Here is a 57,296-nt window from a genome sequence, read left to right on the forward strand (position 1 = left end):
TATGTCTCCGACCTGGCCCCGGCGGCATTTGGCGCACGCCCGTCGTCAATTCCTGTTCACCAGTTGAATAATAAAGGGGCGTCGGAAAAATCGGTACGTAACACCACATATCGCGTCGCTATCGACGATCTGACTGATAGCGACCTCGACCCTGCTGATATCGTTGCAGCTGATTACGCAGATAACGTCTCCCGCTTTAGCTAACAACAACTTGCGCCTGTAATAAAAATTGATAGGCGCAACCGCTATTGATCTGCCTCCTCGATAAAACTACTGTATATGCAAACAGTAATTATCAGGAGGCTACAATGCTCCGTCAGTCCGACATCCGAGAGGCTTTTGCCGCCTCAATCGCTATCAATCCCAAAGGGTATCGTTATTTACGCACCAGGGACTTTGTCTGTGAGCTGCAAAGCCGAGGGATACATTTCTCCGGCAATGAAGCGAACAGGTGGATAGAGCGCAACCAGACGTATTTTGTCGACAAAACCACGGACGGTAGCGAGAACCGTTTGTGGATGCTGATGAATATGGGGAGGGTTTTATAGTGGGATTTCCGTCGCCAGCAGATTAAGCGTAAAAAAAAATCCCCTCGCAAATGCTGGAGGGGCTATCTAATCAGGTAATGAGCTATGGGCTAATACACATCAAAGTATAGTAAGAGATTATTAAATATGCAACCCTACCAGATAGCCAAAGATACAGCTAATAGGAGAAAGGGTAATAGTATTTCATTAGCAAAGTTTAGTGTAGGTAAATACATTCCCGTTTAATTATATATGGCTCGTAAGATCACTTACGTCCGATAAGCAAACCTATCAGTAGACCAAATCCTGCTGCAACGGCTACTGCCTTAACGGGATTATCGGTGACTTGCTCACGTACGACTTCTGCGGCATCCTGAACCGCTTGTCCGCCTTGTGCAGAAAGCTTACGTGCTGCACCTTTTGCCTGATGACCATAATCGTCAGTAAGCTCACCATATTTTTGTTGAGCGGCACCAGCAACTTCATCAATTTTGTCTTCAAATTTGTCTGTCATAATCAATACTCCTTATATGATTTACATGTTAGACCTTGTTAACATTATTTTCCGAGAGTGATATATTTGCGGAATAGCCGCATTGTACCCCAAAGCCCGGCCACTCGCCTTACGGTGAGAAGTAATTGCTTTAGCGATTTTCTTTTGCTCTTCAACACTATAATCCCGCCGATTAGGATGAGTGGGCCCCTGAGTCTATAAACAGTACTCCATACTGTATCAACGGGTTGCAATTTGACCATTAAACTTTCGCAAAGCCCATGGATTTCATTTCGTTGAGATGAGATTTCCTTCAGGACTTTAATCTTTTTCATTTGTAATTTATTCATTCCTTTCACCCGTGATGCTGGTTAAATCATTTTTGATCTGCTCACGCGTCTCTGACAACAAGGTGGCGCGACTGGCGCTTATGCGAATGATTATACAAAAGACAATAGAGAGAGAAAATAGCACACCGGTAAAGTACAAAAGAACAGTCTGTTGGTGTAATGGTTCTATGAATAATAAAGTGTAGAGCAGAAGGCTCATTATACCAAATGTCGTAAAAATGAGTGCCAGGCCAATCATTAAAACTAGGCTAAGGATTCTGTTTTTTTCCTGATTAATCTCAATAGTAATTAAGTCCAGCCGCGTAGACGCTGCCTCATAAATCCTGGACAGAAGTCTAGTCGTTATATCAGATAATTTTGCTGAAGGAAGTGTATATGATGTATGTTTCTTTTCCATAAGTAATCTTTCCTTATCACAGAGATAACAGAATGAATTACGCTACCTTAAAATGAATAGTTACAGAAAAAGTAAAGTATATTATCTAAAATATGTCAAAAAAAAGTTGCTTTCTTAACTGTAAACATGAAGGACAGAGTCCTTGATTGAGACTCCGCCGCTCTCGTATGCACCCAAATCCCATTTGATACGAGGCCCCACCCGGTAACCGTATGCAAGAGCTACAGGGTGGGGAGTAACCGCGGGTGTTCATGCCTGCAGTCGGCGCGAACTATACCCGCAACTCAACGTACAAACCAGTCGTCAGCTGTCTCCCAGGCATCTTTCAGAGTATCTTCAATAACTCCTTCGCAATCTCTTTGTCAGTCGCCCACATCACGCTCAGGCCGTCATTGCTGGCCGTCTTCACGATCACCTCAACGGCGTCATACTGTTTGCTGATCCGTCGGGTCATTTCTTCCCGAAGGGCATCCATCGAACCCTTCGGCATTTTTCCGGCTTTCTCTTTGGCTATGCTGATTTCTACACGCATGATAATCACCTCTTTATGCTGGTTGAATATACAGTATTCGGCAGGAGGTGATTACTAGTCAAGCGGGTTATTAAGGCCGGTGAGTACATAATTGAGTACACAAGGTGTCTTTGTTGAATATTAATCACATTAATATCAATTAATTAAATCAACTTGTTCGTAGTCGTGGAAAAGAAAGGAATATTGCCGCTCACTATCTGCCATCATTTTAGTCCAATTATGTTAATTAACTAACTGTTTTGTAAATATAAATGATATTATTAACGTCTAATATTATGTATGATATGAAAACATAGTTGTTTACTGTTCGCTATTATCTATGTGATATTGTAATCTGAAGAGATACTAAATCTATCATGGCTGTCGTGAAATTAAATTGCTTATCATCCATGGTAAACTATATTCAGCCCCATAAGAAGTGGTTGATGCTGGTGAGTTGAGGGGGAGAAGGCACCGCGTCTGGAAATTAGAGTTGGTTCATCAGCCTCTCTCAAAGATACCAGTTGAACAACTGTAACGCTTCTTGAACTTTACTGCTGTTACGTCAGGGAAGCATATTAATGACCCATAGTAGAATATGGACATGCAAGCACGCTGACGGATGATTATCTTCAGGAAAATTATTCATCGACAACAGAGAATAATTAGGGGGGCGTTTATGTAAAAGTGATGCGTTTGCCAACTCTACTTGAGAAGTGGCGAGCTAAGCATTAATCTGTGCGATACTGAAGTCAAGTGGATATCTGAAGAAACTGGAAAAGACGCATTGCTAATGTGGTAATATCTGGTTAACTCAGCAGTGGTAAATACTGATGTCGGGCTGGGACTTGACTTTTCCGCAGCAGCAACTACTACATTAACGATTCAAATTAAAAACTGTTATCGGCTCTGGTGCACGGTGGTGGGCCCCAAACTATCTCAAATACTACATGTAACAGTGAGATACAAGGAAACAATGTTAAATGTAGGAAATGGTCAACAAGTGGCCTCGTTTGCCTCGTTTCTCGTTTATTGTGCTGATGGAGAGATCGTTATTCAGTATGCAGCAAGTTGCCGTATGCCTCGTTAACTCTGGTTAACGAGGCATACGGCAAGCAGTAAACATACCCCAGCCTTGGTGATGGTCAAGCAAGTGTTATCAGTGCCATAATGGGGATCCGGATGTTAACGGTATATGAGAAAGTGAGAGCAAAACACTACCAAAGACGAGATGGATTTGTTACTGTTTATAGCAGCATTCATTTTTATAAAGATCCTAAATGGTAGGGATATAATGAACAATAGAATTGTTGGTTTAGATTTGCTCCGATCAATTATTATGATATTTGGTCCGACTTTTCATGCATCTATGCTTATGGATGGGGCGTTTGGTTTTGATGGGTATTTTTCACAAACAAAAGTAACATATTCTATTTTGCATTATACAAATCCCTTCAGAATGGAGTTGTTTTTTATAATATCAGGTTTTTTTGCCTCCTTGGTTTTAGAAAAAAAAGGTATTGCTCATTACTCCGAAAGTCGAAAGCAAAGAATACTTAAACCAACAATTGTTGCCTTGGTAGTTATACTACCGCTTACATGTATACTAATGTATGGGATGCAGGGGTACACAGACTTAAATGGATATTTTTCTTATAGGCATCTGTGGTTTTTAGTGACTTTGTCATTTATTAGTCTCTTAACACTTATTAGCCCCTTGTTTATCTTAAATGCTGCAAGGCAACTGGGTGAATATCTTAATAAGAAATCATTTTTCTCTATAACAGTTTATTTTTGTAGTGCATTGATATTTTTTCAATTGATCTCAAGAGTAGCAACAAGAGTGTTACCAGAGTCGATAGAAATATTGTTTCAAGTTGGTAATGTTCTTTTTTATATAATGCCATTTTTCATTGGTATGGTTATTTTCTATATTGTAAAAAAACCCACAATAAAAACAATTGTTTTTTACGCAATTGTATTTACCGTGTGGTATTCTTTTTCTGTATCATCTATGTCTTACATGAGTCTGCCTGGTCTGTCCAAGACTTTGATGAAAGATATATTTTCTACGATTATGTGTCTGTCCGTTTTTTATTTCTTTTTCTCTCTTAAGATTCAATCAAATAAATTAATCTCTGAGCTTTCAAGGGTGGCTTTGCCGTTTTATCTTTTACATTTGCCTGTGTTGATACTATTATCTGGAGTTTATTCAAGAGTTGTGAATGATAATTCTGATACACTGTACTCGTTGACCGTTATACCGCTTACAATGTTTTTAAGTTATTGTGCGTCATGGTTCCTTACTAAAAATAACTTGGTGAGAAGAAGTCTGGGGTTAATTTAAAAAATTGATGACTTATTGTAGGCTATTATTCAAATAATGGCCTGCAATAAATAGTGTTTTCAGAATTACAATTGCATTTATTGTGGATTAGTCATTTTTATCATGGGGTTAAGTTTCCGCTATACTGCTTCTTTATTTATGCTCTCCGAAAATAGTTCAGGAATTGATAGTGGAACGTATATATGTTGGATTAACTGTATGTAGTAAGAGGATAGAGCCAACCAGAAGGCACCGATGGATCATGTTAGTACAAAAGTCCCCTCTCCCCTAACTAACGGTGGAATGAATTTGTTGATAAAACACTTCAAATGCTGGAGTACGGTTCTGCCCCACTGCATACTGTGAATTATGGCTATTTAGAGGTAATGACAATTTACAGGCATTCCCTGTATATAGAGCTTTATAGCCTCATCAATATGAAATTGGATACAGCTTGTAAGACTGTGGTTATTATATCATGCTAGCGTTTTAAATATAATAAGAATTGTAGTTTTTGAAGAGTTACATAATGTTAATTTGAATCACTTATTTAACATGATAATCACTAGGTTGAAAACTATGTAACGGCTTTTTTATATCCAAAAGAAGATGGGAACTCTATTCCCTAGGACAATGTCTTAATCGTGTCATATTTTCTTGCAATTAAACCCTGATTCGAAAGGAGAATTTCCGTAAAAAGGACGGCGGATCTGTAAATCTAGAGGATATGCCGTTGAAAGGCCGTTTTTTTATTGCTGTTACTTTGCTCGCTTCGAGCGTTTCTTGCGCATTCGCTGGCAATGATTTTCCCGTCACCGTGACGCCACCTGCCATCCAGGCAGGCTCCTGGGTACTGATGGATTACACCACCGGGCAGATATTGACTGCGGGGAATGAACACCAGCAGCGCAACCCTGCCAGCCTGACGAAATTAATGACCGGTTATGTCGTCGATCGCGCCATCGACAGCCACCGTATCACCTTTGACGATATTGTCACCGTCGGCCGCGACGCCTGGGCGAAAGGCAATCCCGTTTTTAATGGCTCATCGCTTATGTTCCTTAAACCCGGCGACCGGGTCAGCGTGCGTGATTTAAGCCGCGGCTTAATCGTCGATTCCGGTAACGACGCCTGTGTGGCGCTGGCGGATTACGTGGCCGGCGGGGAAGCGCAGTTTGTGGCGATGATGAACGAGTACGTCGAGAAACTGCATCTGCAGGACAGCCATTTTGAGACCGTGCATGGTCTGGATGCGCCAGGCCAGCACAGCTCCGCCTACGACCTGGCGGTGCTCTCCAGAGCCATCATTCACGGCGAGCCGGAGGTGTACCATATGTACAGCGAAAAAAGCCTGACGTGGAACGGCATCACCCAGCAGAACCGCAACGGACTGCTGTGGGATAAAACCATGAACGTCGACGGCCTGAAGACCGGGCACACCTCCGGCGCCGGCTTTAACCTGATAGCGTCCGCGGTGGACGGTCAGCGGCGGTTGATTGCCGTGGTGATGGGGGCCGAGAGCCCGAAAGGTCGCGAACAGCAGGCGGCGAAGCTGCTGCACTGGGGGCAGCAAAACTTCGATACCGTCCAGGTGCTGCAAAAAGGTAAAATGGTCGGGAGCGAACACATCTGGTACGGCGATAAACAACAAATCCAGCTGGGTACCGACCAGGATTTCTGGTTAGCGTTGCCGAAGTCGGAAGTGTCGCGTATCAAGGCCAAATACGTGCTGGATAAAAAAGAGCTCGAAGCGCCGATTGCCGCCAATCAGCGGGTCGGAGAAATCTCGCTCTATGATGGCGACAAAGTGGTTGCCCACTGGCCGCTGGTGACGCTGGAAAGCGTCGGCAAGGGCGGACTATTCTCGCGAATGCGCGATTATTTCCAGCAAAAGCTGTAACCCTCCTGCCGCTCTTTGATCGGGCGGCATCTTTTCTGGCGCGACATTGTTATGGCGCTGGTTGGCGCTTCGTTTAGTTTCAGTCCATTACCTTACCTGCTCACCCTTCAGGAAATACGCCGGCGCCCGCGCGCCGAAAATGGAGCTGGGAAGATGAAATATTTTGCGCGTCGCGCGCTTTCTCTGGGATTTTTTGCTGTATTGAGTACCCCAGGTTTTGCCTCTGGTCTGGTTCCGGGCGATAACGAATTGCGCAATGATTTAGCATGGTTATCCGATCGTGGAACCCTCGCCTTGAGTTTATCGACCTGGCCCCTGAGCGAAGAGGAGATTACCCGCGCGCTGGCGAATGCGCATCCGACCACTTCAGCCGAGCGGGGAGTGTTAATCCGGGTCGAGCGGCGACTCAGGTCACTAAAAACCGCTGTCCGTATCAGCGGCTACAGCTCGACGGACAGGCCGGGGACGCCGCAGGGTTTTGCCCAATCTCAGCCCGCGGATCGCGCGCTCTCCCTCGCGCTGAATACCAGCGGCGAAGGGTGGGATCTGCATCTGCAGGGCAATGTCGAAGGGGACAAACGCATCGACAATGGGTCCGCGGTGAATGCCAACGGCGCTTACGGGGCGGTGAAGCTGTGGAACCAGTGGCTGGCGTTTGGGCAAATTCCGCAGTGGTGGGGGCCCGGCTATGAGGGGAGCCTGATCCGCTCCGACGCCGCGCGGCCGCTGACCGGTTTTCTGCTGCAACGCGCCGAACAGCAGGCGCCGGAGAGCGCCTGGCTAAGCTGGATCGGCCCCTGGCAGTACCAGATTTCCGCCAGCCAGATGAGTCAGTACGCCGCGGTACCGCACACCAAAATCTTCGGCGGCCGCCTGACGCTCTCGCCGTTTTCCTCCCTGGAACTGGGGGCTTCGCGCATTATGCAGTGGGGGGGCGAGGGACGGCCCTCCTCGTTTGGTAGCTTCTGGGAGGGGCTCTCCGGGCGCGATAACACCGGCGATTCGGCGGACGATCCCGGCAATCAGCTGGCGGGCTTTGATTTTAAACTGAAGCTGGCGCCGACCACGGGCTGGCCGGTGAGCGTCTACGGGCAGATGATCGGCGAGGATGAAGCCGGGTATCTGCCGTCCGCCCATCTCTATCTCGGCGGCGTGGAAGGGCACCACCAGTGGAATAGCAACGCCATTAACTGGTACCTCAGGCTCACGATACCCGTTCGAATATGGGGCGCACCAACTACGTCTACAACCACTTTATCTATAAAGACGGCTATTACCAACAGGGCTACCCGCTAGGCGATGCGCTGGGCGGCGACGGAAGGCTGTATGCCGGCAAGGTTGAGCTGGTGACCGAGGAGAACCAGCGCTGGAGCGCGCGTCTGGTCTACGCCGAGGTGAACCCGGAAAATCAGCGGATTAATAAAGCGTTCCCGCACGCCGATACGCTGAAGGGCGTGCAGCTGGGCTGGAGCGGCGACGTGACGCCAAAGGTGCGCCTCAGCACCTCGGTGTGGTATACCGACGCCGGCCACAGCGACAGCGACGACCTGGGCGCCAGTATGGGGATTGAACTACCGTTTAGTTTGTAGCCGGCGGCGGCGTTTTTCGCCGCCACGTCGCGCCTCTTCCCAACGCAAAGCAGGCCAGCGGCAGAGGCAGGGTGACGATCAGCAGCATCCACAGCAGGGTATAGACCGCGTCAACGCCGTCGTTTTGCAGATTGGTATAGAGTTTGACCGGGATCCCCTGGGGGAAGTAGGCAAAGATCATCACAATGCCGAACTCGCCGACGGCGCGTACCCAGGCCAGAGCCACCGCGGAGGCCAGCCCCGGCAGCGCCAGCGGCAGGGCGAGAAAACGAAAACGGTTCCAGCCCGAGGCGCCCAGCGTTTGCCCGGCTTCAAGGATCGCTTTCGGCACCGTGGCGAACGCCGAGCGGGCGACCACGATAAAGTAGGGTAGCGCGCCGTAGACCTGAGCGAGGACAAAGGCGGCGGGATTGTTGACCAGCGTGACGCCCATCCGCGTCAGCCACTGGCCGGCCAGTCCGTAGGGGCCATAGGCGCTGACCAGTAAAATACCCATCGCCAGCGGCGGGGTCAGCAGCGGGATCATCAACAGCAATTCCGCCAGCAGACGCGGACGACCGCGGGCCTGCGACAGCCACCAGGCGGTCGGCAGGCCTATCGCCACGATCGTCGCCAGCGCCAGGCACCCCAGCCCCATCGACACGAGGATCGCATCGTCGTCGCGCCAGGCAAGGCGCAGATGATGCCACGGCGTAACGCTGATTAAGGTGAGAAAGGGGACGCTGAGCAGCAGCAATGCCGGCAGCGAGAGCCAGCCGGCAATGCGCCCGGCGCGTTTTACCTGGCGTATAAATTATCTCCTTTCGCCGCGGCATAGCCGTATTGTTTAAACAGCTGCTGCCCCTGGGCGCTTTGCATGAACTGGACAAATTTTTGCCCTTGTTCCACGCCGTTCGGGGCGTTTTTCAGCACCGCGGCGTAGAAAACCAGCGGCTGAGTATGCAGCGTCTGGTCTTTACCGGCGCTGTCCTTAATGGTGAAACTGACGGTGTCGTACCACTGTTTCGCCATTGCCGGGTTGCTGAGGTTAATTTCATCGGGCAGCGCGACGTACGGCAGGTGCGCGGAGATCACTTCACTTTCATAGCCCGCCGCGGCATCGACCTGGCCGCTTTCCAGGCGGCTCAGCAGGCCGCCTTCCTGGTGGGTCTGCGCCGGGTTTTGCAGTTCGCCGAGGATTTTTTCACTGATGCCCGGCTGGCGGTAATACTTCTCGGCCAGCAGCAGGGTAAAGACGATATTCTGGCCTTTCGGATCGACGTACGGGTCGGTGCGGCCAAAGCGGACGTCTTTCTGCGACAGTAGATTCAGCCACGAGGCATCCTGATTTTTATTCGCCGCGGCAAATTGCGCGGCGTATTTTCCTTTCGGGCTGTACGCGACCACCATGCTGGTGCTGGCGACCGGTATCGCGTCGTCAATCAAACCGGCGTCTTTCAGAATCTGCATCGGACCCGGGGTTATTGAGACAAAAACGTCGGCGGTCAGCTTATGGCTGGCCAGCAGGCGCGCCATGCCGTAGGCGCCCTGGCCTTGTCCCTGATAATCGCCGTTTTGCGCTTTGGCAAACGCCGGGCCTAGCCCCTGATCCATGACCTTCCCCATCGAACCGGCATAGGTGACGCGAATATCCTGCGCCATGGCCGCCGGGGTCAGCTGCCACACCAGCAGCGCCATGAGCGTGTACTTGATTTTTCCTTGCATAGGTCCTCTTTATCGTTATGTCGTTATTTATATAGCGAGTATCGATAAACGGCCGGGCGAAGACAATGAAAGCGAAGGGCGCGTTGAGGTGCGGTTGAAGTAAACGCCGCGTGGAAAGCGGGCGACGTCATTTTTCAGCCTCCGGCGATGGCGACTCTGTGAATCAGCGCACATACTGTTTTCTGGCTGCCTGCTACATTGCATGTATATATATACAGTATTCAATCAATCGCGGAGGCAACATGAACTACAGCGTGAAGTCCGTCGGCAACAAGAAAATTGCCGGTTTTCATCTGGTAGGGCCCTGGGAGCAGACCGTTAAACAGGGCTTTGAACAGCTGATGGCCTGGGTCAGCAACAGTCAGGTGCCGGCGCAGGAATGGGTTGCCGTCTATTACGATAATCCCGATCAGGTTCCGCCTGAGAAACTGCGCTGCGATACGGCGGTGACGGTCGCCGATGATTATGTGATCCCGCCGAATAGCGAAGGGGTGATTCTGACCGAGATTGCCGGCGGTGAGTATGCTTTCGCCCGCGCGCGGGTGGTGGATCATGATTTCTCCACGCCGTGGCTGCAGTTCTTCAACAGCCTGATGCAAAGCAAGGAGTATCAGATTGCGGCACAACCCTGCTTTGAAGTCTATCTGAACGATGGCAATCAGGACGGCTACTGGGACATTGAGATGTATGTCGCGGTCGAACGTGGCGGGAAATAAACGGGCGTCCCTGCTACAGGCAAGGTTTTTTAGATTAGCGTGCTGCTTGTGCTGAAAAAGCAGTTACAATTGGCCTTTGCTTCTTGCTGGAGAGGGCCGTGCGCGCTGATAAATCACTAAAGCCTTTTGAAATTCGCCTGTATCGCCACTATCGGGTGGTACACGGTATTCGGATCGCTTTGGCTTTTGTCCTCACATTTTTGTTGGTACATCTGCTGAATGTCCCGGAAGGGACCTGGCCCCTGATTACCCTGGTGGTGGTGATGGGGCCGATTTCGTTCTGGGGCAACGTGGTGCCGCGCGCCTTTGAGCGTATCGGCGGGACCATTCTTGGCTCGGCGCTCGGGCTGGTGGCGCTAAAACTTGAGCTTATCTCCTTACCCATCATGGTGCTGTGGTGCGCGGTGGCCATGTTCCTCTGCGGCTGGCTGGCGTTGGGCAAAAAACCGTATCAGGCGCTGCTTATCGGCATTACCCTGGCGGTGGTGGTCGGAGCGCCGCCGGGCGATATGCACACCGCGCTCTGGCGAAGCGGAGACGTTATCTTCGGCTCGCTGCTGGCCATGCTGTTCACCGGTATCTGGCCGCAGCGGGCGTTCCTGCACTGGCGGATCCAGATGGCCAGTTACGTTACCGCCTTCAATCGCCTCTACCAGGCCGGGTTTTCCCCGAACCTGGTGGAAAGGCCGCGGCTGGAAAAACATCTGCAACAGGTGCTCAACGACGTGGTGAAGATGCGCGGGTTGATTACGCCGGCCAGCAAAGAAACCCACATCCAGAAGGCCATCTTCGAAGCGATTCAGACCGTCAGCCGCAACCTGGTCTGCATGCTGGAGCTGCAGATCAACGCTTACTGGATTTCGCGTTCTGGCCATTTCGTGATGCTGAACGCCCATACGCTGCGTGAAACCCAGCAGATGACCCAGCAAACATTATTGACCATCGCGCATGCGCTGTATGAAGGTAATCCGCAGCCGATTCGCGCCAACAGCGAAAAACTCAATGAGATCGTTGCCGAGCTGCGCGAGCTAATGAAAGCGCATCAGGGGGATAACCTGGCGGAAACGCCGATCCACGGCTACGTCTGGTTGACGATTGAACTGGCGCGCCAGCTTGAGCTGCTGTCGAATTTGATCTGCCGCGCTTTGCGTAAATAACAGCCAGATGCGTGCAATTTACCCACCGGTTGCTTCGATTCAGCAGCATTTAGGGGTATGATAAACATAAAGGAAAAAACATTGTCATCCGCGGCTGCTAACAGTTATGTTAGCCCTATATAGCAGTCGCTTTAGCGAATCCGAATCTCAAATATTAGGGGTGTAAAAATGGAAACAACTAAGCCTTCTTTCCAGGACGTACTGGAGTTTGTTCGCCTGTACCGTCGTAAGAACAAGCTGCAGCGTGAAATTCAGGACGTTGAGAAAAAGATCCGTGATAACCAGAAGCGCGTACTGCTGCTGGACAACCTCAGTGACTACATCAAACCGGGCATGAGCGTTGAAGCTATTCAGGGCATCATCGCCAGCATGAAAAGCGATTACGAAGATCGTGTTGATGATTACATCATCAAAAACGCCGAACTGTCGAAAGAACGTCGCGACATTTCCAAAAAGCTGAAAGTGATTGGCGAAGCGAAGGTCGAAGAGAAGATCGCTGAGTAATCACGCTGTACCCTGCCCGGCGGCGACTCGCGCCGCCGGGGATGCCCCCTCCCTCTGATTGATATCCTTCCCCCTGAGCGGCGAACCGCCGTGTAACGCTGCCTGCGGAGTGCGACGCTGTTTGCGACGGGCGACGGTAAATCACCTGAAAAATGCTACGAGGAACATGATGGACACTCTTTCTGCTTTCATCGCCGCCATTCCGCTGCCGGATCGAACCGCGATGGCCCAGGCACAAGTGCATCTGGATGGTTTATTAAAGCCACCGGGCAGTTTAGGGCGTCTGGAAGCACTGGCCGTACAGCTGGCCGGCATGCCGGGGTTGCAGGGGCAGCTGCGTCTGACGGAGAAAGCCATCGTGGTGATGTGCGCCGACCATGGCGTCTGGCATGAAGGGGTCGCCATCTCACCTCAGGTCATCACCGCGATTCAGGCGGCCAACATGACCCGGAAAAATACCGGCGTTTGCGTACTGGCGGCACTGGCGGGGGCGCAGGTACATGTGGTGGACGCCGGTATCGATGCGGATCCGCTCCCCGGACTGGTGAATATGAAAATGGCGCGCGGCAGCGCCAATATTGCCCGCACCGCGGCCATGAGCCGGGAGCAGGCGACGACGTTGCTGCTGGCGAGTATACGTTTTACCCGGGAGCTGGCGGCTGAGGGCGTCAGATTGTTTGGCGTCGGCGAGCTCGGTATGGCTAATACGACGCCGGCGGCGGCGGTAGTCAGCGTGCTGACCGGGCATGATGCGCGTGACGTGGTGGGGATCGGCGCTAATCTACCGGTATCGCAGCTGGCGCACAAAGCGGATGTCGTACGCCAGGCGATCGCCGTCAACCAGCCGCAGCCTGAAGATGGCCTCGACGTGCTGGCAAAAGTGGGGGGCTTCGATCTGGTCGGCATGACCGGCGTTATGCTGGGGGCCGCCTCCTGCGGGCTGCCGGTGGTGCTGGACGGTTTCCTCTCCTATGCCTCGGCGCTGGCCGCCTGTCGGCTGGCTCCGGCGGTTCATCCTTACCTGATCCCTTCGCATCTGTCGGCAGAAAAAGGGGCGTGTATTGCCCTCGAGCACCTGCGGCTGGAGCCCTATTTAGATATGGGGATGCGTCTCGGCGAGGGAAGCGGCGCAGCGCTGGCGATGCAGCTGGTGGAGGCGGCCTGTACGGTATTTAATGAGATGGGCACGCTGGCTGAGAGCAATATTGTATTGCCGGAAAGCCGCTAAACCTGAATCAGGGCGCCGATGGCGCCCTGAACTCGTTGCGGGCGGCTATAGCGCTTTTTGCCAAACGTTCTGCGGCAGCAAATAGACCTCTGCCGCGGCTTTCATGCCGTCAGTCACGATGTGATGGATCCCGCTTGCCATCACCGCCAGGGTCACGTCAAAGGCGTTGAGGCTATCACCAAACCCTGCGGTTAAATTCAGCATCGAGCCGTTAGCCATCAGATAGACGGTTTTATTCTCCATCCGCCAGGCGTTAATGTACGGCATCACCTCTTCATGGCTGAACTGCCGCAGGTACTCACAATCGATCTCCTCCGCGACGTGGCCCACGTTGAGGATAAATACGCCATCTTTGGCCTTATCCAGCGCCTGGCGGTTGACCACTTTTTTGCCGCCGGTTGCCGTTGCCACCACATCGGCTGCGGCGATGGCCTCCTGCAGGTCGACGACGTGCCAGCCATCATAGGCGGCCTGCAGGCGACGGGCGGGGTCGATTTCCGCCACCATCACCTGTCCGCCAAAGGCTTTGGCCGCCGCTGCGACGCCCTGGCCCACCAGACCGTAGCCAATGACCAGTACCTTTTTCTCATGCAGGGTCAGATGCGTGGTCTGGAAGAAGGTATGCCAGGCGGTGAGGCCCACCATATGGCGATTATGCAGACCCTCTTTAACCGGCAGGTCATCCCAGTTAAAAATAGGGTAGCCCGGGCGGATATCGCCAAGACGACTGACGCCGGAGCCGGTGGCCTCAAGGCCCGCCACGATGTTGCCAAACTCGCCGCGCTGGTGGAGCAGGGTAGTAATATCGGCCCCCATTTCGCACAGATGGGTGGGGCCCCAGGCGATGGCTTGTTCCCAGGAGCGCCGCCAGTCGGACTCGCTCATATCGCGCCAGGCGCAGGCTTCCGCGCCGCGCTCTACCAGCCAGGCAACCACCTCATCCTGGACGGTGGTGGGGTTACAGGTGGTTAAAAACACTTTCGCCCCTTTTTCCAGAATCCCCTGTACCAGCGGGATCATTTTCATATCCAGATGCATACAGCAGGCCAGGCGAACGTGGCTCAGGTCGGGAAGGGCGGCGACCTGACGCAGGGTACGCGGCATATTCTGGCTGGCCCATGCCACTTCTTTTACTAAATTTGTCTTATTATTCACTATATTATGACCTTCAATCCGTAGAGTGGGTGAAACCCTGGTTAGGGAAAAAGATTCTAACGTAGTGTGCGGGAATCACATAACTGCGGCGTATCGCTAAATTCCGGGGGGCGGTAGCCATGATAAAGATAAGGTTGTTAAAATATGGTTAAAAAAAGACAATGAAGCATAAGTTATGATTATGACGTGGTGAGTTGTCAGATGTTAAGCGTGTTACCCTCCGCTCTGTTTTCGCGGTTGCGCATTTTTTTAGGACGCCTCAAGCCGCATGCGCTGCCGGTTGCCAGAAAACATATTCTCCTCGGATCGATTGGCGCGGGCACCGGACTGGCTGTCACCAGTATGTTCAGCCACTGGCTGCTGGGCGAGGTCAACTTGTGGTTTATCGCCCCGATGGGGGCTTCCGCGGTGTTGTTGTTTGGGGTCCCCAGCAGTCCGTTAGCCCAGCCGTGGTCAATTGTCGGTGGCAATGTGCTTTCGGCACTGATCGGCGTCACCGTCGGGCTGCTGGTTCCCAACCTGGCACTGGCCTGCGGTCTGGCTGCCGGGCTGGCCATCGCGGCGATGTATTTTCTTCGCTGCCTGCACCCGCCCGGCGGCGCCGTGGCGCTGACGGCAATCCTCGGCGGAGCGGGCATCCACAGCGCGGGATACCACTTTGTGCTGACTCCGGTGCTGCTGAATTCAGCCATGCTGGCGCTGCTGGCCATCATCTTCAATAATCTGGTCGGGCGCCGCTATCCGCATCCTCTAGCGGCGGAAGAGGTTAAACCTCAGGTCGTCCCGCTGGGCATCCCGGTAACCCGGGAAGATATTCACGCCGCGCTGCTTGACGGGCAGTTCCTCGATATTGATGAGGATGATGTGCAGGAGCTGCTGGAGAATATCGAGCAAAAGGCCCGCCTGCGCATGGCCGCCGCGCCGCGTTCGTAGCGGCTGCTGGCTCCGCGGCTCACAGCTCCCCGGTCATATACTGGGCGACGCCGCGGCCAAAACTCCAGTCGCCTTGCTGATTGCCGATCACGGAAATCATTAAATCATCCGCGCTCAGCCCGCAGTGCTCCTGCAGCTCAGCGAGCAGCGTGGCGTAGAACAGCTGCTTCTGCTCTTCGCTACGGGGACTGGTGAATACCCGTACCACCACCAGACTTTTGCTCCGCGTCAGGCCCAGCCCGGTATCCTCAATCACCATATGGTGTGCTTTATTTTCGTGAACAATCTGGTAACGGTCGCGCTCCGGCACTTTAAAGGCCCGGATAACGGCACGATGAGCCGCATCCAGCAGGGTTTTGATTTCGCGTGCAGTTCGACCTTCAATCACATCAAATGTCAATAATGGCATGGCGGGCGCTCCTTGAGTCTGTTGATGAAAAAGCTGACACCCATAAAGCTACCCCATGCCCTGATGAGCAAAAACCGCTATATTTGAATTCATTGTTTTTACTGGTGAACAATCACTATGAGCGAAATCCGCCCCGAGAGTTACTGGACCCATCTGTACTGGCTGACGGTGCTGGAGGAGCAAAAGAGCTATACCCGCGCGGCGGAAAAGCTGGCGGTCAGCAAATCGGCCATCAGCCAGAAAATTAGCGAACTGGAGCGTATTACCGGCAAGACGCTGGTACATCGCACTACCCGCAACGTGACGCTGAGCGAAGACGGGCTGCGGCTGGTGGCCGAGCTGAATGAACCTTTCGGCCAGCTGCGGGACATCTTTAGCGCAACCTGCGATGAAGGCAGGCCGCTGCGGGGGACGTTGCGGGTCACGGCGCCGGTGGCGTTTTCCCGTCAGCAGCTGGTGCCGGCGATTACCCCGTTTCTGCATCAGCACCCGCAGCTTCAGCTACAGCTTGAGGTTACCGATCGGCTGGTATCGTTGGCCAGCGAGGGATTTGACCTGGCGATTCGCCACTGCCGCCGGGAGGCGCTGCCGGATACCCACGTCGCGTGGCCTCTGTGTCAGACCGCGACGCTGATTGTCGCGTCGGCGGAGTATATCCGTCGTTTTGGTCGCCCGGAGGGGCCCGAGGCGCTGCGTCACCATCAGTGTCTGACCTATCCGCGCGGGCCGCAAAGCCCGGAGTGGACATTTGCCTCCTGTAATGGGCGCTCCGAACGTGTGAGCGTGAAGGTTCATGGGCCTTTCGCCACCAATAACAGCGAATCGCTGCGCGATGCGGTGCTGGCGGGGCTGGGGATTGCCCTGCTGCCGGATTTTAGCGCCCGGGAGGCGATTGGCCGCGGCCTCGTTCAGGAGCTGCTGCCAGGCTGGCGGCCGGTGGACGTCTTTGCGCCGCAGCTGTATGTCATTCGGCCATTTGCGCCGCGCGTGTCGCGGGCGGTGGAAACCTTCAGCCGTTATCTGAAGAGCACTTTCAGCTGAGATCCGCCAGCTGCGCCATCAGCGCCTGGCGGAAGCGGGGAAGTAACCGGGTTTCGCCGGGCAGGAGCTGCGCCAGCGTGACGGTCTTATCCGCGCGATAGACGCGGCCGCTGTTGAGCCGGGTTTCAAATTCGTTGGCCGCCTGATGGGCGGCGAGCAGGTCCGCTTCGAGTAATATCACCGCGTGGGCGAGCACCACATGGCCCTTGCCTTCGGGCAGCGGCCACCAGTACTGCGCGGTACCGGCAATTTTACGCACATTGTCGCCTTCGCCGCAGGCCAGATTGTAGCGCCCGTCGCAGAAAGAGCCGCTGACCGCCTGAAAATGACTGCTGACGCCGAATGTCGCCAGCGTACGTTGCAGTAGCCCGCAGAGCAGGAGATAGATCGGCTCTGCCGCTTCGCCCAGCGGCTGAGACACCGGCCAGGCAAGGCTAAGGTTGATAATCCCCGGCCCCTGCGGCACCAGCCCACCACCAGAGCGGCGTAACCATACCGGCCAGCCGCGTTGAGCAAAGCGCGTGCTGACCGCGCTGAGCTCGCTAAATTTGCGGTAGCTGCCCGGCACGACAAATCCCTGCGGCGCCTGCCACAGCTGGGCAACCGCTTCACCGCTGCGGGCCTGCTCAAACAGCGGCTGTTCGGCAAGCGTCGGATCCGGGCAGTGCTGCAGAGGAAGCTGTTGGTGATGAAACCCGCTGGGCCAGCAGGCCATTCGGCTGTCCTGAATCATGATATCTCCTTTTCTGGACGGCGCTTTTCCGCCGTCCGCAATGCGCTCAGGCGTGAGGACTTTTTTTCATCAGCATCGCCGTGACGGCAGAGAGCAGGCAGCCGACGGTCAGGTAAATCGCCACGCTATGCCATGAGCCGCCGGAGAAGGTGACGAGTGCGGCGGCGATAAAAGGCGTAAAGCCGCCCCCGACGACGCTGGCGACCTGATAGCCGACTCCGGCGCCGCTGTAGCGATAGCGGGCGCCAAACATCTCGGTGAACATCGGCTGCTGTACGCAAACCACCATATCATGGGCGATATTGGCCAGCATCAAGGCGAAGAACAGGATCCAGAAATACGACTGGCTTTCCAGCGCCATAAAGAACGGAAAAGCGCTGAGGGTACCGATCAGCGCGCCGGTGATGTAGATCCGCCGACGGCCAAAGCGGTCAGCCAGCCAGGCGAAGCAGGGGATCGTCAGACAGCTAATCCCGCCGACCAGCAGGCCGATGTTGAGGAACAGTTCACGCGGCAGGCCGAGGTTCTGCGTCGAGTAGTTCAGGGCGAAGGCGGTGACGATATACATGGTCAGCAGTTCGCACAGGCGCAGGGCGATTATTAGCAAAAAAGCGCCGGGATGGCGGAATAGCGCTTCGACGACCGGCAGACGCGGCTTCTTTGGTTGGCCAGGGGCTGCACGCTGCTGATCTTCGAACTCGGCCGATTCGGCCATGCCGTGGCGGATCCACAGCGCGGCCAGCACCAGCACGACGCTGAACAAGAAGGGCAGACGCCAGCCCCAGCTGAGGAACTGTTCATTGCTGGTGTTGGCGCTGATCAGCGAGACCAGACCGGTGGAGAGCAGCAGGCCGACGCCGTAGCCGACCTGGACGCCGCTGCTGTAGAAGGCTTTTTTCTTTTCAGGCGCGCTTTCCACCGCCAGCAGCGCCGCGCCGCCCCACTCGCCGCCAACGGCGAAGCCCTGAATCGCGCGCAGGGTCACCAGTAACACGGGGGCCCACCAGCCAATCTGGTTAAAGGAGGGCAGCAGGCTGATACAGGCGGTGGCAATTCCCATCATCCAGACGGTCATCATCAACATCCGTTTCCGCCCGAGGCGATCGCCAAAATGACCGAAGATAATGCCGCCTAAGGGACGAAACAGAAAGCCAACGCCGAAGGTGGCGAATGCGGCAAGCGTGCCCATCGCCGGGCTAATCTGCGGGAAAAATTCGCGGTTAAATACCAGGGCGGCGGTAATACCGTAAAGCAAAAAGTCGTACCAGTCGACGACGGCGCCGGCGAAACTGCCCCATGCGGCTCTTCTGGCGCGGCTGAGCGAACAAGGTTCTTTACCGTGGCGGGGGGAAATCAGCGTTGAGTCCATACCTGTTCTGTCCTGTCTGTTACAAAGTTTGTAATTATTGGAATGAGACGCAGTCATAGCCGCATCTCCACAAAGACTACCGCGCGCCAGGACGAGAGCAAAGATTTTTAGCGAACGCTCTGCGTTAATGGCAAAAAATGTGCTTTTTATCACCAGGTGTAAACATGGGATCGGAGGGTTCTGAAAGCAAAAAATATTTTTAATTAAGAACCTCACAACCCGTAGCCTGACCGCTTTTAAGAATTGACATGAATGGTTTACAATTAACCTATCTCCAATTCCGGAATGGTGAGTTAAATGCGTCTACTTTTCGCAGTTTTATTTTGTGTTATGGTTTTACCGAATGCTTTTGCAGAAAAACTGCCTGCGCCAACGGGAAAGCCCGTTTTAACCATTTCCGGCCTGATTGGAAATACAAATGAAGGTGATACTGCGGTGTTTGACCTCGCCGCGTTAGAAAAGCTGGGGATGGAGACAATCGTCACCACCACGCCGTGGTACTCCGGTAAGGTCCGTTTTGACGGCGTTTCCCTTAGCAAACTCATGGATTTAGTTGGCGCAAAAGGCAAATCCGCGCGGGTCATCGCCCTCAATGACTATACGACCATTGTTCCCATCAATGACTTTCAGCAGTTCCCGGTTATTCTGGCTTTAAAAATGAATGGCGAATATATGCGCATTCGCGACAAGGGGCCTTTATTTATTGTCTATCCGTACGATAGCAGCCCCGATTTACAGAATCAGATCTATTATTCCCGTTCGGCATGGCAAGTTTCAAAAATTATCATTGAGTAAGGGTTTGATCTTGAATCGAATACTTACTGCCATTATTTTGTCGCTTTTCATCATCACCGGATACATTACCTATCTGGTGCATGAGCGTCAGAGTGAGTTGCAAAAATTAACCCGCTATACCGACTCCTGGTCAGTCGCGCAGATGGTTTCCGAATATATGCGGCTGGAGTCGAGTTTAAGCGGCTTTGCGCTCGGTGTTGATAGCATCGATCGCGATGAGGTTCGCCTGCGTCTGGAGATCATGTTGAGCCAGATTGAGCTGCTGGAGCAGGGCGATCTGGGCAATTTTATTCGCAAAGATACCCGGCGCCAGGCCACCGTCGATAGTTTGATTCATATCTTGCATCAGCTCGACGAGCAGCTGGATACCATGACGCCTGCGCAGATCAAGCCGGTGTTGCGGGCGATGAACGCGCTTGATGGGCCGATGACCTCAATCGCCTCAACGTCGCTGGCGCAGGATATCGACATTGTTAATCTGACTCACGATAAAATACAAAATCTGTATTATATCTATTCAATCATCTCGATCCTGCTGATTATTATGTGTATTTCGTTGGGATTGCTGATGCTTCGCCAGAATAACAACCTGCGTCGCGCCCACGTGCGTATGAAGCTGCTGGCCAACGATCTGCAGGCCTCAAAAGAGAAGCTGCAGGTGCAAAACCGTCGCCTGCAATATGATGCGTACCATGATTCATTGACCGGCATGCCTAATCGGCTCTCTTTCTGGCAAAAGCTGCAGGAGATCGTTAATCAGGTCAGGCCTTATCACGGTTCCGCGGTGGTGATGCTGTTTGACCTCGATAATTTTAAAGACGTGAATGATTCGCTGGGCCACGATGCCGGGGATAAACTGCTGCAGGAGCTGGCCAGCCGTCTCTCTTTCTTCCGTAAAACGTCTGAAACGCTCTACCGCCTGGGGGGCGATGAGTTTGCGCTTGTCTCCTGTGATTTGAGTGAAGAGATGGCGCTGGAACGGGCGCATATCATTCGGGAAAAGATCAGTCAGCCGTATCAAATTTATGACTCGCTGATCAATATCGGCGCCTGTATCGGCATCGTGATATCCGATCGGGAGAGCCGTAGCGATTATTTATACAAATGTGCCGATCTTGCGCTGTACGAGGCGAAAAAAGAGGAATCCGGGACGGTAAAAATCTTCCGCCCGGGCATGCTGCAGCGTCTGCAGGAGAATAAATCCTTTGAGGACGATCTGCTGCAGGCTCTGGATAATGGCGAGTTCCAGGTCTATTACCAGCCGATAGCCGATACGGTCAGCGGTGAAATCTATGGTTATGAAGCGCTGGTGCGCTGGTTCCATCCGCTGCGCGGCGTGGTGCCGCCAACCACCTTCATCCCGGTTGCTGAAAAGACGGGGATGATCAACCCCCTCGGCGAGTGGGTGCTCAGGACCGCTTGTGAGGAAGCGGCCAGCTGGTCTTCACCGCTTAAGGTTTCGGTTAACGTATCGCCTGTTCAGTTGATTAACAGTTCGCTGACCGAGATGATCGTCTCAGTCCTGAAAAAAACCGGCCTCGATCCGCATCGCCTGGAACTGGAAATTACCGAGTCGGATATGTTTAACGAAAACACCCGTTCCTTAGAAATTCTCAGCCAGCTCCGGGAACTGGGCATACAAATTTCCATCGATGATTTCGGTACCGGCTACTCGTCACTGTCGCGCCTCAGCTATTTCCCCTTTGATAAGATAAAAATCGACCGCTCATTTGTGATTAATATCCCGATGCAGAAAGACGATCTCGATATTGTCCGCCTGATTATCAGCATGGGGAAAAGTTTACATATGCGCATTGTCGCCGAAGGGGTCGAGACGGAAGAGCAGTTAGCTTCTTTACGGCAATTAGGCTGCGATTTGGTCCAGGGTTATCTGATTGGTAAACCTGGCCCGCTGAATAGATCGACACCGCGATAATTCTCTTCTCTTAATTATGGTGGTTCTGAATTTTAGAACCGCCATTTTTATATTTAAACCAAATTAACCCTTATTGAGTATAAATAGGGGTAGGCAGCGAGAAAACAAAAAAATAATACCCTTAGCGATTAAAAGGGGTATATCATATGCAACATATTTTCCCGTTCCAGACCGCGTTCATTCTTGCGGAAAGAGAGGCAGAATCATGCAGCGAATCATTATTCCCACCCATTACGTGCATACCCGTACGACGCCGCTGTGGACGAAAGAGACGGCGCCAGCATCAATCTGGCGGCGGCATCTCGATGCCGGTACCCGGCAGGGCGTGTATCCCCGTCTGGCGGTGATGCAGGGAGCGATACGTTATTATGGTTATGCCGATGAGACCAGCCCGAACCCGGTTGAAACGATGACCATTGCCGCCGGCCAGTTTGCCGTTTTCCCGGCGGAGAAGTGGCACCGGATCGAAGCCTTAACCGACGATACGGTATTTAATGTTGATTTCTATGTTGATCCTACGATTCTGCTAGAGGGATGAAACTGAACTTATGCACAGTGAAAATAAAGGTTATTCATTAGCCCTGGTTAATGGCAACAATAATGAGAAACAAGAGAAAGTCTATCTGAAACCGATGGCGCTTTATATTCCCGATATTGCCGTGCAGGCAGTGGCCGAACTTATTGCCGGGCTGTCAGCGGATCGCGCGTCGGGCGACGGTTTACTGCTGTCGGTCACCAATAATAATAATGGCGTCTCGGTGGATAAAGCGTTTGCCGCCCTGAGCGAACTCCAGGATCCGCTTATCGCCGCCGACGCGGTCAAAGATCTGGTGAATATTGTTCGCGGTTATGAATCAGATGAAGAGACCAACGTCTGCGGCTGGTAGCCACGGCATCGACAAATCAGGCAGGCATCACCCGGTGTCTGTCTTATCTCTCCCGTTCTCATCTTTCATCCCTCCATACATCCGTACATTCCGGATCGGCCAATGCGGCTTCATGCGCCGTATGAGCTAATCCATTCCCCAGTTCCCCAGTCACTGAACATCCCGCGTTTGCTCTCTGCGACATACCCGATTAGACCGCAACAAGCTCGGTTGGGCCCGGATACGGCGGATCCATTGGCATCCTGACCCGCGGCGTAGCAAAGATCGACATCTCTCTTCGTTCCATGTTTTGAGATCATAATCACAGACAGCCCTGTATTGCGCGGTATATTTAGGTAATCGATTACCTAAAATTTAAAAATCATGAAGAATAAGTTATTAATTAAAGATGTGGCTAAGATGGCGGGGGTGTCGACGGCGACGATTTCCCGTTTTCTTAATGGGAAATACCATTCTATGAGCGAAGCGACTCGCCATCATATCGCCAGCACGATCGAGAAAATCGGATATCAACCAAACAATATCGCCCGCTCACTCAGAAGCCAGCAAAGTAAAACTATTGCGGTGATTATGGCTGATATTTTTAATCCATACTCGATGGATGTTCTGCGGGGAATCGAAGAGTTCTGCTCTCTTGAAGGTTATAAGATTTTCATCTGCGATGCGAAAAATTCAGGAAGCAGGGAACGTAATTATATTGAAGAGATGATTAGTCGTGGCGTTGATGGCATTATTATCAATACTACGGGTGAAAACGATCTGTTTATCAAGGGTGTTTCGTTAGAGCATCCTGTTGTTTTAATTGGTCGAAAGATTAAAGGCAGCAATATCAGCAGCGTAGTCGCAGATAACGCTCAGGGTATTCAGCTGGCGCTTGAGCATCTTTTAAATACAGGTTGTCGGCGAGTCAGTTACCTGACACCAGCGCCAGGGAATGTTTCTCCACGAATAGAACGAATCGAAAATTTCGCGACTTTTTCCGCCCTGCGTGCCTTTTCTCATATTACATTTGAATGTATCAGGTTCGAGAGGGTCGATCGTGAACATGTGCTGAACGTAATGCAAAAGCTGGTGGTTAACTCAACAAAAGATCACGCCATCATTACCGGTAACGGGCAGCTGTCGCTGTTCGTTGTACAAGCCGCCAGAGCCTTAGGTAAGTCTATTCCTGAGGACTTTTCCTTAATTGGTTTTGACGAAACTGAGTGGTCAGAAATACTGAAGAATCCACTTACGGTTGTTGCCCAGCCGACCTATGAAATTGGCTGTACTGCCGCTAAAAATATAATAAAAACCTTGCGCAATGAACATGGCAACGATGATCCGACAACCACTCTCCTGCCATTTTCACTGATTGTCAGGGATACCGCCTGACGGAAGAGAGGATATTATGAAAATTAGCGCTATCAAAACTCGTGTCATCACCGATGCGCTGTCAGAGCAATTTGGCATGTCGCAATGGTTCTGGAATAAAAGAGCGATATGCGTGGTTGAAGTTGAAACCGATGCCGGCATCAGCGGTTGGGGCGAGTGTTTTGGTCCGGCCCAGGCAAATGCCGCCTTGATCAATGAGCTATTTATTCCGTTGCTGACCGGGCGCAACCCGCTACAGCGCCGTGTTTTATGGGAAGAGATGTATAACCGTACCCGCGAATTTGGTCGCAAAGGTATCGCCATTACCGCTTTGTCGGGGATTGACATCGCGCTATGGGATATTTTTGGCAAAGTTACCGGAAAACCGATTGCCGAACTATTGGGCGGTGATATTGATACGCAGATTATTGCATATGCTTCCAGTTTTTATTATTCCCCGAATGATAACCTGCGGCAAATTGCAATTGATGCTAACCGCGGACTGTCGGAAGGATATCAGCATTTTAAAATGAAAGTGGGGGCGCTGTCTCTCGCGGAAGATATTCAGCGCGTTGCCAGAGTTCGCGAATTAATTGGCCCTGAGGCCACGTTGGCCGTTGATGCTAACCGTGCCTATACCACGCATGAAGCGCTGAAATTCGCGCATGCTATCGAGAAATACGACATCAGCTGGTTTGAAGAACCAATACTCCCTGATGATACGACGGCATATCACCAGCTCAAGTTACAATTTCCGATGAAGCTTGCCGCCGGGGAGTCTGAATTCACCCGCTTTGGCTTCCGTCGTTTCCTCGAAGCGGACTGCGTGGATATTTCCCAGCCTGATGTTGCCGCCTGCGGCGGTATCAGCGAAATCCTCAATATTGCTGCACTTTCAACCACCTATGGCGTGGAGTGTTATCCGCACCAGTGGGGATCGGGGATCTCTCTTGCGGCCACGTTGCACGTTATGGCGTCGCTACCGATCGCAGTACCGCGTATGGCGAAAGAACCCGCCAGACTGGAACTCGACCGGGCGCCTAATATTTTCCGCGACCAGTTAACCAATCTCAATATTGGGCCGGTAATGACGGTGCCTGATAAACCAGGGCTGGGCATCGAGGTCGACCTTGAAATGCTTGACCATTTTTCTATCCACTAAAAGGTAGAGAACAATGTTTAAATCGAAATGGTTCAGAATTGGCTTTACGCTAATGGTTGGTCTGTTCGTCGCCTACCTTGATCGTTCAAATCTCTCTATCGCATTGCCAGGCATGGAGGAAACGCTGGGTATTGATGGCGCTGCAACAAAAAGTCTGGCGCTTACCGGGTTTCTGATTGGCTACGCGCTGGCGAATTTCTTCGGTGGTTTTTTGACAAATCGCCTGAATCCTAAAATCACCATCGTGACCATGGTGTTATTGTGGTCTATCGTGCAAATCATGACGGCGTGGATTTCCTCGGCGGCGTTGCTGATAGCGTTTCGCATTATTCTGGGTATTGCCGAGGGGATTTACTGGCCACAGCAGTTCCGCTTCGCCAGAGCCTGGTTTAATAAAGACGAAATAACGCGCGGCACTAACCTGATTCAATTCTACGGGCAGTTCCTGGCGCTCACTCTGGGTTTCATCATCCTGACTCCGATCTTCGATCATCTGGGCTGGCAATGGGTGTTCTACATTACCGGCGGGATGGGCGTCTTTATTGTGGTTCCGATGTTCCTCGCGTTCCTGAAAAACAGCCCGGATAAAACAAGTTCAGCGGATGAACCTGAGGTGGCAGCGGAAGTCGCGGGGGGAAAAATTAGCTTCCGCGATCTCGGCGGCGCGCCATTCCTGCTGCTGGTATTCAGCTATTTTGCTAACGGGATGCTGTTCTGGGGGATCACGCTGTTTATGCCGATGGTCATGCTTTCACTGGGGTTCAGCGGTTTTTCGCAGGGGGCGGCGAGCGCGCTACCTTATTTCTTCGCCATTCTGCTGGCAATCCCCGTCTCGTGGTACAGCGATAAAACACAAAAACGGGGATTAATTGCCGCCTGCGGGCTTGGCTCCGGGGGGCTGTTTTTAATCGCGCTGCCATTTATCGACAGTCCGGCAGGTAAGCTGGCGCTGATTACCTTGTCCATTGCCTGGTTTACCAGCTGCTATACCACGAATATCTGGTCGATCATTACCTCCAGCGTGAAAAAATCGGCGGTGGGGCCCGCTGCCGGAGTCATCAACGGTATTGGCGCGGGTCTGGGCGGGACTACCGCGGGGTTTATCGTTCAGTATCTACAATCCTGGAGTGGATCTTATGTCCCCGGTTTTACCGTGTTGGGGGGCGTCGCGATTGTGGGGGGCTTCTGCGTATACGCCTACAGCCGAATTATCGCCGCGCGGCCGATGACTTTGTAATTGCGTAAAAGGTCAACGGCCGCCGCGGCCGCCGTTGACCTACGTTCAGGAAACGCCTGGCTAGTCGACAGGTGAATAATGACGTCTTACTCTCTGCCAGCAGGCGCAAATACCGACTCTGCAGGAGCCGCGTAACCTGCCACGATTCCCCGCCGCGCACTCAGACGATAATAAATGGCAAACGATCTTATTTAGCGGCGGAGATCCTTCACTATCCCGTCACTGGTTGTAAATTACAATTATTGTAACTAACTGGTTGGTTATGTGATGGCGATCGTATTTACCCAACATATTCATTTCTATAATGCTTTGTTGAGCATATTGCTGCTTAAATTATTTGGGTTTAACGTTTTTCCGGCAAAACTACTGAGGTCACCGAGATGAATCAACCCGACAGCCGTAAACTGTCCCTCAATACCGCCACGGTGCGGCAGAAATGGAAACTCGATCAGATCATTGAAGGGTGCGCCCGGCATGAGATCCGCGGTATTGCGCCATGGCGGGATCAGGTGCAGGCGCTGGGGTTAAAAGAGTCTGCGCGTCTTATTCGCCATCATGACCTGACGCTGAGCGGCTATTGCCGCGGCGGGATGTTTCCCGCTAGCACCCCGGAGGAACGCCGGGAGAAAGCGCTGGATAACCGACGGGCGGTGGACGAAGCGCTGGAGCTTGGCGCTCCCTGTCTGGTGCTGGTGGTCGGGGGGTTGCCTGCGGGGTCGAAAGATTTACCCGCCGCCAGGCGGCAGGTGCGCGATGGCCTGAGCGAGCTGCTGGACTATGCGCGCCCGCTCGGCATGCCGCTGGCGATCGAGCCCCTGCATCCGATGTACGCCGCCGAACGCGCCTGCGTGAATACTCTGGCGCAGGCCAACGATCTGTGCGACGAATTAGGTGACGAGGGGCTGGGGATTGCAGTGGATCTCTATCATACCTGGTGGGATCCGCAGTTTCAGCAGCAGATCGAACGGGCAGGCGTGGCGCGGCTGCTGGCTTTTCATATTTGCGACTGGCTGGTGCCGACGGCGGATATGTTGCTGGATCGCGGCATGATGGGGGACGGAGTCATCGATATCCGCAGCCATCGCCAGGCGATCGAGGCTCTGGGCTATACGGGTCTTCATGAAGTCGAGATTTTTTCCCGGAATAACTGGTGGCAGCGGGATCCGGATGAGGTACTTACCATCTGTAAACAACGCCACCGCGAATTCGGCTAGAAAGTGATTTTCCCAGAGACGGTCGCTCTGGGAAATGGCTGTCGCCCCGCAATGCTCAGAGGCCGTAAACCTTCAGTAGACTTTGCATCCGCAGGGTGGCCAGCTGCGGGTCTTGCAGCAGACCGGCCCGATCGGCCAGGCGGAAAATCTCGGCATAGTGGCTAATCTCACGCGCGGCCTGCATCCCGCCGGCCATTGCGAAATGATTCTGGTGGCCGTTAAGCCAGGCCAGAAACACAATTCCCGCTTTGTAATATTGCGTCGGCGCCTTAAAGATTTCCCGCGACAGGGCAACGGTGGGGTTCATCAGGCGGTAGTATTCCCCGCGATTGCCCTGCGCCAGTTCATTGAGCGCCGTCGCGGCTACCGGGGCGATAGCGTCAAAAATACCTAACAGCGCATGTGAGTAATAGCCATCCTCTCCCTCAATCAGCTCGGGATAGTTGAAATCGTCGCCGGTGTACATTTTCACCTGCGACGGCAGGCGCTTGCGGAAGGCGACCTCTTTCTCTTTACTTAGCAGCGAAATCTTAATGCCTTCCACTTTATCGACGTTGCTGGCGATGATCTCGAGCACGGTATCGGCAGCGGCGGCAAAATCCGTCGTTCCCCAGTAGCCGCTCAGCGCCGGATCAAACATCTCTCCCAGCCAGTGGAGAATAATTTTACCCTGGCTCTGTTCAAGCAGGCGGTTATAGACGGCAAGATAATCCTGCGGCGTTTTTGCCACTTTGGCTAAAGCCCGGCTGGCCATCAGGATGATTTTCCCGTCATGCTGTTCAACCAGTTCCATCTGCTCTTCATAGGCCGCGATAACCTGTGCCAGCGTGGTGGCGTGAGCCGCCTCCAGCTGATCGGTACCCACGCCGGCGGCAAGGTCGGCGCCCGGTACGCTTCGCGCCTCTTGCAGCGAACGAACGATCAGCTCTTTGGCAATCTCCCAGCTTACCCCCATCCCGCGCTGCGCGGTGTCCATCGCTTCCGCAATATTGAACCCCAGACGCCAGAGATGATGGCGATAGGCCAGCGTCGCGTCCCAGTCAATGCGCGGGTTGTTCAGCCAGTCCGCCCCCTGATGCTGCGGGTCGATCACCACGTGCGCGGCGGCATAGGCGATACGGTTAAACGCGGGCGTGATAAGCGTAGGGCGTTCTTCTGTCGTCACCAGCTGATAATCGGTGATAGTCCCTTGTGGGGTAGGCAGGTGAATGTTAAACATGCTGACTCCTTAGTTAAGTATCTATTTAGTTACTTTTAGGTGTACTTTTTGCCCGCGAAAAAGTCAAGATCCTCACGGCTAAAGTGATAAGCCGGACGGCTTCTGTTGATCGGGAGGCCGCCTTTACCTGCGATATTTGTCGCACAGTTAACAACAATTCTTTAACCGGATTGACAACAATATCTATCCATTGTAGTAACTATCTGGTTATTTAATTAATGTGTTCAGATGTCGTAAAAAAACCGACGGCATGACTAATAGCTGGCAGGAGGATGACCATGTATTTGACTGAAACCCATCAACAGATCCGCGAGATGACCCGTAAGTTTGCCGACGAAGTGATTCGTCCCCAGGCGGAGGAGCTGGACAGAGAAGAGCGCTTTGCCGCAGAGATCTATCAACAAATGGGGGAACTGGGGCTGTTCGGCATTACCGTTCCGGAAGAGTACGGCGGCGTCGGACTGGATGCGGTGGCTTACGCCGTGGTGATGGAAGAACTGTCGCGTGGCTATGCTTCCATTGCCGATCAGTGCGGGCTGGTGGAGCTGCTGGGAACGCTGCTGTCGCAATACGGCAATGACGCCCAGCGTGCGCAATGGCTGCCGGGGTTGCTGAACGCGTCGCTGAAAGGGGCCTACTGCATTACTGAAGCCGGGGCCGGTTCCGACGTATCAGGGATTAAAACTACCGCTACCCGCACTGAAGAAGGCTGGGTGCTGAACGGAAGTAAGCTGTGGATCCACAATGCGCCGGTCGCCGATGTGGCCTTTGTGCTGGCGCGTACCGATAAAGAAGCCGGTCACCGCGGCATGAGTATTTTTATTGTCGATTGCTCTCGCGACGGCGTCTCCCGCGGCCCGAAAGAACACAAAATGGGCCAGCGTTCATCCCAGGTGGGCGAACTGCACTTCAACCAGGTCAGGCTGCCGGCGCAAGCGCTGCTGGGGCCAGAAAACCGCGGCTTCCATATTATGATGAGCGTGTTGAATAAAGGGCGGGTGGGGATCGGTGCACTGGCGGTAGGTATTGCCCGGGCCGGGCTGGAAGCGGCGATCGAATATGCGAAACAGCGCGAACAGTTCGGCAAACCGATTGCTGATTTCCAGGGCGTGCAGTTTATGCTGGCGGATATCGCCAGGGACACCGAGGCTGCTCGCCTGCTGGTACATAGCGCGGCCTATAAAATTGACACCGATGCGCCGGATACTTCGATTGCCTGCTCGATGGCGAAATGTTTTGCCGGCGATGTCGCGGTGCAGCACAGCGGCAATGCGGTGCAAATTTTTGGCGGCGGCGGCTATATCCGCGGCGTGGAAGTGGAGCGCCTGTACCGCGATGCCAAGATAACCCAAATCTATGAAGGTACTAACCAGATTCAGCGCATGATTATCGGCCGCAATTTGCTGGCGTAAACCCCGATTACCCGGCAGAACAGGCACCCCAGGCGGGGTGCTTTTTTTTGGGGCCTGTAACCGGGGTAGGGGCAGGGAAGGGGGGAACGCAGGCAAAGAAAACCCCGGCGTTGCCGGGGGGATAACACATCACATATTCGGGTAGTTGGGGCCGCTGCCCCCTTCGGGTACCGTCCAGACGATGTTCTGGAAGGGATCTTTGATGTCGCAGGTTTTACAGTGCACGCAGTTCTGCGCGTTGATCTGTAATCTGCTCTTCCCCTCTAAGGCGATAATTTCATAAACGCCCGCCGGGCAGTACCGCTGCGCCGGTTCAGCAAAACGCGGTAGCGTTTCCCGTATCGGTAGTTCGGGGTCTTTTAGCCTGAGGTGACAGGGCTGATCTTCATCGTGCGATGTATTCGCCAGATACACGGAAGAGGGCTTATCAAAGCTCAGCCGGTTATCCGGCTTCGGATAGTTGACCGGCGTACTTTGTTCGGCTGTACGCAGCTGCAGATGATCCGCCTTGCGGTCGTGCAGAGTGAACGGCAGTTTGCCTTTAAACCAGTTCTGATCGATATAGTTTAATGCGCCACCTGCCAGCGTACCAAAACGGTGCAGCAGCGGACCAAAGTTGCGCGACTGGCGCAGCTCTTCGCCCAACCATGATTCGCTAAACGCCTGCGCGAAATCATCAAGGTCCCGTTTTTCATCCGGGGTTTGTATCAGCGCCCGATAGACCGATTCAGCGGCCAGCATGCCGCTTTTCATCGCCGTGTGGCTACCTTTAATTTTGGCGAAGTTGAGCGTTCCCGCGTCGCAGCCAATCAGCAGCCCGCCGGGAAAGTGCATTTTGGGTAACGCATTCATACCCCCTTTGGTGATGGCGCGCGCGCCGTAGGAGAGGCGTTTCCCACCGCTCAGGGTTTCACTAAAGGCCGGGTGGTGCTTCAGGCGTTGAAACTCATCGAACGGACTTAAATAAGGGTTGCGATAGTTGAGATCGACTATCAATCCAACCACGGCCTGATTATTTTCCGTATGGTAGAGAAAACTCCCCCCCGACGCGCCTTCGCTAAGCGGCCAGCCCGAGGCGTGGATGACCTGACCGGGCCGGCTTTTTTCCGGGGCGATCTCCCACAGTTCTTTAATACCCAGCGCGTAGTGCTGCGGATCGCGGCCGGCGTCGAGCTGATAATGGGCGATCAGCTGTTTGCCGAGGTGGCCGCGGCAGCCTTCGGCGAAAAGCGTATATTTCGCCAGCAGGTTCATGCCCGGCGTAAAACCGGGCTTCTCTTCCCCCTGCGCGTTAATGCCCATATCACCGGTGGTGATGCCGGCGACGGCGCCTGCATCGTCATACAGGATGCTGGCGGCGGCGAAGCCGGGGAAAATATCCACCCCCAGCGACTCTGCCTGGCGGGCAAGCCAGCGGCAAAAATCCCCCAGACTGATGACATAATTACCTGCGTTATGCATCGGGGCAGGGATAAAGGCCGCCGGGATCTTCCACGCTTTTTCGCCATTGCGCAGCAGCAATAGCTCATCTTGCGTCACAGGCGTATTCAGCGGCGCGCCAAGGGACTGCCAGTCGGGAAAGAGCTCATTGAGCGCCCGGGGTTCGAACAGGGCTCCGGAAAGAATATGCGCGCCAACCTCAGCCCCTTTTTCAATCACGCAAACGCTCAGCTGACGTTGTTCCTGCTGCGCCATCTGCATCAGCCGGCAGGCCGCCGACAGCCCGGCGGGACCCCCACCGACAATGAGGACGTCAAATTCCATCGTTTCACGTTCCACCGTAACCTCCATCTTTCGTTGCCTGCCCCTTGCGCATCAGAGTTTCGCCACCAGCTGCGGCACAATCTCGAACAGATCGCCCACCAGGCTGTAGTCGGCGATTTTGAAAATTGGCGCTTCTTCATCGCTGTTGATCGCCACGATGACTTTGGCATTGCTCATCCCCGCCAGGTGCTGAATCGCGCCGGAAATACCCACCGCGATATACAGATCCGGCGCGACAATTTTACCGGTCTGCCCGACCTGCAGGTCATTGGCGACCATACCTGCGTCGACCGCCGCGCGCGATGCTCCGACGGCGCCGTGCAGTTTGTCGGCAAGCTGTTCGATCAGGGCAAAGTTTTCGCGACTACCCAGCGCACGGCCGCCGGAAACCACCACGCGGGCGGTAGCAAGCTGCGGGCGATCGGATTGCGCCAGCTCTTCATGAATAAAGCGGGATACCGGCTGGTGAGCGACGCCGTCCACCGGCTCAATCGGCGCGGCGGATTCGCTTTCTTGCGTCGCCGGGAAGCTGGAGGCGCGCAGGGTCATGATCACCAGGGGGTCGAGACTCTCGACGGTGGCGATTGCGCTGCCCGCATAAATGGGACGTTTGAAGACCCTGGGGCTGACCACCGCAACCACATCGGAGATTTGCGCGACGTCGGCGAGGGCGGCCACGCGCGGCAGGATGTTTTTGCCGTTTGAACCGGCGACGGCGAGGATATGGCTGTAACTCTCGCGAAGCGAGAAGATCAGCGCGGCGACGTTTTCGGCCAGCTGATTTTTACAGGCGCGATCGTCGGCCAGCAGCACCTTCGCCACCCCCGCAATGCGCGCCGCCTGTTCCGCCACCGCGCGGCAGTTTTCGCCCGCCACCAGCAGGGTCACCTCGCCACCCAGCTCCCGGGCGGCGCTGACCGCGTTTCTGGTCACCGCGTTGAGCTGGTTATTGTCATGTTCGACAAGGAGTAAAGTAGCCATATCAAATCACCTTCGCTTCGTTTTTCAGCTTGTTCAACAGTTCATCCACGCTCCCGACACGCACGCCGGCTTCGCGTACCGGCGGCGTCTCGACCTTTAACAGCGTCGTGTGCGGGCGTAATTCAAGGCCAAACTCCGCCACCGGCAGGATGCTGAGCGGTTTCTTTTTGGCCTTCATCATGTTGGGCAGGGAGGTATAGCGCGGCTGGTTCAGGCGCAGGTCGGTAGTGACCACTGCCGGCAGCGTCAGCGACACGGTCTGCAGGCCGCCGTCAATTTCACGGGTGACGATGGCCTGACCATTCTCAACGCGCAGCTCGGCGGCAAAGGTTCCCTGCGGATAACCGCACAGCGCGGCGAGCATTTGTCCGGTCTGGTTATTGTCGCCATCGATGGACTGTTTACCCATCAGGATTAACGACGGCTGCTCCTGTTCGACGACTTTTGCCAGCAGCTTTGCCAGATTGAGCGGTTCGAGGGGCTGGTCGGTCACGATCAGTAATCCACGGTCGGCCCCCATCGCCAGCGCGCTGCGCAGCTGTTCCTGGGCCGCTTCTTCACCGATGCTCACCACCACAATCTCACTGGCGATGCCGAGCTCTTTCAGGCGAATGGCTTCTTCAACGGCAATTTCACAGAACGGGTTGAGCGCCATTTTCGCGTTGGTCAGATCAACCTGGCTGCCATCGTTTTTTACGCGGATTTTGACGTTATGATCGACAACGCGTTTAACGGGGACGAGAACTTTCATCGTTACCTCTCGGGATGTTTACATGTCTTTCTTGCTTTAAGTAAATAACTATTTAGTTATTTATTCAACCGATTTTTGCCCATGAAAACGAACATGGGCAGTAATTTGTGATCAGTTCGACGCGATAATCAGATCGCTGGCTTTTTCGGCGATCATAATGGTGGGCGCGTTGGTGTTGGAGCTGACCAGATCGGGCATCACCGATGAGTCCACCACGCGTAGCCCTTCAATACCGCGAACACGTAATTGGCTATCGACCACCGACATCTCGTCGACGCCCATTTTGCAGGTGCCTACCGGGTGATAGCAGGTGCGCGCAAACTGGCGGATGTAGTTTTCCAGATCTTTATCGCTTTGCGCCTCGCCTCCCGGCATATGCTCGCGGCGAATATAGGGGGCGAAGGCGCTTTGCTGCATGATATCGCGCATCAGTTTGCAGCCTTCGATCGTCATTTTCAGATCGTAAGGATCGCTGAGGTAGTTGGGGTCGATAAGCGGGGCATCGCTGGCGTTTGCCGAGCGTAAAGAGACCCGGCCGCGACTGCGCGGACGCAGGAAATAGCTGTTAATGGTCACGCCGGAGCCGGAGGGCACCGGTTCGATACCGGCTTCCACCCCGGCGCCCGCCAGGAAGTGTATTTGTGTATCCGGATTGGCAGACTGCTTATCGACATACCAGAACGCGCCGCCTTCGACGATGTTTGAACACACCGGGCCTTTGCGGAACAGCAGATACTCCAGCCCGGCCCACAGCATCCAGTGCGTTTTCTTGTACTTGTCATAGCTCAGCGCGTTGCCGAGCTCAAAGATCAGGTCGATACCCAGGTGGTCCTGCAGGTTTTCCCCGACGCCCGGAAGATCGGCTATGACCGGAATGCCTTGTTTGCTCAGCTCAGCGGCTGCGCCAATCCCGGAAAGCTGCAGCAGTTTAGGGGAGCCAATCGCCCCGGCGCTGACGATGACTTCACGGCTGGCGTGCAGCCGCTGCGATTTGCCATCCTGATAAATCTCCACGCCAACGGCGCGCTGATTATCGATAAGCAACCGGGAAATAGAGCAGCCGGTCTTAATGGTGAGGTTGTTGCGCTGGCCTGCCTCTTTCAGATAGGCCACCGCCGCAGAACAGCGGCGGGCGTTGCGCGTGGTGGTCTGATACAGACCGCAGCCGGCCTGGGTGGCGCCGTTGAAGTCCGGGTTGTACGGCAGCCCCGCCTGCTGGCAGGCTTTACTGAAGGTTTTACTCATCAGATTGGCGCCGATCGGACTGGAGACGCCGAGCGGGCCGCCGACGCCGTGCCAGGCGTCGGAAAAGGTGTCGTTATCTTCAGATTTAATAAAATAGGGCTGAATATCGGCAAATGACCAACCGTCGCAACCTTTTTCTGTCGCCCAGCGGTCATAGTCCGCTGGCGTGCCGCGGGTAAACACTTCGGCGTTGATAGAGCTACCGCCGCCCAGTACCCGCCCCTGGGCAAACAGCAGCTCGCGGTTGCCGAGCTGGGGTTGAGGCACGGTTTTATAGCCCCAGGTCAGCGGCCCGGCGGTGAGTTTGCTAAAACCGACCGGTAAATGGATATAGGGGTTGCTGTCCTTCGGGCCTGCCTCAACCAGCAGCACTTTACAGTCGGCGTTTTCGCTTAAGCGCGATGCAAGGACGCTGCCCGCCGAACCGCCGCCAATAATAATGTAGTCGTACATGTCTGATCCTCTGCCCAAAAATCACTCAGCGAGCCATTTAGCGCGCTTGCCCAACTGGATATGTACGGATTTAATTTCGGTGTATTCATCCAGACCATAGCTGCCGCTTTCGCGCCCGATGCCGGACTGTTTAAATCCGCCGGAAGGCAGTTCCGGGCCGCCGGCGATAGTGGTGTTTACCCACAGTCTGCCCGCTTTCAGATCGCGGAATCCCTGGACCGCCTTATCCAGGTTCGAAGTCCAGATGCTGGCCGCCAGCCCGTAGCAGGTATCGTTGGCGATGCCGATCGCCTCTTCATAGCTGTCGAAGGGGGTGACGCAGAGCACCGGGCCGAAGATCTCTTCGCGGAAAATGGTCATTTCCGGGGTTACATCGTCGAAAATGGTGGGTTCGATAAACAGTCCATTATCGGTGGAAACCGCATGGCCGCCGGTGAGCAGGGTCGCACCCTCATTTTTTCCCTGTTCGATATAACCGAGCACGGTCTGATAGTGTTTCTCAGTAATAATCGCGCCAATCTGGGTGTTTTCATTCAGCGGATCGCCGCTGAGTACTTTCTGCGCGCGTTCAACCAGCTTCTGGCAGAAATCTTTATGGATAGAACGCTCCACCAGCAAACGGCTGCCGCTGACGCAGCACTGCCCGCTATTGAACAGAAAGCCAAACAGCGTACCGTCCAGCGCGGCGTCAATATCGGCGTCGGCGAAAACCACCTGCGGGTTCTTACCGCCCAGCTCCAGCCCAAGACGTTTAATATTGTTTGCCGACGCGTGCAGCGCCATCTGGCCGACGGCGGTGGAGCCGGTGAAGGAGACCATATCGATGTCGGCATGCTCGGTAATCCGCTGGCCGACGAGCGAACCGCTGCCGGTGACAACGTTAAATACGCCGTCGGGCAGACCCGCCTCTTTCAGGATCCCGGCCAGCAGCAGAGTCGTACCGGACGTGATCTCAGCGGCTTTCGCCACCAGCGTACAGCCGGCGGCCAGAATATAGGGGTAGCGTTCTGCGCCAATAAAGAAAGGGAAGTTCCACGGCGTGATAACGCCGACGACACCGATAGGTTCGCGGGTCACCAGGCCCAGCATGCTGTCGCCGAGGTTATTAAAACTGTCGCCATTGACGCTGCGCGCCAGACCGGCGGCATATTCCCAGATATCGGCCGCGCCCTGGATCTCACCGCGCGACTGGGCGATGGGTTTGCCGGTTTCCAGCGTTTCCAGCAGCGCCAGCTCCGCCAGGTTCTCGCGAATGAGCTGGGCGGTTTTCAGCAATACCGCCGCGCGCGCCGCACCGCTAATGCGTGACCATTTCCCTGAATCAAAGGCGTCTCTGGCCGCCTTTACCGCGTCATCAACGTCTTCAGCGGTGCCTGCCGGGTAAGTGCTAACGACAATATCGTGGGCCGGGCTTTTACGGACAAAACTTTCGCTGCTGTGACCCGTGGTCCACTTGCCATTGATGAACATCTGAAATTGCCGTGCTTTTTCAGGCAGCAAAGGGTGGTTAACGTCTACAGGGTGAAATGTATTACTCATAATCCTCTTTCCCATCGTTCATAGCCTTGCTTACCGGTCGGTAAGAGCCAGTGCGTGATCGTTGTCATCCTGCTGGCGCCTTTTTAACGCTGACAAGATGAGTTGGTTATGATTGCATTTAACTAAATGTTTTATAATGATAATATGTTATATATATAACTATATGGTTACATATATTAGCACGCTGTTTTGGGATTGAATAAGGAAACGCCAGCCCTTGTAATGAAATTGTTAAGCGGCTAGCAGAAAGGAGATTAGCGAAAAATTTTTCTTGATTTCCGCCAATGAGTAAGGGTTAATCATCAGCCAGATCCGCAACCAAAACGATGTAATGACTAAATCAGCTTCGGAAAAAACAGTACAGGTCCGTGACCCCATTGCGACACAGAATCGGATCCTGAAAGCCGCGAAACGAGAGTTTGCGCAAAAGGGACTCGGCGGCGCACGCATTGACGTTGTCGCTGAAAAGGCAAAGTCAAATAAGCGTATGATTTATCACTATTTTGGTAGCAAGGAACAGCTTTTTCAGAAAGTTGTCGAAGACTCCTATCTTGATATTCGCGCCGCGGAAAAAAAATTAAATCTCGAAAGTCTGGAACCGCAAGAAGCGGTTGAAACGCTGGTCAGGTTCACCTGGAACTACTACCTGAAAAACCCGGAGTTTCTGACACTGGTCAACAGCGAAAACCTGCATCGTGCCGTGCACCTGAAAAAATCGGTGGCGATTAAGTCGGCGCAGAAATCGATGGTCACCCTGATGGAAGGCATTCTTCAGCGCGGCGTGGAGCAGGGCGTATTCCGGGCCGGCGTTGATGCGGAACAGCTGGTGATTACCATCGCCGCGGTCAACTATTATTACTTCAATAACAAATATACCGGCGCCATTCTGTTCGATCGCAATTTCATGGATGCTGATTCCCTTCAGCAGCGCCTTGATTTCAACGTCGAAACGATAATGCGGATACTGCAGCCCTGATATCCGCATTGCGTTGCTTATTCAGAGAGAAACCACCGCGGGGCGATCGACTTTCGGGCAGAATTGCATACGCTGCAAAATATCCTGCTCGAGGTTAACCCCGCTGACAATCGCCGCCAGTTCCACCCCTTCTTCCGTCAGTTTGAAAATGGCGCGCTCCGTGACGTACAGCACTTCCTGCCCGCGTTTTATGGCTTCCGGCCCGCTGAAAGTGATATGGCGAACCTTTTGCACCAGCTTGGGAATTTGCCCATGAGACTCAATTTGTAAACGTTCACCCTGCTGACAAACCTGCAGGCCTTTCGCTTCGAAGGTGCCGCAGAAAACGACTTTTTTGGCCCCGCAGGTAATATCAATAAAGCCGCCCGGACCGACGATGGTATCGCCAAGCTGCGAAACGTTGACGTTGCCCTCGGCGTCCATTTCGCCCATGCCGAGGAAGGTGATATCCAGCCCGCCGCCGCAAAACAGATCGAACTGATCGAGCGAGCTGACAATGGCCTGCGGATATTTTGCCGCGCCAAACAGCGCCCCGTCGAGAAGCTGGCCGTTGTGAATACCTTGTTCCACCATCTGCCAGCAGGAGTCGACCAGCGATTTCTCGGCCATGGCGGAGATCCCGCCGGGGATGCCGAACCCGTAATTGACCCGCATATTCGGTTTCAGCTCCCGTACCGCCAGTCCCGAAATCAGGCGGCGAATACCTTCCGCTGGCGCATCGAGCGGGTGCTCGTCCGGCGGGGCCATCTGCCCGGAGATGGCCGGATCGTATTCGGCAAGGTAGCTCTGCCACTGCGCCGGGCATTCAACGATATGGTCGATCATCACACCGGGAACGGTGACCTTACGGGCCGGGACAAAGTGCTCCTGAACGGTGGATTTCACCTGCGCGATAACCATCCCGCCGTTGTTGTGCGCGGCCAGGGCCACGGCATAGGTATCCAGATCCGCGGGCTCTTCGCTGGTGGAGATATTCGCCGCGACGTCCGCCTGCGATCCGTGAATCACCGCGACATCCACTTTAAACGGTTTGTAATGCAGCCAGGTTTTACCGTCGAGTTCAATACTTGAAACGATATCTTCGCAGGTGATGTCATTGCATTTTCCACCGCTGATTAGCGGGTCGACAAAAGTCCCCAGCCCGACGCTGGAAATGACCCCCGGGCGCCCGGCGCCGCTTTCGCGATACAGCGTCATGATGATGCCGGTGGGTAAACAGTAGGCTTCGATCTCATTGTCGCGGGCCATTTTTTGCAGTTCGGACGACCACGACCAGTGCCCGCCGATGATCCGTTTGACCAGCCCCGGTATGGCCAGACGTCCAAGACCGGATCCTTTGCCGTTACCGATCCCTAACGCATGAATCAGGGTGAGATTCCGCGGATGTCCGGTTTCGCGGTAACGCGTCGCGATGGCCGCCATGACGTAATCTGACTCCAGCAGGCCGCCGCCGGAGCCGGTGAAGGCAACGGTGGAGTTGTCTTTGATCAAAGCAACAGCTTCTTCGACGCTTTTCAGTTTGCCATGCATTCTCGTTATCCTCGTTGAACTCAGTGCTAAAAAACTAACTAGTTAGTTACAATTACAGAAAATAAATGCCGGATCAATGTAATTAATGACGCTTTGTTATCCAGGTAACATTTTCACAACATTCATTTTGATATAACTATCCTGTTAGTTAATTAACTCATCAACTCCCAGGAGCACCGAGATGGTTCCATCACAGAAGAATGCGTTTGGTCGTACCGCTATTCAGGTCACCGCAATGGGCTACGGCGCCGCGCCAATCGGCAATATTTTTCGCCCCATCAGTGAACAAGAATCGGAGAACATGATCCGCCAGGCGTGGGACAGCGGTCTGCGCTATTTTGATACCGCGCCGATGTATGGCCATGGCCTGAGCGAAGCGCGGGTCGGCCACGGTTTGCGCTGGTATCCGCGCGATGAGTATGTGTTGTCCACCAAGGTCGGTCGCCTGTTGAAGCCGAAAAAACGCAGTGAAATTGATTCCGGGGTATGGGTTAATCCGCTGCCGTTTGAGGCGATCTTTGACTACTCCTATTCGGCAACCATGCGCTCGATCGAAGACAGTCTGCAGCGCATGGCGCTGGAGCATATCGATATCGCGTTTATTCACGATTGCGATTTTTATACCCACGGGGAGCAGCAGCCGCACTACTTTCGCCAGGCGATGGACGGCGCGTGGCGCGCGCTGGCGCAGCTGCGCGATGAAGGCGTGATTAAAGCGGTAGGGATGGGCGTCAATGAATGGCAGGTGTGCCATGCGGCGCTGCAGGAAGCCGACTTTGACTGCTTCCTGCTGGCCGGGCGCTATACGCTGCTGGAACAGGAGGCGTTAAAAGCGTTCCTGCCGCTGTGCGAAGAGCGCAATGCGGCGGTGGTGATCGGCGGGGGATTCAACAGCGGGATTCTGGCGACCGGGGCGGTTGAGAACGCGAAATATAACTACGGCCCGGCCAGCCAGGCGATTCTGCAAAAGGTCGGCAAAATTGAAAACGTCTGCCGCGATTATCACGTCAGTCTGCCGGCGGCTGCGCTACAGTTTGTCCTGGCTCATCCGGCGGTGCCGACGATTATTCCCGGCACCCGTACGGTGGCGCAGCTGGAGAACTGTCTGGAGTGGATCGCCGCCCCGATTCCGGATGAGTTCTGGCGTACGCTGCAACAACAGGGGCTGCTGGATGAAGGGGCGCCGACGCCGGCCGACCGCAAAGCCTGAGTGACGCGGGAAAGTAAAAAAGGTGCTCACCAGGAGCACCTTTTTTTATTCTGCCGTCTTATCCGCGCGGCTAAAATCTCACTCCTCGGCAATACGCAGCTGAATTTTCAGATGCTGCGGATGAGCGAGCAGAGTGGAGAAAACCTGCTGAATATCCTCCAGCGGGTGGACGGACTCGCAGAAAGGAGCGGTAATAAAACGTTGATGACTCAGCAGATGCAGCGCCTGGTGCATATCTTCTCCCATCCCGGCCACGCTGCCCTGAATCCTTTGCTCCTTTAAAATTATCTCCAGCGGTTTAATGGCTATCTCGGTTTCCGCATCGGTTAAGCCAAAGGCCAGCAGCCGTCCGCCGGGGCGCATAAACGTCAGCGCCTGTTTATACAGCGCAGGATGACCAACGCTTTCTATCACCACATCGGCGCCGCGTCCCTCCGTGAGCGCCTTGATCTGCTCCAGCGCGCCTTCGGGGTCGGTGATGACGCTGTCCGCTCCGCACTGTCTGGCGAGTTCGGCCCGCTGCGGATTCAGCTCTACGGCAATAATCGGCGCGGCGCCGAGCAAACGCGCCATCTGAATATGCATGTTGCCAACCGGGCCTGCGCCAATCACCACGACGGATTCAGCGACGCTGAGGCCAATTTTTTTACTGGCGCGCACCACGCAGGAGAACGGTTCGGCCAGGCAGGCTACGCTATCCGCAATCGCGTCGCCGAGCGGAATCACCAGGCGGGCCGGAATCGCCACGTACTGCGCGAACGCGCCGTGGGTATGAATGCCGAGCTGGCGGATCTCCGGGCAGTTCAGCAGTTCGTTCCGCCGGCAATAGTAGCAGTGGCCGCAGCCGATATTGATGTCGGCGACCACCCGCTGCCCCGGCGTCAGCGTCGAGACCTGGCGGCCAACGGCAACAATTTCCCCGCTGAACTCGTGGCCGGGAATTAGCGGCAGCTTATCCTGGGAGTAATGGCCATTATAGATATGGATATCCGTTCCGCAGATTGAACATCGGGTGACGCGAATCAGTACCTCGTCGTCGCCGTAGGCGGGGACCGGGACCTGGCGTATTGCGAACGTTTTAGGCGCCGTCAGCACCGCGGCCTTCATTAATTGAGGGATCATTGTCGGCTCCGGTTATTTTACCGTAGAAATTTTGGCGCGATCGATAGTCATCGCGATCGCCACAATCATCAGCACGCCGAAGAAGATCTGCTGTGCCTGTGCTTCGACGTTCAGGTAGGTCATACTGGTACGAATAACGGCCACGATGAGGGTGCCGATAAGCGTGCTCAATACGCCGCCCACGCCGCCGGTCAGCGGGGTTCCGCCTAACAGCACCGCAACGATGGCCGGCAGCAGAAACTGGTCGGCCATCGTCGGCGATGCGCCGGAAAGACGGGTCGCCAGCAGCACCCCGGCGGCCGCGGAGAACGCCCCGGCAATGGCGAAAGTGATAATCTTCACCTTGACGACCTTCACCCCGCTGGCGAGCGCTGCGGATTCACCGGCGCCAATCGCCTTCATGTGGCGCCCCAGCGCGGTGCGTCTTTCCATCAGCAGGGCTACCAGCAGCAGTACCGCCGCGATAATAATTTCCATCGGCAGCGTAAAGACGGTGGTGGTCATCCAGCCAACCGTCTGGCTGCGAATATCGGCTGGGATATAAAACGCGCGTTGTCCGGATATCACCTGCCCGGTGGCATAGGCAATGCCCCCGACGGCGAGCGTGGTAATGAATGACGATATTTTGAAACGGGTATGTACCCAGCCGGAGATCGTGCCGAACAGCGCGCCGACGAGCAGGGTGAGCGGAATCGCCAGCGCGCCAATTTGCGACAACAGAATGACCAGCACCACCGTCGACATACTGGCAATCGACTGGGCGGATAAATCGATGCCGCCGATATAAATCACAAAGGTCATGCCAATGGCCATAATAAACAGCGTCGACGCATCCTGCAGCAGCTGGAATATATTGTCGGGTTTAAGAAAATCCGGGTTATACAGGCTGACTAAGGCGACTAATACCACCAGGGTCAGAATGGGTAAATAGCGCGTAATTTTTTCACGCCCGGTTAACGGCGGCCGCGTCGGGCTGCCGGTGTTATTTTTTGTCGGCACTGCTAATAAATCAGAACGGGTGATTTTCATGGAGATTTGCCTTAATAACCTAGACGAAGTGCTGCAATAATTCATATTGCTCCGGACGCTTCTCTTCACAGCCGGTAAACTGATAGCGCAGTTTGCCGTCCTTAAAAATAGCGATGGTATGGGCGAGACCGATGGCCTCTTCCAGAGAATCGGCGATCAAAATCACGCCGCATTGCTCATCGGTGAAGTCGCGTACTAAGTCATAGACATCCTCTTTGGCGCCGATATCGAGGCCGCGGGTAGGGTGGTCGAGGAGGATGATTTTCGCCTCTGCGGTTCGCCATTTAGACAGCACCACCTTTTGCTGATTGCCGCCGGAGAGCTTGCCGCACTGCGTATCAATACTGGCGGTTTTTATCGACAGCTTTTTAACCCACTCATTGGCCAGCTGGCGCTCGTGATGGACCTGCAGCAGCCCGGCGCGGGAATAGTCCTGCAGGTTGGCGAGAGTGATGTTTTCCACGACCGACATCCCTTCGACGATGCCTTCGATTTTGCGCTCGCGCGGGATATATCCCACCCCTTCGGCGATGCTGTGCGTGGGGCTGAATTTGCGTACCGGTCTGCCGTTGAGAATCACCTCTCCCTGCTCGGGCTGCAGCAAACCGAAGATCGTGCGGATGATCTCCTCGGTGCCCGCCCCCTCGGTGCCAACCAGCGCCAGCACTTCACCGGCGTGCAGCGACAGCGAGACATTGTGATAGTGGCCCGGCAATGAGATATTTTTTAACTCGACCAGGGTGGTGGCTTTATGGATGCCGTGTTTGCGATGCTCGCGGTAGTAGCGTTCATCGATATCCCGGCCGACCATCTGGCGCTGAATATTCACCACATCAAACCGGTCGCGGGTGAGCATATCCATGACCTGTCCGTCCTTCATCACATAGATGCGATCGGACAGGGTCATCACTTCATCGAGACGATGTGACACGAAAATAAAAGAGGCCCGGCTTTTCAGCTCCCTGACCAGCGCAAACAGCAGCTCGATCTCCTGAGCAGGTAACACCGAGGTCGGCTCATCAAGCAGAATAATTAAATGGCCGCTGCTTCTCTCTTCGAGAGTTAAGACTTTCGCCAGCTCCACCAGCTGACGCTGGGTAAATGAAAGCTCGGAGGTCATTGTTTTCGGGTCGATATCCAGTTTGACCTTCGCCAGCTGCTTTCTCGCCGCCGCCGCCATCTTTTTCCAGTTGATAACGCCAAATTTTTTAAACGGCTGTTCAAAGCCGAGGAAAATATTTTCCATCACGCTCAGGTTGGAAATCAGCGACTGCTCCTGAAAGACCATTCCAATACCCTGCATCATGGCATCGCGCGGCGAACGAAATACCACCGGCTGACCATTAATCAGCACCTCGCCTTTATCGTGCTGGTACGCGCCGTAAATAATTTTCATCAGGGTGGATTTTCCGGCGCCGTTTTCACCGACCAATCCGACAATTTCTCCGGGATTAATTTGCAGATTAATATTTTGTAGGGCCAGAACACCCGGGAACGATTTACCAACATTTTTGAATTCAAGCATAATCGTCACTTCACTATTTGCAGACGTTTACGATTAGTGACTAATGCCACCGAGATGATAACTAACGCGCCCAAAACGCCCTGTTGGATATAGGTCGGGAAGCCGACCAGCACCATGCCATTGTTAATCACGTTGATAATCAGCACGCCGATCAGGCTTTGCCACACTCCGCCGTTGCCGCCCATTAAGGAGGTGCCGCCAACGACCACGGAGGTGATGGCGATAAAGGTATAACCGTCGCCCAGGTTGCTGGCTACCGAGCCCAGGCGGGCTACCGCAAAGACTGCGCCCAGTCCGTAAAAGACCCCGGCTAGCGCAAAACCGAGCACGCGAATACGTTTTACCGACAGGCCGGAAGCGTAGGCCAGATGCTCGCCGCCGCCGACCGCATAAAAATTACGTCCCAGCGCGGTATAGCGTTGAATAAACCAGGCAAGTAGCAGGGCCGCCCCGGCGAGATAGACCATCAGCGGAAAATCAAAAATACGCTCGGTTAGCAGCAGCCTGAATACCGGGTCGGGCAGGGGAATACGTTCGCCGCCGGTAATCACCATCGTGACGCCAATCAGGCTAAAACCGATTCCCAGGCTGACCAGGAAGGAGGGGATTTTAAGTTTGACATGAATAAGACCATTGATCAGCCCGCAGGCCGCCGAAATAAGAATCGCTGCGGGAATCGCTAAATAGCCGAGTTCGTTAAAGCCGCCCAGTTTCACCATGATGATTGCCAGCATCGAGCCGCAGAAAGCCATGATGCCTTCAATTGACAGATCGATCGAACCCATAATGATGATAAACGTCACGCCAATGGCGATCATTAACGGCGCGGCGCTGGCGGTCAGTAAACGCGAGAAATTACGCACGGATAAAAATCCGGGGTAAATAACGCTGATGATGGTGCACAGCAGCAGCAGCACCATCAGCGGCGCCCATTTGCGCAAAAACTCTTTATAGCTGGAATGTGATGACATGTTCGACCTTCACTCATTGAATTTATGACGTCTTCATCGAGAATAAATATCCGCAGAAGGGGAAAACTATAATTTGCGATACTGGATGGGGCCTTTCGACGCCTGCCAGAAATTATTCCAGTCGACCACCGGCGTATTCACGATATTCTCCTGATACCACTTCTGCGCGTCGTCTTTGGTTATCATGATTGTCGGGCCGTAAAATTCGCGATGCTCATGCGGTTCGGCGGAGGGTTTAAAGCTGCCGAGAGCCGCATGGTGCGCCAGGGAAAGCGCAATCCCGCCGGCCCAGTAGGGGTCGGTGCTTACGGTGCAGAGTATTTCGCCGCTGATACACAGCTTGACGGCGTCCGGGGTACCGTCGTAGGAGACGATCGGAATCTGCCCCGCCAGACCTTCGGCGCGCAGCGCTTCAATAATGCCCAGGGTCATGCTGTCGTTGGAGGAGAAGATACCTTTGATATCATCCCCGAAGCGGGTGAGCATCGTCGACATCATGTCGTTGGCTTTCGAGGTACTCCAGTCCGCATCCTGCCAGTCCAGCAGCTTGATATCCGGATTTTCCTTCAGCTTGTGCATCAGCCCCGCTTTGCGTTCGATCGCCGGGACGTTAGAAGCGATGCCGCCGAGTCCGACAATCCCGCCTTTTTTGCCCATCGCGTCAAACAGCAGCTGCGCGCACTGTTGGGCCGGTTCGAAATCAGACCAGCTGATGTGGGCTACGTAGTTGTCACCAAAATCCCAGGGGTGCAGATCGTCGGTTTTGTTCCAGATGGTGGTAATAAACGCGCCGCGCTGCTGACAGGCCGTCACCACCGCCCGGGCGTTAGGGGCGTCGTTAGGATCGCAGCCAATCGCCAGTTTCCCTTCGGTTTTTGAGAGCAGGGCTTTGATATCAGAGAGCACCTTCTCGTTATTGCCGCCGTTAATCAGGCTCACCATCGGCGAGTTTTGTGTCTTTGCATAAGATTGCCCGCCGGCGGCAATCGCGTTCCAGTAGGAGTTATCAGGGTCGCGGTAGCCCCAGGCCAGAGTGAAATTAGCCCCTTCGGCAGCCATGGCTTTCGAGAGTGGGCTGATAAGCGGGAGCGCGGCCATGCCGCCGATGCCAAGGGCGCTTTTCAGCAGGAATTCACGTCGGCTAATCACGCTTTGTTCAACGAATTTTTTAATAAATGACATAGCGATATTTCCTGTCTTTCGGTTCACATGGAGGATCGTTTCTGGTGAAAAACACGTAACATGTAAATAACTAATTACTTACAAGTTGACGATATATCATCCAGGGATGTAATTGGCAATGAAGGGGGGTTCTATCGCCTGGTCTGGCGTTTTTACCCGGCGAAAATCCATATTACTCTTTGTTTTTAATGGCTATTTTAAAACGTGGTATCTGTAGCGAAGTCAGCGTTGATGTACCGGGATTTTGGTGGCCGTTTTATTCTATCGTTATGATTAAAAACTACTTTTTGTGTTTTTTCTGCCTGGGGTGTTTTGCTTGCGTTTGGGAGATCAGTCACAAAGATTTTGCTGACGATCTTTCCCCCGGCAGCCACAGTCTGCAGAGATCGCATATTTGCTATTTGTAAGTAACTATTTATTTACAAGTGGCGAATGGCGTCGCTATGATTTCCTCGTATGCTCAACTAACAATGGGACGAAAAAAATGACGGTTAAAGCACGACAGGTCGCGTTTATCACCGGTGGGGCTCGCGGTATTGGTTTTGAGATTGCCGCGAAGCTGGCCCAGGCCGGTTTTGATATTGCGTTGAATGATTATCAGGATTCCGCAACGCTGCAGGCCTCCGTAGCGCGGCTAAAAGCCTGGGGCGTTAATGCGGTTGCGGTCCCGGGGGACGTGGCGGATATCAGCCTGCATGACAGAATGCTGGCGCGGGCGGAAAATGACCTTGGGCCGTTGACGACCTTCGTCAATAACGCCGGCGTCTCGGTGACCAGCCGCGGCGACCTCCTCGACGTGACGCCGGAAAGCTACGATCGCTGCCAGGCGGTTAACGCCCGCGCCACGTTCTTCCTCTGCCAGGCTTTTGCCCGGCGTCTGCTTGCCCGCACCTGCTTACCCGAACTGCACTACAGCCTGATCGTGGTCTCTTCTTCGAACGCCTCCGCGGCCTCCATCAATCGGGGCGAGTACTGCGTGTCGAAGGCCGGGGCCGCGATGGTGGCGAAACTGTTTGCCGCGCGTCTCGCCGCGGCGGGGATACAGGTTTTTGATATTCAGCCGGGGCTGATTGTCACCGAAATGACCCAGCCTTCGCTGGCCATGTATCAACAGCGCGTCGATGAAGGCTTAACCCTGCTGCCGGAGCTGGGAACCCCCGCGCAAATTGGCACGATAGTGACCACCCTTGCCAGCGGAGGAATGCCCTATTTGACCGGTCAGGTGATTAGCGCCGATGGCGGAATGTTGGTTCCCCGTTTCTGATTTAAGCAGGTAAATTGCGATGAAAATAATTATTGCTCCTGACTCCTTTAAAGAGAGCCTGTCCGCCAGCGCCGTGGCCGATGCGATCGAACGGGGTCTGCGCAGAGCGTTGCCTGATGCGGAATATGTGAAACTGCCAATCGCCGATGGCGGCGAAGGGACGGTTGACGCGCTGATTAACGCGACTTCCGGCCAGCAGATATCCGTTGCGGTAACCGGGCCGATGGGGACGCCGGTGCAGGGCTTTTTTGGTTTGCTGGGGGATGGGAAAACGGCGGTCATTGAAGTGGCGGCCGCCTGCGGTTTGCAGTGGGTGGCACCGCAAGACCGGGACCCGCTAATCGCGACCAGCTATGGGGTCGGAGAGCTTATCAGGGCGGCGTTGGACCGCGACGTCAATAAAATCATTATTGGTCTGGGCGGCAGCGCCACGAATGAGTGTGGGATCGGCATGCTGCAGGCGCTGGGCTGTCGCTGTACCACCGCCGCCGGGGAAGAGGTTCCCCGGGGGGCTGGAGGGCTGGATGAGCTGGCTAATATCGATCTCTCCGGTCTCGATCCGCGATTAGCCGGGGTGACGCTTCTGCTGGCCTGCGATGTGAACAATCTGCTGCTCGGCGAGCAGGGCGCTACTGCGGTTTTTGGCCCGCAAAAAGGGGTCACCGCGCAGACGGCGGTGAGGATTGAAAACAACATCGCCCGGGTCGCCAGCGTTATTAAGGCCCGCTCCGGAACGGATATCGCCAGCCTGAAGGGCGGCGGTGCTGCCGGCGGGATGGGCGCCACGCTACAGGGAGTGCTGCACGCCGGGATGTCCAGCGGGATTGATCTTGTGCTTAACACTCTGGATTTCGATGCGCAGGTATGCGATGCCGATCTGGTCATTACCGGCGAAGGGCGCCTTGATGCGCAAACCAGCAGCGGTAAGGGGCCTGCCGGCGTGATCGGCCGTGCGCACGCCCACGGTTGCCCAAGTATTGCGCTGGCCGGGTCGCTCGGCAGCGGTTATGAAGCGCTGTACTCACTCGGTCTCAGCTCGGCGTTTTCGCTGGTGCCGGGCATTATCTCCTACGAGCGCGCGCTGCGTGAAGCCGCCAGCCTGCTGGAATCGACGGCGTTTAATATTGCCTCGCTCTGGCAGCTGGCCGCGAACCAACCGCGTCGCCGCGAAAGCCGTTCTTTGAGGAAAGAGAGATGAATATTCTTTACCGTCCGGCGTTTATCCGCGGTTTTGGCACCTATAAACTGCGCGGAGAGAGATTAATTACCGCCTTAGAATCTGCCCTGAACGTGGGTTATAGGGCGATCGATACCGCGCAGATGTACGAAAATGAACAGGAGATTGGACACGTTCTGCGCCATCATCCCATTGCCCGCGGCGAGCTTTGCATTACCACAAAAGTGCTGCCGGCGAACTACCCCGGTGACCGGTTTATGGTTTCGCTGGCGCAAAGCCTGGCGGCGTTGAATGTTGAACAGGTGGATGTGCTGCTGCTGCATAGCCCGCCAAAGCAGGATTTCAGCGCCACGTTGCGTTTGCTGGAACAGGCGCAGCGGCAGGGGCTGGCGAGATTTATCGGCTTGAGCAATTTCTCGGCGGAGCAGATGCTACGGGCGCGTGACGCCATCGCGACGCCGCTGGTTGTCAATCAGGTGGAGTTCCATCCGCTGCTGGATCAACGCGACTTGCTGCAGGCCGCTGTCGCGACGCAGATCCCGCTGTCATCATACTGTTCGATAGCCCGGGGAGAAGCGCTTAAATATGGGATCATTCAGCAGCTTGCGGAATATTATGCCCGGACGCCGGCGCAAATTATTCTGCGCTGGATTTTACAGTCGGGCCTGCAGTCGAACACCATGTCCTCTGACCCGCAGAGAATCGCGGAGAACTTCGCGATCCTTGATTTCACCCTCTCCCATATCCATATGCAGCAGATAGCCGAATTAAAAAGCGCCAACTTCCGCGTTGTGGCGCTGTAAGTCTTTTAACTACCGGTCGGTGTCTGGCGGGGCAGGAGAGCATCTCCTTCCCCGCCAGGGTTTATTTCGACAACGTGACCGCGCCGGATGCCGGCGGGCGGCTAAGACGTGAAACCTGATTATTTCCCCACAGCTGCTGATAGCTAAAGCCGGTAATCTCCTCGAGAATACGCTGGTTTTGTTGGCTGGCGGGCGCTAATGGCCCACCGGCGAGGCGCATTCTGTCGCATTCCTCGCGCAGTATCGCATGCGTTTTGATATTCAGCGTGAAGCGGCGCGACACAAGGTAGCCGGCGAGCAGCAGCAGCGTGGTGCCGAGGCTCAGAACCGCCAGGATAACGTAATGCACCGATTCCGGCTGCTGCGGCTGTCCTGGGTTAAAATGCGCCAGCTGCAGCAGAACGCCGACGAGCATCACCGCCACCGCCTGTGACGCTTTGCGCGTCATGGTCATGACCCCGGCGAAAATCCCTTCACGCCGCAGACCGGTGATCGCTTCGTCGACGTCGGCCATGTAGGTGTAAGTGTTCCACGGGATATAGTTAATCCCCCCGCGGCCAAAGCCTGCCACCGCCGAGACCAGCATCAATACGGCAAGATGAGTGAAATCCCCGAGCCATAAAAACCCGTAGGTCAGACAGGCAAGCGCGAAAAAGCCCACCGCCAGACGATAGGCCGGGGCGGGGCCCCAGTGAATACAAAGTGGGATCATGCAGAGCACGGCGATCAGCTGCATGATGGACATGATGCCGAGCAGTTCAGATGAGACGGTGGCGGTCTGGAACAGGACATAAATGACGTAGTAGGTGAAAACGGCATTAAACACATCCTGAGCGATAAACCCGCCGAGATACATCCCCAGATGGGTGCGGAAGGCCTTAACTTTAAGAGTGGAAAGCGCGTCGCTGAAAAAACGCTTGAGTAAAGACCCGGATGCGGCAGGCGGCTCCTGCGGCTCAACGCTGCGCTCTCTTTCCCAGGTATGGCAATACACCAGTGTCAGGGCGATGGCGCAGATGATGGCAATCACCAGGCCGGCATAGAAGAACGCGTTGGGATTATCTTTTCCATACCAGCCAAAAAACAGGGCGGGCAGATATGCCGTGATGATGTACGACAGCTGGGCGAAGGAGATTCTCGCCCCGGAGAAGCGGGTCTTCTTTTTGAAATCATCGGTCATTTCCGGAACCAGAGTTTCGTAGGGCACCAGGACCATGCTGTAGACCAGTTCGAAGACCAGGTAGGTCAGCAGGTAATAGAGATAACCCATATCGCTGACCCAGATAAAGCAGTAGGAAAAGACGGCGGGGATGCCTAACAGAATAAAGAATTTGCGGCGGCCAAACTTTTTCCCCAGAAATGTGTGGCCAAAGTTGTCGGTAATATAGCCCATTAGCGGACTGGCGATGGCATCAAAGACTCGCGCAATGGCGAAGATAGATGCGGCTTCAACCGCGCTCAGGTGACAGAAATTGGTATAAAAGAACAGCAGCCAGGCACCGGTGAGCGCCGTCGTCCCCATACCAAAAAAATCCCCTGAACCGTAGGTGAGATAATGCTTTAACGTGATTTTTCTTGTCATGATATACGCCTGTTATCTGAGTAACGAGTTCGCAGTACCATAGTTCACTGATAATAAAAAGTAACCAACTTGTTAGTTACTTTTGATCGTGGATCACATTTCATTAACCACCGCTTACCCCGGCATCGGTCGCAGGGGAAGGTGCGCTGTACCGCGTCAGTGGGCCGCCAGCGTCGATGGCATGCGGATAGAGACACTCCCGCGCTCCGCACGGCACCGTCAGGTAACAAACCTCGCCAGCTGCTTTCCGCCGCGTATTGCAGCAACGGGGCGAAAAAGGATTGCACATCCTGGTCGACTAACCGGACATCGCCCGTTCTACAGACTGAATTGTACGACTTTCCTCGATCATCAATGCTTCTCTCTGTCGCCGATCCCGGCGCTCAATGGCGAGATAGATACCGGGCCGCATGATGAACAAAACATACCGGCGGCACAATACGTCGTATTGCCCACCCGCTCTCCTGTAGCGCCGGTCTTTTTGTGTAATTGAAAATGATATTGCTAACCATTATCATCGTGGCGCAATGTGAATAAGGCTTATCCGCCAGAGAGATACGGGAAAAACAGGTGAAGAGAGAGCGTCAACAGGGGAATGAGCATCAGTCCCGAAACAGAGTTCAGCGCGTCGCGTTGTTTTGCATGCTCTCCTGTGTGGCGCTGCTGTACGCCGGGGAGAGCGCGGCGAAACCGGATATGAAGCCGCTGGGGCCGAATATTGCCGATCGCGGGTCTGCGGTTTATCACTTCAGCGTGCATCAGTTTGACTCTGCGGATGGCAAAAGACACTACCGGGTCTGGACCGGCGTACCGGACGCATCGCCGCCGCCATCGGGTTATCCGGTCCTGTATATGCTGGATGGTAACGCGCTGATGGACCGCTTGACGGATTCGCTACTTAGCCAACTCCGGCAAAAAACGCCGCCGGTGATCGTGGCGATTGGCTACCAGACGCCGCTGCCCTTCGACACCCACGCCAGAGCCTATGACTATACGCCCGCGGCGCAGCAGCGCGGGGCCGTAGCCGTCGGGCACTATGCGCGCGAGGGCGGCGGCAGCGCGACGTTCCGCCAGCTGCTGGAAGGGCGCATCGCCCCCGCGGTAGAAAAAAATATTCAAATCGACCCGAATAAACGGGGCATCTGGGGGCACTCCTTCGGCGGTCTGTTCGTGCTGGACAGCTGGTTAACCTCCTCTTTTTTCCACTTTTATTACGCGGCCAGCCCTTCGCTGGGCAGAGATAATTTCGCTCTGCTGGCAAGAATGGCATCGCTTAATCAACAGGGGGGCTGTAACAAGCAGCTCTATCTGATGGAGGGCGACGATCCGTCGGGAAGAAGCGCCGTCGCCGGCGCGAGCGATGTGCTGAGCAGGGTGCGCAAGACGGTATCCGCCCTGAGCGCAGACGGGCTGGCAGCGACCTACTGGCATTATCCCGGGCTCACGCACGGGCCGATGTTTAATGCCTCCTTCCAGAGCGCTTTACTGCATATCGCTGCGGCCGATGAGAACAGCGAAAAAAAGTGTCAACACCGGTAGCATAAACGGTTGACGCCGCGAGGCGTACATCCTGGCGCGTTGTCGGTGAGGGGGCGGCGGCGCGATATTTCAGGCGCGTCGCGGAGGCGGTTTGTACCAGCGGGGATTTCCCTGCCGTGGCAGGAGCGCCTGTTTTGCTGACAGTAGAAAAGCAAACCAGGCTTTGCTGCGGATGGCCCCGGCTCCTCTGGCGCGGGCAACGTTTGCTAGGGATGACTATTTAGGCAATATGACCCCCTTCATCGCTATTGCAGCACATCTTCGGCGACATCCGCTTGCCGACGACACATACTTTCTGGGCAGCCATAATGGGGTGACGCATCTGTCAGCCTTTGATTCGCGTAGTCTATTCGATACCTTACTATTTTCTTATCCCGCCACCTGAAGTTCCTATGAAATACCGCCCGCCGGCTCTGCTATAACTGAACCACCACTGATTGCGCGATCGGGTATATCACTTCCAATTTCTGCGGAACCCGTTACTTATGGATATTGCCAGCATTGAAAAATTGATCGCCTTAGTCGAAGCCTCCGGCATTGGCGAACTGGAAATTGCCGAAGGCGCCAGCTCCGTGCGCATCAGCCGCGTTATCGCCAGCCCGACGGCGGTCGGGCCATCCACCGCGCCAGCGGCCATCGTTCAGCCGCTGCCGACTATTCCGATTCCGGACGTACAGACGCCGGCCATCTCGCCGGACCCGGCGCCGGAACACGTCACGGTGTCCCCGATGGTGGGAACCTTTTATCTCTCACCGGGGCCCGGTGCGCCGCCATTTGTGGTTGTCGGTCAGCAGGTCAACGCCGGCGATACCCTGTGCATCGTCGAAGCGATGAAGATGATGAATCAGATCGCGGCGGATAACCGCGGGATCGTCAAAGCGATTCTGGCCACCGATGGTCAGCCGGTTGAGTTCGACCAGCCGCTGATCGTGATTGAATAGGGGGAGCCATGCTGGACAAAATTGTGATTGCCAATCGCGGCGAAATCGCGCTGCGTATCCTGCGCGCCTGCCGGGAGCTTAACATTCGCTCGGTGGCCGTCCACTCTACCGCCGACCGTGAGTTAAAACACGTGCTGCTGGCCGATGAAAGCGTCTGCATTGGCCCGCCGCCGTCCGCCAAAAGCTATCTCAATATTCCGGCGGTGATTTCGGCCGCTGAAGTGACGGGCGCGGCGGCCATCCATCCTGGTTACGGTTTTCTGGCGGAAAATGCCGACTTTGCCGAACAGGTGGAGCGCTCAGGGTTCGTGTTTATCGGCCCGAAAGCGGACACCATTCTTCTGATGGGGGACAAGGTCTCGGCCATTCAGGCGATGAAGCAAGCCGGGGTGCCGTGCGTGCCGGGATCGGACGGCCCGCTGGACGATGACCGGGAGAAGAATCGCCGGCTGGCGGCCGGGATCGGTTACCCGATCATCGTCAAGGCCTCCGGCGGCGGCGGCGGGCGCGGGATGCGGGTCGTCCGGCAGGAGAAAGAGCTGGCGCAGGCCATCGATATGACGCGCGCCGAGGCGAAAGCGGCGTTCAACAACGATATGGTCTACATGGAGAAGTATCTGGAGAATCCGCGCCATATTGAAATCCAGGTTCTGGCCGATGGACAAGGGCAGGCGATTTACCTTGCCGAACGCGATTGCTCAATGCAGCGGCGCCACCAGAAGGTGGTGGAGGAGGCCCCCGCGCCGGGGATCACCGCGGAGATCCGCCAGGCTATCGGCGCGCGCTGTGCCAAAGCCTGTCTGGACATCGGCTATCGCGGCGCCGGTACCTTCGAGTTTCTCTATGAGCAGGGTGAATTTTACTTTATCGAAATGAATACCCGCATTCAGGTGGAGCATCCGGTGACGGAAATGATCACCGGCGTTGATCTGATTAAAGAGCAGCTGAGGATTGCCGCCGGACTGCCGCTCTCTATCAGCCAGCAGCAGGTGAGCGTACGCGGCCACGCAATTGAATGCCGGATTAATGCCGAAGACCCACGCACCTTCATGCCCAGCCCCGGCAAAATTACCCGTTTTCATGCGCCAGGAGGCTTTGGCGTACGCTGGGAATCGCATATCTACGCGGGCTACAGCGTCCCGCCGTACTACGACTCGATGATTGGCAAACTGATCGTCATCGGCGATAGCCGGAGTGAGGCCATTGCGCGGATGGAACATGCCCTGAACGAGCTGGCGATCGATGGCATCAAAACCAACGTTGAGCTGCAGCGGCGGATCATGGCGGATGACCATTTTCGCGCCGGCGGCAGCAACATCCATTATCTGGAAAAGAAACTGGAGCTCAGTCGCTGAACTTCGCCGCAAAGCCGCCTCCGGGCGGCTTTCTTCATTTATCGCTATCAATATCACTACTGGAAAACCGGAGGTAAGTTGTGTCTGCACTCTCTTATGTGACGGGTGAGAGCCATTGCGCCTGGGCTATCTATCTCGCCCAGGTGGAACGCGTCCTGCCGCTGCCCGGCGATCTCAATCGCTGGGCCGATACCCTGCGTCACCCGGAAAGGGCGCTGATTGTCGATGTTCCGCTGGAAATGGATGACGGGACGATTTGCCATTTTGAAGGCTATCGCGTTCAGCATAATCTCTCTCGCGGACCCGGCAAGGGGGGCGTGCGCTATCACCCCGACGTCAGCCTGCAGGAGGTGATGGCGCTGGCGGCGTGGATGACCGTGAAATGCGCGGCGCTCAATCTGCCGTTCGGCGGGGCGAAAGGCGGCGTACGCGTCGACCCGACGACGCTATCCGACAGAGAGCTGGAGCGTTTGACCCGCCGCTACACTTGTGAAATCAGCCGGGTGATCGGCCCCCGGCAGGATATTCCGGCGCCGGACGTCGGCACCAACGGCCAGGTCATGGCCTGGATGATGGATACCTGGTCGCGTCATGCCGGAACCGCCGCGACCGGCGTGGTGACGGGGAAACCGCTCCACCTCGGCGGCTCGCTGGGGCGGGTGCAGGCCACCGGGCGCGGAGTATTTATTACCGGCTGCCACATCGCGGAAAAGCTGGGGCTCTCCGTGGCGCAAAGTCGGGTCGCCGTGCAGGGGTTTGGCAACGTGGGTAGCGTCAGCGTCGGGCTGTTTCATGCCGCCGGCGCGCGGGTGGTGGCCGTCCAGGATCATCGCGCGACGCTGTATCAGCACAACGGCCTCGATATTCCGGCGCTGCAGGCGTGGCAGCAGGCTCATGGCACAATAGCCGGTTTCCCCGGCGCCGATAGCGTGGCGGACGAGGCTTTCTGGAGCCTCGGCTACGAAATACTGATTCCGGCAGCGCTGGAGGGGCAGATTAGCGCGGAGCGCGCCGCCGATCTGCGCTGTCGCCTCATTCTGGAGGGGGCCAACGGCCCGACGCTGCCGGAGGCCGACGATGTGCTGGCTGAGCGCGGGATCGTGCTGGTTCCCGACGTGATTGCCAACGCCGGCGGGGTGACGGTCAGCTATTTCGAGTGGGTGCAGGATTTCTCCAGCCACTTCTGGAGCGAAGAGGAGATCGATGCGCGGCTGGATACCATTATGCGCCACGCCATCGAAAGCGTCTGGCTGAAAGCGCAGGCTCTGGCTATTCCCCTACGGACCGCCGCCTGGGTCCTGGCCTGCGAACGGATCCTGCTGGCGAGTAAAGACCGCGGGCTGTATTCCTGAGGCGCGGGGAGCGGCAAGCCCTGCGCTGCCCGCGCGGGGCCATGGGTATCAGCAAACTCAGGAAGAGGCGCGCGCGATATGCGCCCGCCGCTGCCGCTGGTCGCACCACAGGGTGAAGATCCCCGCCAGCGCCACGATCCCGGCGCCGATCAGCGTTGACGAAGCGGGCAGGCTGTTTAAGAACAGGTAGCCAATCACCATCGACCAGACCAGCGTGGTGTAGTCAAACGGCGCCAGCAGCGAGGCGTCGGTAAAACGCAGGCTTAGCGTGACCAGAATCTGCGCCATGCCGCCGAAGAAACCGCAGCCCACCAGCAACAGAAGCTGACCCGGCGTTGGCCGCGCCCAGCCGAACAGGCTGGTTGCGAGGCCAATCAGGGTGGTCATCAGCGAGAAGTAAAAGACGATGGCGCCGGGTTTTTCAATGCCGTTGAGAAAACGGATCTGAATGTTGGAGGTGGCGGTGCAGAGCGCGGCCAGCAGGGCGAACGCGACGCCGAGAGCCATCCCGGATTGCAGCTGACCGCCGGCGAACAGAGAGCCGCTGGCGGTTAAGCTGGCGGAGAGCATAAACAGGATGCCGGAAAAACCGACAATAACCCCCAGCCAGCGGGAAAAACGCACCCGCTCTTTCAGCAGTAAGGCCGCCATGATGACGGTGAAGAGCGGGGCGGCGTAGCTCAGGGCGGTGGCGTCGGCGAGGGAGATCGACACCAGCGCCAGATAGTTGAAGTACATCCCGCCGGTA

Annotated in this window: 51 protein-coding genes and 2 pseudogenes (1 of these 53 running past the window's edge); 29 read left to right on the top strand and 24 right to left on the bottom strand. The window is 54.9% G+C overall.

Translation table 11 applies throughout. The annotated features are described in order from the left end of the window. The coding region (locus ACI2JR_RS18495) for a hypothetical protein (protein WP_462479170.1) at positions 1-204 on the top strand (204 nt) is incomplete at its 5' end. 104 nt (positions 205-308) lie between these two features. Then, complete coding sequence (locus tag ACI2JR_RS18500) at positions 309-548, top strand: hypothetical protein (RefSeq protein WP_462479171.1); 240 nt, start codon at positions 309-311, stop codon at positions 546-548. 244 nt (positions 549-792) lie between these two features. Here ACI2JR_RS18500 and ACI2JR_RS18505 read toward each other — a convergent pair whose 3' ends face one another. The 4 genes and pseudogenes from ACI2JR_RS18505 to ACI2JR_RS18520 all read right to left on the bottom strand — a co-directional run bounded on the left by ACI2JR_RS18505 (position 793) and on the right by ACI2JR_RS18520 (position 2,299). After that, the gene (locus ACI2JR_RS18505) at positions 793-1,041 is read right to left on the bottom strand and encodes a YqjD family protein (protein WP_462479172.1); all 249 of its coding nucleotides are present in this window, start codon (positions 1,039-1,041) and stop codon (positions 793-795) included. Between the two features lie 44 nt (positions 1,042-1,085). After that, positions 1,086-1,370 carry a YqjK family protein gene (locus tag ACI2JR_RS18510; protein ID WP_462479173.1) on the bottom strand — a complete coding sequence of 95 codons (285 nt, stop codon included), beginning with the start codon at positions 1,368-1,370 and terminating at the stop codon, positions 1,086-1,088. Next, positions 1,363-1,767: a phage holin family protein gene (locus ACI2JR_RS18515; protein ID WP_462479174.1), complete on the bottom strand. Its 405-nt coding sequence runs from the start codon at positions 1,765-1,767 to the stop codon at positions 1,363-1,365. The genes ACI2JR_RS18510 and ACI2JR_RS18515 overlap by 8 nt, the downstream gene beginning before the upstream one ends. Before the next feature lie 284 nt (positions 1,768-2,051). Further along, a pseudogene (locus ACI2JR_RS18520) lies at positions 2,052-2,299 on the bottom strand (DinI-like family protein). 1,273 nt (positions 2,300-3,572) lie between these two features. On the opposite strand from ACI2JR_RS18520, the gene ACI2JR_RS18525 reads away from it, so the two are divergent. From ACI2JR_RS18525 to ACI2JR_RS18535, 3 genes and pseudogenes are all read left to right on the top strand, one after another. Beyond that, the gene (locus ACI2JR_RS18525; RefSeq protein ID WP_462479175.1) at positions 3,573-4,625 is read left to right on the top strand and encodes an acyltransferase family protein; all 1,053 of its coding nucleotides are present in this window, start codon (positions 3,573-3,575) and stop codon (positions 4,623-4,625) included. 712 nt (positions 4,626-5,337) lie between these two features. Then, complete coding sequence (gene dacD / locus ACI2JR_RS18530; protein WP_165905620.1) at positions 5,338-6,504, top strand: serine-type D-Ala-D-Ala carboxypeptidase DacD; 1,167 nt, start codon at positions 5,338-5,340, stop codon at positions 6,502-6,504. A 153-nt stretch (positions 6,505-6,657) separates the two neighbouring features. Next, positions 6,658-8,093: pseudogene (locus ACI2JR_RS18535) on the top strand (capsule assembly Wzi family protein). On the opposite strand, the gene ACI2JR_RS18540 reads toward ACI2JR_RS18535, so the two are convergent. Continuing rightward, positions 8,083-8,856, bottom strand: a complete 774-nt coding sequence (locus ACI2JR_RS18540) for a molybdate ABC transporter permease subunit (protein WP_132725172.1) — start codon at positions 8,854-8,856, stop codon at positions 8,083-8,085. The pseudogene ACI2JR_RS18535 and the gene ACI2JR_RS18540 sit on opposite strands and share 11 nt — an antisense overlap. Positions 8,857-8,870: 14 nt before the next feature. Beyond that, complete coding sequence (locus ACI2JR_RS18545; protein ID WP_132725170.1) at positions 8,871-9,797, bottom strand: extracellular solute-binding protein; 927 nt, start codon at positions 9,795-9,797, stop codon at positions 8,871-8,873. Between the two features lie 242 nt (positions 9,798-10,039). Here ACI2JR_RS18545 and sbmC point away from each other — a divergent pair, with 242 nt between their 5' ends. From sbmC to cobT, 4 genes are all read left to right on the top strand, one after another. Continuing rightward, entirely contained in the window at positions 10,040-10,513 is a 474-nt protein-coding gene (gene sbmC / locus ACI2JR_RS18550) for a DNA gyrase inhibitor SbmC (protein WP_132725168.1), read from the top strand. Positions 10,514-10,611: 98 nt separating this feature from the next. Continuing rightward, on the top strand, positions 10,612-11,670 hold the full coding sequence (locus ACI2JR_RS18555) for an FUSC family protein (protein ID WP_462479176.1): 1,059 nt from the start codon (positions 10,612-10,614) through the stop codon (positions 11,668-11,670). Positions 11,671-11,838: 168 nt separating this feature from the next. Further along, on the top strand, positions 11,839-12,174 hold the full coding sequence (locus ACI2JR_RS18560; protein ID WP_132725164.1) for a DUF496 family protein: 336 nt from the start codon (positions 11,839-11,841) through the stop codon (positions 12,172-12,174). Between the two features lie 169 nt (positions 12,175-12,343). Continuing rightward, positions 12,344-13,402: a nicotinate-nucleotide--dimethylbenzimidazole phosphoribosyltransferase gene (gene cobT / locus ACI2JR_RS18565; RefSeq protein ID WP_462479199.1), complete on the top strand. Its 1,059-nt coding sequence runs from the start codon at positions 12,344-12,346 to the stop codon at positions 13,400-13,402. A 45-nt stretch (positions 13,403-13,447) separates the two neighbouring features. Here cobT and ACI2JR_RS18570 read toward each other — a convergent pair whose 3' ends face one another. Further along, entirely contained in the window at positions 13,448-14,557 is a 1,110-nt protein-coding gene (locus tag ACI2JR_RS18570; RefSeq protein WP_132725162.1) for an adenosylhomocysteinase, read from the bottom strand. A gap of 201 nt (positions 14,558-14,758) precedes the next feature. Between ACI2JR_RS18570 and ACI2JR_RS18575 the strand changes: the two genes are divergently transcribed. Next, on the top strand, positions 14,759-15,490 hold the full coding sequence (locus ACI2JR_RS18575) for an HPP family protein (RefSeq protein WP_462479177.1): 732 nt from the start codon (positions 14,759-14,761) through the stop codon (positions 15,488-15,490). Between the two features lie 19 nt (positions 15,491-15,509). Here ACI2JR_RS18575 and ACI2JR_RS18580 read toward each other — a convergent pair whose 3' ends face one another. After that, entirely contained in the window at positions 15,510-15,899 is a 390-nt protein-coding gene (locus ACI2JR_RS18580; RefSeq protein ID WP_132725158.1) for a tautomerase family protein, read from the bottom strand. Between the two features lie 117 nt (positions 15,900-16,016). On the opposite strand from ACI2JR_RS18580, the gene ACI2JR_RS18585 reads away from it, so the two are divergent. After that, complete coding sequence (locus tag ACI2JR_RS18585) at positions 16,017-16,940, top strand: LysR family transcriptional regulator (RefSeq protein WP_462479178.1); 924 nt, start codon at positions 16,017-16,019, stop codon at positions 16,938-16,940. Here the strand turns inward: ACI2JR_RS18585 and ACI2JR_RS18590 are convergent. Then, entirely contained in the window at positions 16,933-17,673 is a 741-nt protein-coding gene (locus ACI2JR_RS18590) for a lipoyl protein ligase domain-containing protein (RefSeq protein WP_462479179.1), read from the bottom strand. The two genes, ACI2JR_RS18585 and ACI2JR_RS18590, sit on opposite strands and share 8 nt — an antisense overlap. Before the next feature lie 46 nt (positions 17,674-17,719). Continuing rightward, positions 17,720-19,042 (bottom strand): shikimate transporter, encoded by a 1,323-nt coding sequence (shiA, locus tag ACI2JR_RS18595; protein WP_462479180.1) that lies wholly within the window; start codon positions 19,040-19,042, stop codon positions 17,720-17,722. Positions 19,043-19,339: 297 nt separating this feature from the next. Here shiA and ACI2JR_RS18600 point away from each other — a divergent pair, with 297 nt between their 5' ends. The 8 genes from ACI2JR_RS18600 (at position 19,340) to ACI2JR_RS18635 (ending at position 27,626) form a co-directional block, all read left to right on the top strand. Continuing rightward, entirely contained in the window at positions 19,340-19,837 is a 498-nt protein-coding gene (locus ACI2JR_RS18600; RefSeq protein ID WP_132725150.1) for a putative pterin-binding protein, read from the top strand. Between the two features lie 10 nt (positions 19,838-19,847). Next, the gene (locus tag ACI2JR_RS18605) at positions 19,848-21,773 is read left to right on the top strand and encodes a putative bifunctional diguanylate cyclase/phosphodiesterase (protein WP_462479181.1); all 1,926 of its coding nucleotides are present in this window, start codon (positions 19,848-19,850) and stop codon (positions 21,771-21,773) included. A gap of 205 nt (positions 21,774-21,978) precedes the next feature. Beyond that, positions 21,979-22,311, top strand: a complete 333-nt coding sequence (locus tag ACI2JR_RS18610; RefSeq protein WP_132725146.1) for a TehB-like domain-containing protein — start codon at positions 21,979-21,981, stop codon at positions 22,309-22,311. A gap of 10 nt (positions 22,312-22,321) precedes the next feature. Beyond that, positions 22,322-22,660: a DUF1869 domain-containing protein gene (locus tag ACI2JR_RS18615; RefSeq protein ID WP_132725144.1), complete on the top strand. Its 339-nt coding sequence runs from the start codon at positions 22,322-22,324 to the stop codon at positions 22,658-22,660. 363 nt (positions 22,661-23,023) lie between these two features. Beyond that, positions 23,024-24,034 (top strand): LacI family DNA-binding transcriptional regulator, encoded by a 1,011-nt coding sequence (locus ACI2JR_RS18620; RefSeq protein WP_462479182.1) that lies wholly within the window; start codon positions 23,024-23,026, stop codon positions 24,032-24,034. Positions 24,035-24,050: 16 nt separating this feature from the next. Further along, entirely contained in the window at positions 24,051-25,175 is a 1,125-nt protein-coding gene (locus tag ACI2JR_RS18625; RefSeq protein WP_132725140.1) for a mandelate racemase/muconate lactonizing enzyme family protein, read from the top strand. Positions 25,176-25,188: 13 nt separating this feature from the next. Next, positions 25,189-26,412, top strand: coding sequence for an MFS transporter (locus tag ACI2JR_RS18630; RefSeq protein WP_462479183.1), 1,224 nt, complete (start codon positions 25,189-25,191; stop codon positions 26,410-26,412). Between the two features lie 380 nt (positions 26,413-26,792). Then, entirely contained in the window at positions 26,793-27,626 is an 834-nt protein-coding gene (locus tag ACI2JR_RS18635; protein ID WP_132725136.1) for a sugar phosphate isomerase/epimerase family protein, read from the top strand. Positions 27,627-27,681: 55 nt separating this feature from the next. Here ACI2JR_RS18635 and ACI2JR_RS18640 read toward each other — a convergent pair whose 3' ends face one another. Beyond that, entirely contained in the window at positions 27,682-28,845 is a 1,164-nt protein-coding gene (locus tag ACI2JR_RS18640) for a dihydrodipicolinate synthase family protein (RefSeq protein ID WP_132725134.1), read from the bottom strand. 278 nt (positions 28,846-29,123) lie between these two features. Between ACI2JR_RS18640 and ACI2JR_RS18645 the strand changes: the two genes are divergently transcribed. Then, complete coding sequence (locus ACI2JR_RS18645) at positions 29,124-30,257, top strand: acyl-CoA dehydrogenase family protein (RefSeq protein WP_132725132.1); 1,134 nt, start codon at positions 29,124-29,126, stop codon at positions 30,255-30,257. Positions 30,258-30,386: 129 nt separating this feature from the next. Here ACI2JR_RS18645 and ACI2JR_RS18650 read toward each other — a convergent pair whose 3' ends face one another. The 5 genes from ACI2JR_RS18650 to ACI2JR_RS18670 all read right to left on the bottom strand — a co-directional run bounded on the left by ACI2JR_RS18650 (position 30,387) and on the right by ACI2JR_RS18670 (position 36,990). Further along, on the bottom strand, positions 30,387-32,048 hold the full coding sequence (locus ACI2JR_RS18650; protein ID WP_207896578.1) for an electron transfer flavoprotein-ubiquinone oxidoreductase: 1,662 nt from the start codon (positions 32,046-32,048) through the stop codon (positions 30,387-30,389). Positions 32,049-32,072: 24 nt separating this feature from the next. Then, positions 32,073-33,002: an electron transfer flavoprotein subunit alpha/FixB family protein gene (locus ACI2JR_RS18655; protein WP_462479184.1), complete on the bottom strand. Its 930-nt coding sequence runs from the start codon at positions 33,000-33,002 to the stop codon at positions 32,073-32,075. A gap of 1 nt (position 33,003) precedes the next feature. Beyond that, on the bottom strand, positions 33,004-33,753 hold the full coding sequence (locus tag ACI2JR_RS18660) for an electron transfer flavoprotein subunit beta/FixA family protein (RefSeq protein ID WP_132725126.1): 750 nt from the start codon (positions 33,751-33,753) through the stop codon (positions 33,004-33,006). Between the two features lie 111 nt (positions 33,754-33,864). Beyond that, positions 33,865-35,451 (bottom strand): GMC family oxidoreductase, encoded by a 1,587-nt coding sequence (locus ACI2JR_RS18665; protein ID WP_462479185.1) that lies wholly within the window; start codon positions 35,449-35,451, stop codon positions 33,865-33,867. 21 nt (positions 35,452-35,472) lie between these two features. Beyond that, entirely contained in the window at positions 35,473-36,990 is a 1,518-nt protein-coding gene (locus ACI2JR_RS18670; RefSeq protein ID WP_462479186.1) for an aldehyde dehydrogenase family protein, read from the bottom strand. 331 nt (positions 36,991-37,321) lie between these two features. On the opposite strand from ACI2JR_RS18670, the gene ACI2JR_RS18675 reads away from it, so the two are divergent. Continuing rightward, positions 37,322-37,966, top strand: coding sequence for a TetR/AcrR family transcriptional regulator (locus ACI2JR_RS18675; RefSeq protein ID WP_132725120.1), 645 nt, complete (start codon positions 37,322-37,324; stop codon positions 37,964-37,966). A gap of 21 nt (positions 37,967-37,987) precedes the next feature. Here ACI2JR_RS18675 and ACI2JR_RS18680 read toward each other — a convergent pair whose 3' ends face one another. Beyond that, positions 37,988-39,496, bottom strand: coding sequence for an acyl CoA:acetate/3-ketoacid CoA transferase (locus ACI2JR_RS18680; RefSeq protein WP_462479187.1), 1,509 nt, complete (start codon positions 39,494-39,496; stop codon positions 37,988-37,990). 181 nt (positions 39,497-39,677) lie between these two features. Here ACI2JR_RS18680 and ACI2JR_RS18685 point away from each other — a divergent pair, with 181 nt between their 5' ends. After that, the gene (locus ACI2JR_RS18685; RefSeq protein WP_132725116.1) at positions 39,678-40,706 is read left to right on the top strand and encodes an aldo/keto reductase; all 1,029 of its coding nucleotides are present in this window, start codon (positions 39,678-39,680) and stop codon (positions 40,704-40,706) included. 78 nt (positions 40,707-40,784) lie between these two features. On the opposite strand, the gene ACI2JR_RS18690 is transcribed toward ACI2JR_RS18685, so the two are convergent. From ACI2JR_RS18690 to ACI2JR_RS18710, 5 genes are all read right to left on the bottom strand, one after another. Continuing rightward, on the bottom strand, positions 40,785-41,828 hold the full coding sequence (locus ACI2JR_RS18690) for a zinc-dependent alcohol dehydrogenase (protein ID WP_132725114.1): 1,044 nt from the start codon (positions 41,826-41,828) through the stop codon (positions 40,785-40,787). A gap of 12 nt (positions 41,829-41,840) precedes the next feature. Then, the gene (locus tag ACI2JR_RS18695; RefSeq protein WP_132725112.1) at positions 41,841-42,857 is read right to left on the bottom strand and encodes an ABC transporter permease; all 1,017 of its coding nucleotides are present in this window, start codon (positions 42,855-42,857) and stop codon (positions 41,841-41,843) included. Between the two features lie 19 nt (positions 42,858-42,876). Beyond that, the gene (locus ACI2JR_RS18700; protein WP_132725110.1) at positions 42,877-44,382 is read right to left on the bottom strand and encodes a sugar ABC transporter ATP-binding protein; all 1,506 of its coding nucleotides are present in this window, start codon (positions 44,380-44,382) and stop codon (positions 42,877-42,879) included. 5 nt (positions 44,383-44,387) lie between these two features. Then, entirely contained in the window at positions 44,388-45,353 is a 966-nt protein-coding gene (locus ACI2JR_RS18705) for an ABC transporter permease (protein WP_132725108.1), read from the bottom strand. A 66-nt stretch (positions 45,354-45,419) separates the two neighbouring features. After that, a complete protein-coding gene (locus tag ACI2JR_RS18710; RefSeq protein ID WP_462479188.1) occupies positions 45,420-46,535 on the bottom strand; it encodes a sugar ABC transporter substrate-binding protein in 1,116 nt (371 codons plus the stop codon). 484 nt (positions 46,536-47,019) lie between these two features. Here ACI2JR_RS18710 and ACI2JR_RS18715 point away from each other — a divergent pair, with 484 nt between their 5' ends. From ACI2JR_RS18715 to ACI2JR_RS18725, 3 genes are read left to right on the top strand one after another with little or no spacing between them, the layout of a single operon-like run. Further along, positions 47,020-47,799, top strand: a complete 780-nt coding sequence (locus ACI2JR_RS18715) for a 3-ketoacyl-ACP reductase (protein WP_462479189.1) — start codon at positions 47,020-47,022, stop codon at positions 47,797-47,799. A gap of 19 nt (positions 47,800-47,818) precedes the next feature. Further along, positions 47,819-48,997, top strand: a complete 1,179-nt coding sequence (locus ACI2JR_RS18720) for a glycerate kinase (RefSeq protein ID WP_462479190.1) — start codon at positions 47,819-47,821, stop codon at positions 48,995-48,997. Then, the gene (locus ACI2JR_RS18725) at positions 48,994-49,779 is read left to right on the top strand and encodes an aldo/keto reductase (protein WP_462479191.1); all 786 of its coding nucleotides are present in this window, start codon (positions 48,994-48,996) and stop codon (positions 49,777-49,779) included. The genes ACI2JR_RS18720 and ACI2JR_RS18725 overlap by 4 nt, the downstream gene beginning before the upstream one ends. A gap of 61 nt (positions 49,780-49,840) precedes the next feature. On the opposite strand, the gene ACI2JR_RS18730 is transcribed toward ACI2JR_RS18725, so the two are convergent. Continuing rightward, complete coding sequence (locus tag ACI2JR_RS18730; RefSeq protein WP_132725098.1) at positions 49,841-51,361, bottom strand: MFS transporter; 1,521 nt, start codon at positions 51,359-51,361, stop codon at positions 49,841-49,843. 642 nt (positions 51,362-52,003) lie between these two features. Between ACI2JR_RS18730 and ACI2JR_RS18735 the strand changes: the two genes are divergently transcribed. The 4 genes from ACI2JR_RS18735 (at position 52,004) to ACI2JR_RS18750 (ending at position 56,548) form a co-directional block, all read left to right on the top strand. Then, positions 52,004-52,900, top strand: a complete 897-nt coding sequence (locus ACI2JR_RS18735) for an alpha/beta hydrolase (RefSeq protein WP_462479200.1) — start codon at positions 52,004-52,006, stop codon at positions 52,898-52,900. Between the two features lie 485 nt (positions 52,901-53,385). Beyond that, positions 53,386-53,841 carry an acetyl-CoA carboxylase biotin carboxyl carrier protein gene (gene accB, locus ACI2JR_RS18740; protein ID WP_132725096.1) on the top strand — a complete coding sequence of 152 codons (456 nt, stop codon included), beginning with the start codon at positions 53,386-53,388 and terminating at the stop codon, positions 53,839-53,841. Between the two features lie 8 nt (positions 53,842-53,849). Next, positions 53,850-55,196 carry an acetyl-CoA carboxylase biotin carboxylase subunit gene (gene accC, locus ACI2JR_RS18745; protein WP_462479192.1) on the top strand — a complete coding sequence of 449 codons (1,347 nt, stop codon included), beginning with the start codon at positions 53,850-53,852 and terminating at the stop codon, positions 55,194-55,196. An 80-nt stretch (positions 55,197-55,276) separates the two neighbouring features. Further along, a complete protein-coding gene (locus ACI2JR_RS18750; RefSeq protein ID WP_462479193.1) occupies positions 55,277-56,548 on the top strand; it encodes a Glu/Leu/Phe/Val dehydrogenase in 1,272 nt (423 codons plus the stop codon). 57 nt (positions 56,549-56,605) lie between these two features. Here the strand turns inward: ACI2JR_RS18750 and ACI2JR_RS18755 are convergent, their stop codons facing one another. Continuing rightward, positions 56,606-57,296 carry the 3' portion of a DMT family transporter gene (locus tag ACI2JR_RS18755; RefSeq protein ID WP_132725090.1) on the bottom strand. Its footprint extends 230 nt past the window's final position, so 691 of the gene's 921 nt are visible here — the last part of the coding sequence; its start codon lies off the right edge, out of view — the gene reads right to left on this strand; its stop codon occupies positions 56,606-56,608.

This window comes from Klebsiella sp. NPDC088457, assembly GCF_044900465.1.
GTDB lineage: Bacteria > Pseudomonadota > Gammaproteobacteria > Enterobacterales > Enterobacteriaceae > Klebsiella.

Coding starts and splice junctions, on each gene's coding strand:
- ACI2JR_RS18660 (WP_132725126.1), bottom strand. CDS start 33,753: ATGAAAGTTCTCGTCCCCGTTAAACGCGTTGTCGATCATAACGTCAAA.
- ACI2JR_RS18725 (WP_462479191.1), top strand. CDS start 48,994: ATGAATATTCTTTACCGTCCGGCGTTTATCCGCGGTTTTGGCACCTAT.
- ACI2JR_RS18515 (WP_462479174.1), bottom strand. CDS start 1,767: ATGGAAAAGAAACATACATCATATACACTTCCTTCAGCAAAATTATCT.
- ACI2JR_RS18640 (WP_132725134.1), bottom strand. CDS start 28,845: ATGTTTAACATTCACCTGCCTACCCCACAAGGGACTATCACCGATTAT.
- ACI2JR_RS18575 (WP_462479177.1), top strand. CDS start 14,759: ATGTTAAGCGTGTTACCCTCCGCTCTGTTTTCGCGGTTGCGCATTTTT.
- cobT (WP_462479199.1), top strand. CDS start 12,344: ATGGACACTCTTTCTGCTTTCATCGCCGCCATTCCGCTGCCGGATCGA.
- ACI2JR_RS18710 (WP_462479188.1), bottom strand. CDS start 46,535: ATGTCATTTATTAAAAAATTCGTTGAACAAAGCGTGATTAGCCGACGT.
- ACI2JR_RS18735 (WP_462479200.1), top strand. CDS start 52,004: ATGCTCTCCTGTGTGGCGCTGCTGTACGCCGGGGAGAGCGCGGCGAAA.
- ACI2JR_RS18600 (WP_132725150.1), top strand. CDS start 19,340: ATGCGTCTACTTTTCGCAGTTTTATTTTGTGTTATGGTTTTACCGAAT.
- sbmC (WP_132725168.1), top strand. CDS start 10,040: ATGAACTACAGCGTGAAGTCCGTCGGCAACAAGAAAATTGCCGGTTTT.
- ACI2JR_RS18620 (WP_462479182.1), top strand. CDS start 23,024: ATGAAGAATAAGTTATTAATTAAAGATGTGGCTAAGATGGCGGGGGTG.
- ACI2JR_RS18700 (WP_132725110.1), bottom strand. CDS start 44,382: ATGCTTGAATTCAAAAATGTTGGTAAATCGTTCCCGGGTGTTCTGGCC.
- ACI2JR_RS18525 (WP_462479175.1), top strand. CDS start 3,573: ATGAACAATAGAATTGTTGGTTTAGATTTGCTCCGATCAATTATTATG.
- ACI2JR_RS18585 (WP_462479178.1), top strand. CDS start 16,017: ATGAGCGAAATCCGCCCCGAGAGTTACTGGACCCATCTGTACTGGCTG.
- ACI2JR_RS18615 (WP_132725144.1), top strand. CDS start 22,322: ATGCACAGTGAAAATAAAGGTTATTCATTAGCCCTGGTTAATGGCAAC.
- ACI2JR_RS18630 (WP_462479183.1), top strand. CDS start 25,189: ATGTTTAAATCGAAATGGTTCAGAATTGGCTTTACGCTAATGGTTGGT.
- ACI2JR_RS18680 (WP_462479187.1), bottom strand. CDS start 39,496: ATGCATGGCAAACTGAAAAGCGTCGAAGAAGCTGTTGCTTTGATCAAA.
- ACI2JR_RS18510 (WP_462479173.1), bottom strand. CDS start 1,370: ATGAATAAATTACAAATGAAAAAGATTAAAGTCCTGAAGGAAATCTCA.
- ACI2JR_RS18670 (WP_462479186.1), bottom strand. CDS start 36,990: ATGAGTAATACATTTCACCCTGTAGACGTTAACCACCCTTTGCTGCCT.
- ACI2JR_RS18590 (WP_462479179.1), bottom strand. CDS start 17,673: ATGATTCAGGACAGCCGAATGGCCTGCTGGCCCAGCGGGTTTCATCAC.
- ACI2JR_RS18690 (WP_132725114.1), bottom strand. CDS start 41,828: ATGATCCCTCAATTAATGAAGGCCGCGGTGCTGACGGCGCCTAAAACG.
- ACI2JR_RS18500 (WP_462479171.1), top strand. CDS start 309: ATGCTCCGTCAGTCCGACATCCGAGAGGCTTTTGCCGCCTCAATCGCT.
- ACI2JR_RS18730 (WP_132725098.1), bottom strand. CDS start 51,361: ATGACAAGAAAAATCACGTTAAAGCATTATCTCACCTACGGTTCAGGG.
- ACI2JR_RS18650 (WP_207896578.1), bottom strand. CDS start 32,048: ATGGAGGTTACGGTGGAACGTGAAACGATGGAATTTGACGTCCTCATT.
- ACI2JR_RS18675 (WP_132725120.1), top strand. CDS start 37,322: ATGACTAAATCAGCTTCGGAAAAAACAGTACAGGTCCGTGACCCCATT.
- ACI2JR_RS18705 (WP_132725108.1), bottom strand. CDS start 45,353: ATGTCATCACATTCCAGCTATAAAGAGTTTTTGCGCAAATGGGCGCCG.
- ACI2JR_RS18655 (WP_462479184.1), bottom strand. CDS start 33,002: ATGGCTACTTTACTCCTTGTCGAACATGACAATAACCAGCTCAACGCG.
- ACI2JR_RS18645 (WP_132725132.1), top strand. CDS start 29,124: ATGTATTTGACTGAAACCCATCAACAGATCCGCGAGATGACCCGTAAG.
- ACI2JR_RS18665 (WP_462479185.1), bottom strand. CDS start 35,451: ATGTACGACTACATTATTATTGGCGGCGGTTCGGCGGGCAGCGTCCTT.
- ACI2JR_RS18685 (WP_132725116.1), top strand. CDS start 39,678: ATGGTTCCATCACAGAAGAATGCGTTTGGTCGTACCGCTATTCAGGTC.
- ACI2JR_RS18715 (WP_462479189.1), top strand. CDS start 47,020: ATGACGGTTAAAGCACGACAGGTCGCGTTTATCACCGGTGGGGCTCGC.
- ACI2JR_RS18695 (WP_132725112.1), bottom strand. CDS start 42,857: ATGAAAATCACCCGTTCTGATTTATTAGCAGTGCCGACAAAAAATAAC.
- ACI2JR_RS18505 (WP_462479172.1), bottom strand. CDS start 1,041: ATGACAGACAAATTTGAAGACAAAATTGATGAAGTTGCTGGTGCCGCT.
- ACI2JR_RS18545 (WP_132725170.1), bottom strand. CDS start 9,797: ATGCAAGGAAAAATCAAGTACACGCTCATGGCGCTGCTGGTGTGGCAG.
- ACI2JR_RS18580 (WP_132725158.1), bottom strand. CDS start 15,899: ATGCCATTATTGACATTTGATGTGATTGAAGGTCGAACTGCACGCGAA.
- ACI2JR_RS18610 (WP_132725146.1), top strand. CDS start 21,979: ATGCAGCGAATCATTATTCCCACCCATTACGTGCATACCCGTACGACG.
- shiA (WP_462479180.1), bottom strand. CDS start 19,042: ATGGACTCAACGCTGATTTCCCCCCGCCACGGTAAAGAACCTTGTTCG.
- accC (WP_462479192.1), top strand. CDS start 53,850: ATGCTGGACAAAATTGTGATTGCCAATCGCGGCGAAATCGCGCTGCGT.
- ACI2JR_RS18560 (WP_132725164.1), top strand. CDS start 11,839: ATGGAAACAACTAAGCCTTCTTTCCAGGACGTACTGGAGTTTGTTCGC.
- ACI2JR_RS18635 (WP_132725136.1), top strand. CDS start 26,793: ATGAATCAACCCGACAGCCGTAAACTGTCCCTCAATACCGCCACGGTG.
- ACI2JR_RS18720 (WP_462479190.1), top strand. CDS start 47,819: ATGAAAATAATTATTGCTCCTGACTCCTTTAAAGAGAGCCTGTCCGCC.
- ACI2JR_RS18625 (WP_132725140.1), top strand. CDS start 24,051: ATGAAAATTAGCGCTATCAAAACTCGTGTCATCACCGATGCGCTGTCA.
- accB (WP_132725096.1), top strand. CDS start 53,386: ATGGATATTGCCAGCATTGAAAAATTGATCGCCTTAGTCGAAGCCTCC.